The sequence below is a fragment of the Tatumella sp. JGM91 genome, assembly GCF_018257575.1.
In the GTDB taxonomy this organism is placed as follows: Bacteria; Pseudomonadota; Gammaproteobacteria; order Enterobacterales; family Enterobacteriaceae; genus Tatumella; species Tatumella punctata.
Genome location: NZ_JAERJP010000022.1, coordinates 1 through 52,776 on the forward strand (window position 1 = coordinate 1; position 52,776 = coordinate 52,776).

The 52,776-nt window shown below is 48.6% G+C and carries 46 protein-coding genes, 3 pseudogenes and 1 other annotated feature; of the genes and pseudogenes, 30 read left to right on the forward strand and 19 right to left on the reverse strand.

The window, feature by feature from the left end; all coding sequences use genetic code 11:
- Positions 1-49: 49 nt before the first annotated feature.
- The 3 genes from JK198_RS13840 (at position 50) to JK198_RS13850 (ending at position 1,312) form a co-directional block, all read left to right on the forward strand.
- Positions 50-517 (forward strand): single-stranded DNA-binding protein, encoded by a 468-nt coding sequence (locus JK198_RS13840; RefSeq protein ID WP_212709932.1) that lies wholly within the window; start codon positions 50-52, stop codon positions 515-517.
- A gap of 312 nt (positions 518-829) precedes the next feature.
- Positions 830-1,036: a hypothetical protein gene (locus JK198_RS13845; protein WP_212709933.1), complete on the forward strand. Its 207-nt coding sequence runs from the start codon at positions 830-832 to the stop codon at positions 1,034-1,036.
- Between the two features lie 81 nt (positions 1,037-1,117).
- Positions 1,118-1,312: an AlpA family transcriptional regulator gene (locus tag JK198_RS13850; RefSeq protein ID WP_212709934.1), complete on the forward strand. Its 195-nt coding sequence runs from the start codon at positions 1,118-1,120 to the stop codon at positions 1,310-1,312.
- Here JK198_RS13850 and JK198_RS13855 read toward each other — a convergent pair.
- On the reverse strand, positions 1,290-2,471 hold the full coding sequence (locus JK198_RS13855) for a site-specific integrase (RefSeq protein WP_212709935.1): 1,182 nt from the start codon (positions 2,469-2,471) through the stop codon (positions 1,290-1,292). The genes JK198_RS13850 and JK198_RS13855 overlap by 23 nt on opposite strands.
- 176 nt (positions 2,472-2,647) lie before the next feature.
- On the opposite strand from JK198_RS13855, the gene sbcB reads away from it, so the two are divergent.
- Positions 2,648-4,078, forward strand: a complete 1,431-nt coding sequence (sbcB, locus tag JK198_RS13860; protein WP_212709936.1) for an exodeoxyribonuclease I — start codon at positions 2,648-2,650, stop codon at positions 4,076-4,078.
- A 65-nt stretch (positions 4,079-4,143) separates the two neighbouring features.
- Here the strand turns inward: sbcB and JK198_RS13865 are convergent, their stop codons facing one another.
- Positions 4,144-5,505, reverse strand: a complete 1,362-nt coding sequence (locus JK198_RS13865) for an APC family permease (protein WP_212708984.1) — start codon at positions 5,503-5,505, stop codon at positions 4,144-4,146.
- 384 nt (positions 5,506-5,889) lie between these two features.
- Positions 5,890-6,717 (reverse strand): SDR family oxidoreductase, encoded by an 828-nt coding sequence (locus tag JK198_RS13870; RefSeq protein ID WP_212708985.1) that lies wholly within the window; start codon positions 6,715-6,717, stop codon positions 5,890-5,892.
- A gap of 182 nt (positions 6,718-6,899) precedes the next feature.
- Here JK198_RS13870 and hisL point away from each other — a divergent pair, with 182 nt between their 5' ends.
- The 14 genes from hisL (at position 6,900) to JK198_RS13940 (ending at position 20,203) form a co-directional block, all read left to right on the forward strand.
- The gene (gene hisL, locus JK198_RS13875; RefSeq protein WP_002231208.1) at positions 6,900-6,947 is read left to right on the forward strand and encodes a his operon leader peptide; all 48 of its coding nucleotides are present in this window, start codon (positions 6,900-6,902) and stop codon (positions 6,945-6,947) included.
- Positions 6,923-7,043, forward strand: a sequence feature (His leader region). (Overlaps the previous gene by 25 nt.)
- A 58-nt stretch (positions 7,044-7,101) precedes the next feature.
- Positions 7,102-8,001 carry an ATP phosphoribosyltransferase gene (gene hisG / locus JK198_RS13880; RefSeq protein ID WP_212708986.1) on the forward strand — a complete coding sequence of 300 codons (900 nt, stop codon included), beginning with the start codon at positions 7,102-7,104 and terminating at the stop codon, positions 7,999-8,001.
- A gap of 3 nt (positions 8,002-8,004) precedes the next feature.
- Positions 8,005-9,312, forward strand: a complete 1,308-nt coding sequence (hisD, locus tag JK198_RS13885) for a histidinol dehydrogenase (protein WP_212708987.1) — start codon at positions 8,005-8,007, stop codon at positions 9,310-9,312.
- Positions 9,309-10,388: a histidinol-phosphate transaminase gene (hisC, locus tag JK198_RS13890; RefSeq protein WP_212709937.1), complete on the forward strand. Its 1,080-nt coding sequence runs from the start codon at positions 9,309-9,311 to the stop codon at positions 10,386-10,388. The genes hisD and hisC overlap by 4 nt, the downstream gene beginning before the upstream one ends.
- Positions 10,385-11,452, forward strand: coding sequence for a bifunctional histidinol-phosphatase/imidazoleglycerol-phosphate dehydratase HisB (hisB, locus tag JK198_RS13895; protein WP_212708989.1), 1,068 nt, complete (start codon positions 10,385-10,387; stop codon positions 11,450-11,452). The genes hisC and hisB overlap by 4 nt, the downstream gene beginning before the upstream one ends.
- Positions 11,452-12,042, forward strand: coding sequence for an imidazole glycerol phosphate synthase subunit HisH (gene hisH / locus JK198_RS13900; RefSeq protein ID WP_212708990.1), 591 nt, complete (start codon positions 11,452-11,454; stop codon positions 12,040-12,042). Before hisB ends, hisH begins: the two co-directional genes overlap by 1 nt.
- Positions 12,042-12,779, forward strand: a complete 738-nt coding sequence (gene hisA, locus JK198_RS13905) for a 1-(5-phosphoribosyl)-5-[(5-phosphoribosylamino)methylideneamino]imidazole-4-carboxamide isomerase (protein ID WP_212709938.1) — start codon at positions 12,042-12,044, stop codon at positions 12,777-12,779. The genes hisH and hisA overlap by 1 nt, the downstream gene beginning before the upstream one ends.
- Entirely contained in the window at positions 12,761-13,537 is a 777-nt protein-coding gene (hisF, locus tag JK198_RS13910) for an imidazole glycerol phosphate synthase subunit HisF (protein WP_212708992.1), read from the forward strand. Before hisA ends, hisF begins: the two co-directional genes overlap by 19 nt.
- A complete protein-coding gene (gene hisIE, locus JK198_RS13915; RefSeq protein ID WP_212708993.1) occupies positions 13,531-14,151 on the forward strand; it encodes a bifunctional phosphoribosyl-AMP cyclohydrolase/phosphoribosyl-ATP diphosphatase HisIE in 621 nt (206 codons plus the stop codon). Before hisF ends, hisIE begins: the two co-directional genes overlap by 7 nt.
- A gap of 177 nt (positions 14,152-14,328) precedes the next feature.
- Positions 14,329-15,096 carry a hypothetical protein gene (locus tag JK198_RS13920; protein ID WP_212709939.1) on the forward strand — a complete coding sequence of 256 codons (768 nt, stop codon included), beginning with the start codon at positions 14,329-14,331 and terminating at the stop codon, positions 15,094-15,096.
- A 113-nt stretch (positions 15,097-15,209) separates the two neighbouring features.
- Positions 15,210-16,583 (forward strand): PTS transporter subunit EIIC, encoded by a 1,374-nt coding sequence (locus JK198_RS13925; RefSeq protein WP_212709940.1) that lies wholly within the window; start codon positions 15,210-15,212, stop codon positions 16,581-16,583.
- Complete coding sequence (locus JK198_RS13930) at positions 16,558-18,015, forward strand: glycoside hydrolase family 1 protein (RefSeq protein ID WP_249213340.1); 1,458 nt, start codon at positions 16,558-16,560, stop codon at positions 18,013-18,015. The genes JK198_RS13925 and JK198_RS13930 overlap by 26 nt, the downstream gene beginning before the upstream one ends.
- Before the next feature lie 177 nt (positions 18,016-18,192).
- Positions 18,193-18,981: an ABC transporter substrate-binding protein gene (locus JK198_RS13935; RefSeq protein ID WP_349290181.1), complete on the forward strand. Its 789-nt coding sequence runs from the start codon at positions 18,193-18,195 to the stop codon at positions 18,979-18,981.
- Positions 18,982-19,084: 103 nt separating this feature from the next.
- Positions 19,085-20,203: a succinylglutamate desuccinylase/aspartoacylase family protein gene (locus JK198_RS13940; RefSeq protein WP_212709942.1), complete on the forward strand. Its 1,119-nt coding sequence runs from the start codon at positions 19,085-19,087 to the stop codon at positions 20,201-20,203.
- 315 nt (positions 20,204-20,518) lie between these two features.
- Here JK198_RS13940 and JK198_RS13945 read toward each other — a convergent pair whose 3' ends face one another.
- The 15 genes and pseudogenes from JK198_RS13945 to udk form a co-directional block, all read right to left on the reverse strand.
- On the reverse strand, positions 20,519-21,835 hold the full coding sequence (locus tag JK198_RS13945; protein WP_212708998.1) for a glycosyltransferase family 2 protein: 1,317 nt from the start codon (positions 21,833-21,835) through the stop codon (positions 20,519-20,521).
- Between the two features lie 248 nt (positions 21,836-22,083).
- Positions 22,084-22,281 (reverse strand): annotated as a pseudogene (locus JK198_RS13950) (transposase); the annotation flags it as partial.
- Positions 22,229-22,615, reverse strand: a pseudogene (locus JK198_RS13955) (transposase); the annotation flags it as partial. The pseudogenes JK198_RS13950 and JK198_RS13955, both read right to left, overlap by 53 nt.
- 216 nt (positions 22,616-22,831) lie before the next feature.
- Positions 22,832-24,238, reverse strand: a complete 1,407-nt coding sequence (gene gndA, locus JK198_RS13960) for an NADP-dependent phosphogluconate dehydrogenase (RefSeq protein ID WP_212708999.1) — start codon at positions 24,236-24,238, stop codon at positions 22,832-22,834.
- A gap of 211 nt (positions 24,239-24,449) precedes the next feature.
- Complete coding sequence (locus tag JK198_RS13965) at positions 24,450-25,580, reverse strand: glycosyltransferase family 4 protein (RefSeq protein ID WP_212709943.1); 1,131 nt, start codon at positions 25,578-25,580, stop codon at positions 24,450-24,452.
- A gap of 24 nt (positions 25,581-25,604) precedes the next feature.
- The gene (locus JK198_RS13970; protein WP_212709944.1) at positions 25,605-26,495 is read right to left on the reverse strand and encodes a glycosyltransferase; all 891 of its coding nucleotides are present in this window, start codon (positions 26,493-26,495) and stop codon (positions 25,605-25,607) included.
- Complete coding sequence (gene glf / locus JK198_RS13975; protein WP_212709002.1) at positions 26,492-27,649, reverse strand: UDP-galactopyranose mutase; 1,158 nt, start codon at positions 27,647-27,649, stop codon at positions 26,492-26,494. Before glf ends, JK198_RS13970 begins: the two co-directional genes overlap by 4 nt.
- A 3-nt stretch (positions 27,650-27,652) precedes the next feature.
- A complete protein-coding gene (locus tag JK198_RS13980; RefSeq protein WP_212709945.1) occupies positions 27,653-29,542 on the reverse strand; it encodes a DUF4422 domain-containing protein in 1,890 nt (629 codons plus the stop codon).
- A 1-nt stretch (position 29,543) separates the two neighbouring features.
- The gene (locus JK198_RS13985; protein WP_212709741.1) at positions 29,544-30,284 is read right to left on the reverse strand and encodes an ABC transporter ATP-binding protein; all 741 of its coding nucleotides are present in this window, start codon (positions 30,282-30,284) and stop codon (positions 29,544-29,546) included.
- A complete protein-coding gene (locus JK198_RS13990; RefSeq protein WP_212709946.1) occupies positions 30,284-31,051 on the reverse strand; it encodes an ABC transporter permease in 768 nt (255 codons plus the stop codon). The genes JK198_RS13985 and JK198_RS13990 overlap by 1 nt, the downstream gene beginning before the upstream one ends.
- 164 nt (positions 31,052-31,215) lie before the next feature.
- The gene (galE, locus tag JK198_RS13995) at positions 31,216-32,229 is read right to left on the reverse strand and encodes a UDP-glucose 4-epimerase GalE (protein WP_212707139.1); all 1,014 of its coding nucleotides are present in this window, start codon (positions 32,227-32,229) and stop codon (positions 31,216-31,218) included.
- A 43-nt stretch (positions 32,230-32,272) separates the two neighbouring features.
- Complete coding sequence (galF, locus tag JK198_RS14000; protein ID WP_212709947.1) at positions 32,273-33,169, reverse strand: UTP--glucose-1-phosphate uridylyltransferase GalF; 897 nt, start codon at positions 33,167-33,169, stop codon at positions 32,273-32,275.
- A gap of 362 nt (positions 33,170-33,531) precedes the next feature.
- Positions 33,532-35,331 (reverse strand): outer membrane assembly protein AsmA, encoded by a 1,800-nt coding sequence (gene asmA, locus JK198_RS14005; RefSeq protein WP_212707141.1) that lies wholly within the window; start codon positions 35,329-35,331, stop codon positions 33,532-33,534.
- A 20-nt stretch (positions 35,332-35,351) separates the two neighbouring features.
- Entirely contained in the window at positions 35,352-35,933 is a 582-nt protein-coding gene (gene dcd / locus JK198_RS14010; protein WP_212707142.1) for a dCTP deaminase, read from the reverse strand.
- Positions 35,934-35,996: 63 nt separating this feature from the next.
- Positions 35,997-36,638, reverse strand: coding sequence for a uridine kinase (gene udk / locus JK198_RS14015; RefSeq protein WP_212707143.1), 642 nt, complete (start codon positions 36,636-36,638; stop codon positions 35,997-35,999).
- 255 nt (positions 36,639-36,893) lie between these two features.
- Between udk and JK198_RS14020 the strand changes: the two genes are divergently transcribed.
- From JK198_RS14020 to JK198_RS14070, 12 genes are all read left to right on the forward strand, one after another.
- Positions 36,894-37,520, forward strand: a complete 627-nt coding sequence (locus JK198_RS14020; protein ID WP_212707144.1) for a phosphatase PAP2 family protein — start codon at positions 36,894-36,896, stop codon at positions 37,518-37,520.
- Positions 37,521-37,595: 75 nt separating this feature from the next.
- The gene (yegD, locus tag JK198_RS14025) at positions 37,596-38,948 is read left to right on the forward strand and encodes a molecular chaperone (protein WP_212707145.1); all 1,353 of its coding nucleotides are present in this window, start codon (positions 37,596-37,598) and stop codon (positions 38,946-38,948) included.
- Positions 38,949-39,145: 197 nt separating this feature from the next.
- Positions 39,146-40,336, forward strand: a complete 1,191-nt coding sequence (locus JK198_RS14030) for an MdtA/MuxA family multidrug efflux RND transporter periplasmic adaptor subunit (protein ID WP_212709948.1) — start codon at positions 39,146-39,148, stop codon at positions 40,334-40,336.
- The gene (locus JK198_RS14035; protein ID WP_212709949.1) at positions 40,333-43,458 is read left to right on the forward strand and encodes an MdtB/MuxB family multidrug efflux RND transporter permease subunit; all 3,126 of its coding nucleotides are present in this window, start codon (positions 40,333-40,335) and stop codon (positions 43,456-43,458) included. Before JK198_RS14030 ends, JK198_RS14035 begins: the two co-directional genes overlap by 4 nt.
- Positions 43,455-46,523 carry a multidrug efflux RND transporter permease subunit MdtC gene (gene mdtC / locus JK198_RS14040; RefSeq protein ID WP_212707148.1) on the forward strand — a complete coding sequence of 1,023 codons (3,069 nt, stop codon included), beginning with the start codon at positions 43,455-43,457 and terminating at the stop codon, positions 46,521-46,523. The genes JK198_RS14035 and mdtC overlap by 4 nt, the downstream gene beginning before the upstream one ends.
- Positions 46,520-46,648 carry a hypothetical protein gene (locus JK198_RS16955; RefSeq protein ID WP_283092696.1) on the forward strand — a complete coding sequence of 43 codons (129 nt, stop codon included), beginning with the start codon at positions 46,520-46,522 and terminating at the stop codon, positions 46,646-46,648. The genes mdtC and JK198_RS16955 overlap by 4 nt, the downstream gene beginning before the upstream one ends.
- A gap of 290 nt (positions 46,649-46,938) precedes the next feature.
- Entirely contained in the window at positions 46,939-47,997 is a 1,059-nt protein-coding gene (locus JK198_RS14045; RefSeq protein ID WP_212709950.1) for an alkene reductase, read from the forward strand.
- Between the two features lie 14 nt (positions 47,998-48,011).
- Positions 48,012-48,740, forward strand: a complete 729-nt coding sequence (locus JK198_RS14050) for a pirin family protein (RefSeq protein WP_212709951.1) — start codon at positions 48,012-48,014, stop codon at positions 48,738-48,740.
- 16 nt (positions 48,741-48,756) lie between these two features.
- Positions 48,757-49,347 carry an isochorismatase family protein gene (locus tag JK198_RS14055; RefSeq protein WP_249213166.1) on the forward strand — a complete coding sequence of 197 codons (591 nt, stop codon included), beginning with the start codon at positions 48,757-48,759 and terminating at the stop codon, positions 49,345-49,347.
- Positions 49,348-49,409: 62 nt separating this feature from the next.
- A complete protein-coding gene (locus JK198_RS14060) occupies positions 49,410-49,964 on the forward strand; it encodes a DUF924 family protein (protein ID WP_212707150.1) in 555 nt (184 codons plus the stop codon).
- A gap of 92 nt (positions 49,965-50,056) precedes the next feature.
- Entirely contained in the window at positions 50,057-50,920 is an 864-nt protein-coding gene (locus tag JK198_RS14065; protein WP_212707151.1) for an NmrA family NAD(P)-binding protein, read from the forward strand.
- A 633-nt stretch (positions 50,921-51,553) separates the two neighbouring features.
- Positions 51,554-52,453, forward strand: coding sequence for a LysR family transcriptional regulator (locus JK198_RS14070; protein ID WP_249213165.1), 900 nt, complete (start codon positions 51,554-51,556; stop codon positions 52,451-52,453).
- 247 nt (positions 52,454-52,700) lie between these two features.
- On the opposite strand, the pseudogene JK198_RS16860 reads toward JK198_RS14070, so the two are convergent.
- A pseudogene (locus JK198_RS16860) lies at positions 52,701-52,776 on the reverse strand (hypothetical protein); the annotation flags it as partial.

Here is a 52,776-nt window from a genome sequence, read left to right on the forward strand (position 1 = left end):
CTGCGTACCGATGAACTCAGCCAGAACGCGGCATAACAGGGAGAGTTAAATGGCAAGCAAAGGCGTAAACCGAGTGACACTCGTCGGGAACTTGGGGCAGGACCCTGAAGTGCGGTACTTGCCCAATGGAGGGGCGGTAACCAACATCACGCTGGCAACATCGGAGAGCTGGCGGGATAAGCAGACAGGCGAGAGCAAGGAAGTTACGGAATGGCACCGTGTGGTGCTGTTCGGAAAATTGGCAGAGGTCGCCGGGGAGTATCTGCGTAAGGGATCGCAAGTTTATATCGAAGGACAACTCAAAACCCGCAAATGGCAGGACCAGGGTGGACAGGACCGGTACACAACGGAAGTGATCGTGAATGTCGGCGGCACAATGCAGATGCTTGGTGGCCGACAAGGTGGATCGGGAGGGAATCAGGGTAGCCAGAACAGCGGCCAGCAGTCCGGTATCCCTCAGCAAGGATGGGGCCAGCCACAATCAGGCCACCAAAGGGACGATGAGCCACCATTCTGAATAAAATCATCCTCCCTATCCGGAGGGCTACTTAGGAGGGGAAAGTGACTCGAATTACATCCCGCATACTGGCAGGTAAATATCCTGCTTTCATTAAACGAATAGCGTTCCGCATTGCTCTGTGGGATGCGTACAGGAGGAAGTGATGATACTCGCCGGATACGTCATCCTCATTATCTCCGGTAACCAGGCAACTCCCCTCACTGAACATATCTCCCCCACCGAAACACAATGCCAAGCCATCATCAACCGACTGCATGAGCGGCGGCCGGCGGCTGAGTTATTGTGTGGTGAAGTAGAAAGGAATAAATCATGAATTACGCAGACCCACTCGACCAGGCATCAGAACTGGAACATCAGCAGTTACAGGTAGCAATGGCTAACCGCCCACGACCGAAGCCATTCACCGGAAAGTGCTATAACTGTGGCGACATGATCGACAAAGGCCACTATTGCGATGCCGACTGCCGCGAAGATGCCGAGAAGCAAGAACGCGCCGAGATGTTTAAGCGCCACTAATTCCACCCACTAGACCACCCTATCCCCGTACCGGTCACCGGCGGCATCGTCGTGCCTGCGGGTTGGGTAAAGGAGAATGCTATGTTAATTGAACAACTCGTTACCGAAAAAGAAGTGATGGCCTGCCTGAACATCCGCTCGCCAAACACGATGTGGCGCTACAGAAAGGAATGCTGCTTCCCGGAACCGGTACGATCACATCCGAATCAATACCGGCCGTCCGAGGTGCAAAACTGGATTAATAATGGCGGTTCTAAGCAGAAGATAGCTTCTTAACGTGCCAGAAGATTTTATCCGCGTGAAGCTCATAGCCCTGCTTCTGGTCTTCAATCCAGTCATGCTTGTTATACACTGCCATAATCCCACCCAAATCATGCCCCAGCATCTTCTCGGTGACATGGGGCGCTATTCCCTGCTCAGACAATCGGGTAACCAGCGTCCGGCGAAAATCGTGCGCTCTCCAGTACCCGATATCCATGCCGTCACGAACCCTGCCTATATACCTGTTGGCTGCTGATATGGTTATCGGCTTGTCCAGCGCGTCTCCCGGAAACAAAACATCTTTATATGTTGTTAGTGCCTTTTCAAGAAGCGGCTCAATTGCCGGGAAGATAGGCCGGCGAATGATATTGCCCATTTTGCTTAACTCTGCGGGCGTAGTCCAGATCATGCTATCCAGATCAAAGTGCTGTGTGGTGGCTTGCCTCAACTCTGAGTTTCTGGCGCCCCATAGCATCAGCATCTGGTGAAGGAGCTTATTAGCTGTGGATGCCCGTGTACGGTCTATCTTCAGCCATATCTGTGCCAGTTCCTGATAAGTCAGTACTCTGTCCCCTACCTGCGACGATGTACCAAAGTCACGGGGTAGAATGTTCATCAGGGATGAAGACTCAATATACTGCCGACGGATACACCAGTGTGCCGCGGTTCTGAGCTGACTGAGAACCTGACGGGCCCGGCGCGGATTCTCTCGTTCCTGCACAGTAAAGAAATCAACCCACTGCTTAGCGGTGATGTCCTCAATGGGTACATACCGAAATGCACCCTCCATAACCTTCATTACCGTCGAGCTATAGAGGTCCCGGGTCTTGGGTCTGAGTTGCGTAATTACATAGTTTTGGTACCAGTAGTCCAGGCAGTCGGCCAAGGTAGCTTTTGAGCTCTGGCCTCTATCGAACTTAGAGCGTGGATCAGCGCCGGATGCAACCAGCAGCCTGAGCTCATCGGTAATATTTCTGGCATCCTTCAATGACACTGACGGATGCCGGCCAATACTCATGCGCTGAAATTTTCCCTGCCATTTAAAGCGGAACTGGAAGTTGATAACGCCTTTAGGTGATATCCTTGCGCTCAGGCCGTTAGAGTCTGTAACCTCCGAGGGTCCAGTATAGGCTTTGCCTGAAATTGTTCTTAGCTTCGTGTCTGAAAGGGCCATTCTAAATTTGGTACACCAGAGAAATTGAGGTTGGTACAAGAATGGTACAAAATGTCGCGTGGAGTAAAGAGGATAATAAAGGAAAACTCAGGATAGAAAAGGTCGATAATTGAGCGATATAACCGGTAATATTTTGATTTTTAATAAATTAACAGGAAAGAAAAGGAAGGTATTGGATGAAAAATAATGAATCAGTAACACCTACCTTCCTCTTTCATGATTATGAGACTTTCGGCAAGCACCCTGCACTGGATCGTCCGGCACAGTTTGCCGGCATCCGTACCGATGCGCAGTTCAATATCATCGGTGAACCAGAGGTTTTTTATTGCCAGCCCGCCGATGATTATCTCCCGCAGCCGGAAGCGGTGATGATCACCGGGATTACCCCGCAACATGCTCTGGCACAGGGGGTCAATGAGGCGGAGTTTGCCAGGCGTATCCACACTCTGTTTTCTGAACCGGCAACCTGTGTGGTGGGCTACAATAATGTCCGTTTTGATGATGAGGTTACCCGCAATATTTTTTACCGGAACTTCTATGAACCTTATGGCTGGAGCTGGCAGGCAGGAAATTCACGCTGGGATCTGCTGGATGTGATGCGTGCCTGTTATGCTCTCCGTCCTGAAGGTATTCACTGGCCGGAAAACGAAGACGGATTGCCCTCTTTCCGGCTGGAACATCTGACGGCAGCCAACAATATCAGCCACGAACAGGCTCATGATGCTATGTCGGATGTTTATGCCACTATCGCCATGGCCAGACTGGTCAGAGAAAAACAGCCGAAATTATTCGATTTTCTGTTCCGCCATCGTAATAAAAATAAACTGCAGACCCTGATTGATATTCCGCAGATGAAACCACTGGTACATGTCTCGGGTATGTTCGGTGCGGCGCGGGGAAATACCAGCTGGATAGTGCCGCTGGCCTGGCATCCGGAGAATAAAAATGCCCTGATCACCCTCGACCTGGCCGGTGACCTCGAACCGTTGTTACAGGAAAATGCTCAGACTCTGCGTGAACGTCTGTACAGTACCCGTGAACAGCGCGGTAATCTGCCGGCAGTGCCGCTGAAACTGGTGCATATTAATAAATGTCCGGTACTGGCCCCGGCCAGTACATTGCGGCCGGAAGATGCCGCGCGACTGGCGATAGATCGCGCCCGTTGTCTGGAAAATCTGGCCCTGTTACGTCAGCACAGTGAAATTCGTGAGAAAGTTGTCGAAATTTATGCGACCAGCCGTGAATTTCCGGCGACAGAGGATGTGGATGCACGGCTGTATGACGGCTTTTTCAGTGAGGCGGATAAGCATGCGATAAATATTATCCGTTCAACGGATCCCCGCCATTTACCGGCGCTGGATATTCGCTGGCAGGATCCGCGCATCGATGCACTGCTGTTTCGCTACCGCGCCCGTAATTTCCCGGGAACGCTGGATGACAGTGAGCAGCAACGCTGGCTGGAACACCGCAGAGAAAGTCTGTCAGCCACCCGGGCAGAAAAGTACCTTGCTGAGCTGCAGCAACTTTCTGCGCTCTATCCGGACGACGCACATAAGCAGTCACTGCTGAAAGCATTATACCGGTACGCTGAAAGCTTACTGAACTGATTCGCAGATATAAAAAAACCCTGCCGTCATTGCCGGCAGGGTTAATCAGTGTTCAGACCGACAGATTATAATCCGTCTTCACTGTATTGTGGTACCGGTAATCTGAAGATACGGGTTACCACGGCCAGGTAGATAATGCCGATAGCCGCCCAGATCAGCCCCAGAATCATAGAACTTTCTTCCAGGTTAACCCATAAAGCACCCACCGTCATCGCTCCCAGCAGTGGCAGGATCAGATAACTGATATGATCCTTCAGGGTCTTGTTACGTTTCTCACGGATCCAGAACTGTGAAATAACCGACAGGTTAACGAAGGTAAATGCCACCAGCGCACCGAAGTTAATCAGGGCAGTCGCCGTCACCAGGTCAAAGTTAATCGCCAGCAACGCAATGGCACCTACCAGCAACACATTCAGGGTCGGCGTAGACCACTTCGGTGAAATATAACCAAAGAAACGTTGCGGGAATACACCGTCACGTCCCATCACGTACATCAGACGGGAAACACCGGCATGTGCAGCCATTCCGGATGCCAGCACGGTTACACAGGAGAAAATCAGGATACCGAACTGGAACGTTTTACCCGCTACGTACAGCATGATTTCCGGCTGTGAAGAGTCCGGATCTTTGAAGCGCGAGATATCCGGGAAATACAGTTGCAGGAAGTATGACACTGCAATAAACAGTAATCCGCCGATCAGGGCTGTCAGGAAAATAGCTTTCGGAATAGTGCGCTCTGCATCTTTGGTTTCTTCTGACAGTGAACTGATACCGTCAAAGCCAAGGAAGGAGAAGCACAATATTGTGGCCCCGGTGATCATAGGAACAACCTGCGCATCAGAAGACCAGAACGGTTTACTGCTTACCAGGGTACCGGCACCGACACCATGGCTGACGCCATAGATAACCAGACCAACAATAAACACCATTACCGCAATCTGCAGGACCACGATAACACTGTTAAAGTTAGCGACTGTCTTAATCCCTTTAAGGTTAGTGACAGTCATAAACACCACCAGTAATACAACGAAAATCCATGACGGGACCCCCGGTACCAGTGATTCAAAATAGCTTTTTGCCAGCAGAATATTAATCATGGGCATAAACAGATAGTCCAGCAATGAGGACCAGCCGACCATAAATCCGACATGAGGACTGATGGATTTTTGCGCATAGGTATAGGCCGAACCAGCTGACGGGAAGCGGCGTACCAGCTTGCCATAGCTCAGTGCGGTAAACAGAATAGCGATTAAGGCGAAAGCATAAGCGGTGGCAACATGGCCACTGGTCAGCCCGGAAACAATCCCAAAGGTATCAAACAGGGTCATTGGCTGCATATAAGCCAGACCAATCATCACCACAGGCAGCAGTGTCAGTGTTTTTTTCAGATTGGCACGCTGTGGTGCAGGAGAAGTATTATTTTGCATGAGTCTGGCTCCCTACAGTAACAATCGGTGCGGATTGCTCCACAGGGAATTTCCGCGCGCGGCGAAACGTGAAGTGTAAAACAGATGTGCCATTGAATGTCGCGCCGTAGTCGTCGCGAAAGCGGCTACCAGATGCTGCTGGTAAAGTGGTGAACAACCCCATCAATATTTCCTCAGACTCACTTCGGTGAGTGTTTTTTGTGTATATCTCTCCGGAAAAGTTCCGGCCCCGTCAGGATGAGTAATCAAACATTTACGCAAAAAAAATAACCGACGCCAGGAAAGGCATCGGTTATTTCAAATTTTGCAGACGCGCATTTTGCATAAAACGCCCCCCCAATTCAAGCAAATATCGTGTTGTTTACCACATTTGCCAGAAATTGCTTATTGCATTGGCATATCAAACGGATCCGGCCACTGATATTCAAAACCCATTTGCTGACAAATACGTTGCGCTGCCACAATTTTTCCGTCCTGAGTGCCCTGTTGCGGGATAAATTCAGGAGCCACCCAGCCTGCCTGTCGTGCCAGTCGTGGATAATACTGTTCTCTGGCCGGATGTTGCGGTGCACACAGGTTATACACTCGCCCGCTGGCCGGGTTTTCCAGTAACACTATGATCGCAGTAATAACATCATCAAGGTGAACAAGATTCACCCCTTGCTGACCACGGCTTAATCCGGTCTTACCTGCCAGAAAACGTCCCGGATGACGCCCCGGCCCCACCAGCCCTGCCAGCCGCAGAATATCAACACTGGTACCGGGCAAATCGTGCAACCATTGTTCAAGTTGTACCAGTGACCGGCCGGCAGGCGTCACAGGATGCAACGGACTTTGTTCATCCACTTCACCTTCAGCATCACCATATACCGAAGTCGAGCTGGTAAAGATAATATGTTTTACCTTGCGCGCCAGTGCGCTGTCGACGATATTCTGAACTGCATAAACATACTGCTGGCTGTTTTCTGCGGTACGGCTGGCTGGCAGTGTGACGACCAGCGCATCCACTGCCAGTAAATCTGCCAGATCATCCTTATCACAATGCGGTTCCGGGTCCAGCGTCAGTTTACAGGCATTAATACCACTGGCCCTGGCAGCACGTACACCGTCTTCGGTCGTTTTACTGCCGGATACCTGCCAGCCGCGCCCTGCCAATGCACGGGCCAATGGCATCCCCAACCAGCCCAGACCCACAATTGCTACTTTTTTCATTATAAAACCGCCTTTTTCAGCTGTTCAACGCAGTCACTGATGTTATTCCTCTGACCGGTTTCAGGCCAGTATAAATTTTTATTGTGCTTTTATTATGACCCGGTAAAAAAGTGTTGCCAGCCACTGAGATTTTGGTTAGGTTAAATGCCAGACAAACGACTCACTAACCGTCGGAAAAATTTATGAATCGCGTTCAGTTTAACCACCATCATCACCATCACCCTGACTAGTCTTTCAGGCGATGTGTGCCGGGAGACGAAAAGATCTCCCGGTGGTTTGAGCGCTATTTTAAACCCCCGGAAGAAATCTTCCGGGGGTTTTTTTATGGACAAAAATTTAACAATAAAAATTCCGGACAGGAACAACAGACAGAGGACAGGACAGATGTTAGATAGCAAACGTATTCGCATTGCCATGCAGAAATCAGGTCGCCTGAGTGATGACTCACGTGAACTGCTGACACGCTGTGGTATAAAAATTAATCTTCAGCAACAAAGACTTATTGCATTCGCAGAAAATATGCCAATCGATATCCTGCGGGTGCGCGATGATGATATTCCGGGCCTGGTCATGGACGGTGTCGTTGACCTGGGGATCATTGGTGAAAATGTGCTGGAAGAAGAGTTGTTGTCACGCCGGGCACAGGGCGAAGATCCCCGCTATACCACCCTGCGTCGCCTGGATTTCGGTGGATGCCGGTTGTCACTGGCTATGCCGGCAGATGCTGAATACACAGGCCCGGAGTGCCTGAATAATAAACGTGTTGCGACCTCTTATCCGCATCTTCTGAAACGCTACTTCGACAGCAAGGAGATTAATTTCAAGTCCTGTCTGCTGAACGGTTCTGTCGAAGTCGCGCCACGCGCCGGTCTTGCTGATGCAATCTGCGATCTGGTTTCCACCGGAGCCACTCTGGAAGCGAACGGCTTACGCGAAGTCGATGTGATTTACCGCTCCAAAGCAGTACTGATCCAGCGCAACGGCGATATGCCTGAAGAAAAACAATATCTGATCGATAAGCTGCTGACCCGTATCCAGGGGGTTATCCAGGCCCGCGAATCAAAATACATTATGCTGCACGCACCTTCAGACCGGCTGGAAGAAGTCATCAGTCTGTTACCGGGGGCTGAGCGCCCGACCCTGCTGCCACTGGCGGGCGACAAAGCAAGGGTCGCCATGCATATGGTCAGCAGCGAAACACTGTTCTGGGAAACCATGGAAAAACTGAAAGCCCTGGGCGCCAGCTCAATCCTTGTTCTGCCGATTGAGAAAATGATGGAGTAAGTGATGAGCAACTTTGACACTCTTATACACTGGCAACAATGCTCTGCTGAACAGCAACAGGCATTACTGAAACGCCCTGCGCTGGCCGCGTCCGCGACCATCAGTCAGACAGTGCAGGATGTGCTGGATCAGGTGAAGCAACAGGGCGATACCGCACTGCGCAATTTCAGTGCGAAGTTTGACAAGATCAGTCCGCAGGTTTTTGCTGTCAGTGAACAGGAGATCAGCGCAGCGGCGGAGCGTGTCAGTGATGAACTGAAATCTGCCATGCGGACTGCTGTCGGTAATATTAATGCCTTTCATCAGGCCCAGATTTTCCCCGGTGTCGATATTGAAACTCTGCCTGGTGTGCGCTGCCAGCAAGTGACCCGCCCGGTGCAGTCCGTCGGTCTGTATATTCCCGGCGGTTCTGCCCCGTTATTTTCCACAGTGCTTATGCTGGCTACCCCGGCAAAGATTGCCGGGTGCCGTCAGGTGGTACTTTGTTCCCCTCCGCCGATTGCCGATGAAATACTGTTTGCCGCACAACTCTGTGGTATTACAGACGTGTTTCAGGTCGGCGGAGCCCAGGCTATCGCCGCCATGGCCTTCGGTACTGACTCTGTCCCTAAAGTTGATAAAATCTTCGGCCCGGGGAATGCCTGGGTGACGGAAGCGAAACGCCAGGTCAGTCAGCGTCTGGACGGCGCGGCTATTGATATGCCTGCCGGGCCGTCAGAAGTTCTGGTGATTGCCGACGAAGGGGCAACACCGGCATTTGTGGCTTCCGACCTGCTGTCACAGGCAGAGCACGGGCCGGACTCCCAGGTGGTGCTATTGACACCGTCGGCTTCGCTGGCCGAAAAAGTTGCTGAAGAAATCCGCCACCAGCTGGCCGCACTGCCCCGTGCCGACACTGCCCGCCAGGCCCTGGCAGGCAGCAGGCTGATTGTCACCCGTGACCTTGACGAATGTATTGCTATCTCAAACCGCTACGGGCCAGAGCACCTGATTATTCAAACCCGGCAACCCCGTGAGTGTGTTGAACGTATTACCAGCGCAGGATCTGTTTTCCTGGGTGACTGGTCACCGGAATCAGCGGGTGATTATGCCTCCGGGACGAACCACGTGTTACCGACCTATGGCTACACGTCAACCTATTCGAGCCTCGGACTGGCTGATTTCCAGAAACGAATGACCATCCAGGAGTTATCACCCGCCGGTTTTTCGGCGCTGGCACCGTCGATCGAAATTCTGGCGGCCGCAGAACGGCTTGATGCCCATAAAAATGCGGTGACATTGAGAGTGAAAGCTCTGGAGGATAATCTATGACAAAGTCTGTTGAACAGCTGGCACGTGATAATGTCCGGGCACTGACCCCTTATCAGTCAGCCAGACGATTGGGTGGAAACGGAGATGTGTGGCTGAATGCTAATGAGTATCCGCTCCCTATCCCTTTCGAGCTCACTCAGCAAACATTAAACCGTTATCCTGAATGTCAGCCAGCGCAGGTTATCGAGCGCTATGCAGCATACAGCGGACTGAATAAGGATCAGGTACTGGTCAGCCGCGGCGCTGATGAGAGCATTGAATTACTGATCCGTACGTTTTGCGAACCCGGTAAAGATAAGATTTTATTCTGTCCGCCAACTTACGGTATGTATAGCGTCAGCGCAGAAACTATCGGTGTGGAATATGTCACCGTCCCGGCACTGGATAACTGGCAGCCGGACATTCCGGCTATCGCCAGCCAGCTTGACGGGGTGAAACTGGTGTACCTGTGCAGCCCGAATAACCCGACAGGTAATATTATCGACCCAGACGCTGTTCGTCAGTTACTGGCACTGACAGCCGGAAAAGCGTTGCTGGTCGCCGATGAAGCCTATATCGACTTTTGTCCGGAAGCCTCCCTGAGCGGCTGGCTGCGCGACTACCCGCACCTGGTTATCTTACGCACCTTATCCAAAGCATTTGCGCTGGCCGGTTTACGCTGTGGCTTTACTCTGGCAAATCCACAGGTTATCACTCTGTTACTTAAAGTGATCGCCCCGTACCCGCTCTCTACTCCGGTCGCGGATATCGCCGCCCAGGCATTGAGTGAACAAGGCCTGGCGGTTATGCGCCAACAGGTGGCGACCCTGAACAGTACCCGTCAGTGGTTACAGCAACAGCTGGAGCAATGCCCGCTGGCGGAACAGGTTTATCCCGGCTCAGCTAACTATCTGCTGGTCCGTTTCAGTGATCCACAGGTCTTCAGTACCCTGTGGGATCAGGGCATTATTTTACGGGACCAGCGTAAAAACCCCGGCCTTGAAGGGTGTTTACGTATTTCTATCGGCACCCGCCATGAATGTGAAGTTCTGGTGAATGCCCTGAACACATTAAGTCACTCGGCGGAGCAAGCATGAGCCAGAAAATTCTTTTTATTGACCGTGACGGCACACTGATTTCTGAACCCCCGGTTGACTTTCAGGTCGACCGGATGGAAAAACTGGCCTTTGAACCTGGCGTGATCCCGGCCCTGCTTCGCCTGCAGGATGCCGGTTATCAGTTGGTGATGATCACCAACCAGGATGGCCTGGGGACCGACAGTTTCCCGCAGGCTGACTTTGATGGCCCGCATAACCTGATGATGCAGGTTTTCAGTTCTCAGGGTATCAGCTTTGCGGCGGTACTGATCTGCCCGCATACACCGGAAGATAACTGTGACTGCCGTAAACCCCATACCCGACTGGTTCAGCCATGGCTGGAAGACGCGGTATTAGATAAGCAAAACTGTTATGTAATTGGTGACCGCCAGACGGATATGACTCTCGCGGAGAACATGGGGATCAACGGAATTCTTTATGGCGAAGGTGATAATGTGTGGCCATCGATCGCTGATCGCCTGACCCGCCGTGATCGTCACGCACTGGTGCAGCGTAATACTAAAGAAACACAGATCACCGCCGAAGTATGGCTGGACCGCGAAGGCGGTAGCAGGATCAGTACCGGGGTAGGTTTTTTTGACCATATGCTGGACCAGATTGCCACCCACGGTGGTTTCAGAATGAATATTGATGTCAAAGGTGATCTGTATATCGATGACCATCATACGGTAGAAGATACAGGCCTGGCCCTGGGTGAGGCGCTGTTAAAAGCTCTGGGAGATAAGCGGGGGATTGGCCGTTTTGGGTTTGTGCTACCGATGGACGAATGCCAGGCCCGTTGTGCACTGGATATCTCCGGCCGGCCGTATCTGGTCTATAAAGCAGCCTTTAGTTTTCAGCGGGTAGGCGACCTGAGTACCGAAATGATTGAACATTTTTTCCGTTCACTCTCTTACAGTATGGCCTGTACCCTGCACCTGAAAACCAAAGGGCACAATGATCACCACCGGGCCGAAAGTCTGTTTAAAGCGTTTGGTCGTACCCTGCGCCAGGCTATTCAGGTCAACGGTAATACACTGCCGAGTTCAAAAGGGGTGCTGTAATGGACGTGGTCATTTTAGATACCGGATGTGCCAATCTTTCCTCCGTCAAATGGGCGATTGAACGGCTGGGATACCAGCCGGTCGTCAGTCGCGACAAAGGCGTGGTGCTGAATGCCGATAAACTGTTTTTACCGGGCGTCGGTACCGCCAGGGCGGCCATGAGTCAGTTACAGGAACGTGAACTGACAGAACTGATCAGGCACTGTACCCAGCCGGTGCTGGGCATTTGTCTGGGGATGCAGCTGCTGGGGCGTCGCAGTCAGGAGAGTAACGGCATTGATACCCTCGGCCTGATTGATGAACAGGTCAGCCTGATGGAAACCGGCGAATTGCCGTTACCTCATATGGGCTGGAACCAGGTCACCCCGCAGGCCGGGCACCCGTTATTCCGTAATATTGCTGCCGACAGTTATTTTTATTTTGTCCACAGCTACGCCATGCCTGTATTCAGCGGCACCATTGCACAATGTGATTATGGAAAGCCGTTTTCTGCTGCCGTACAGCAGGACAACTTTTATGGTGTCCAGTTTCACCCCGAACGCTCCGGTAAAGCCGGCGCTCAGCTGATCAAAAACTTCCTGGAGATGTAATGATTATCCCCGCTCTCGATTTAATTGAAGGTAAGGTTGTCCGTCTTCACCAGGGAGATTATGCGCAACAACGCGATTACGGTAATGACCCCCTGCCACGCCTGCAGGCTTATCAGCAGGAAGGGGCTGAAGTATTGCATCTGGTCGATCTCACCGGGGCAAAAGACCCGCAGGCTCGCCAGATCCCCTTACTGAAAAAACTGCTCGCCGGTGTCACTGTCCCGGTTCAGGTCGGTGGCGGCATCCGCAGCCGTGATGATGTCGCAGCCCTGCTTGAAGCCGGAGCTTCGCGGGTGGTGGTCGGTTCAACCGCGGTCACACAGCCCGAAGAGGTCAGACAATGGTTCCGCGAGTTTGGTGCAGGGGCAATTGTCCTGGCTCTGGATATCCGGATTGACGAAAACCAGCGTAAAGAAGTGGCCATCAGCGGCTGGCAGCAAGCTGCCGGGGTTACCCTCGAGCAGGTTATCGAAAACTATCAGTCTGTCGGACTGAAACATGTTCTTTGTACAGATATTTCCCGTGACGGCACCCTGGCTGGCTCTAATGTCGCCCTTTACCAGCACGTGACAGCACGTTATCCGCAGATTGCATTTCAGTCTTCCGGAGGCATTGGTTCACTGGCAGATATCGCGGCATTACGCGGCAGTGGCGTAAAAGGCGTGATTGTCGGACGCGCTTTACTGGAAGGAAAATTTACAGTGACGGAGGCTATTTCATGCTGGCAAAACGGATAATTCCCTGTCTGGATGTACGTGACGGTCAGGTAGTCAAAGGTGTGCAGTTCCGTAACCACGAGGTGATCGGTGATATTGTTCCGCTGGCGAAGCGTTACGCTGAGGAAGGTGCCGATGAACTGGTCTTTTATGATATTACGGCCTCTTCTGATGATCGGGTAGTGGATAAGAGCTGGGTGTCACGGGTGGCAGAAGTAATAGATATTCCCTTCTGTGTGGCCGGAGGCATAAAATCAACAGAAGATGCTGCACGTATCCTCACTTTTGGTGCCGACAAAATTTCGGTGAACTCCCCTGCACTGGCGGATCCTGATCTTATCAGCCGGCTGGCTGACCGCTTCGGGGTGCAGTGCATCGTGGCAGGTATCGATACCTGGTACGACGAGCAAAACGGCATTTATCAGGTGAATCAGTATACGGGAGATGAATCCCGAACCCGTGTCACCCAGTGGCAGACCGCGGACTGGGTGACGGAAGTCCAGAAACGGGGTGCCGGTGAAATAGTGCTGAATATGATGAATCAGGACGGTGTCCGTAACGGTTATGACCTGCAACAGCTGAAACTTATCCGCGATATCTGTCATGTTCCTTTAATTGCCTCAGGCGGCGCAGGTACTATGCAGCATTTCCTTGATGCTTTTCGTGATACCAATATCGATGGCGCACTTGCCGCTTCTGTATTCCATAAGCAACTGATTAATATTGCAGAACTGAAAGAGTTTCTGCGTACCAATAATGTGGAGGTCCGTACGTGTTAACTCCTGAGCAACTTGCCCGGCTGGACTGGGAAAAAACCGGCGGGATGATCCCTGCGATTATCCAGCATAACGTTTCCGGTGAAGTACTGATGCTGGGCTATATGAATCAACAGGCACTGGAGGTTACGCAGCAAACCGGGCATGTCACTTTCTGGTCACGCACAAAAAACCGCCTGTGGACCAAAGGTGAAACCTCCGGCCACGTTTTGCAGGTTGTCAGTATCACTGCCGACTGCGATAACGACAGTCTGCTGATCCTTGCCACGCCGGCCGGGCCGACCTGTCATCAGGGGACTTCCAGCTGTTTCTCCCCCGCCGCCAGTGACTGGGGCTTTCTCTATCAACTGGAACAGTTGCTGGCTTCGCGTAAATCGGCAGATCCCGACAGTTCTTATACTGCCAGTCTGTATGCCCGTGGCACCAAGCGTATTGCACAAAAAGTCGGTGAGGAAGGTGTTGAAACGGCACTGGCGGCAACCGTCAATGACCGTTTTGAACTGACCAATGAAGCTTCCGATCTGATTTACCACCTGCTGGTACTGTTACAGGATCAGGATCTCGACTTCAGTACTGTGATCAATAATCTGCGCGAACGTCATCAGAAAAAAGACTGACCCGCAGCGATACGGCAACGCCGCCTGTCAGACAGGTGCCGTTGCCTGTTTCCCCTGTTGCCCCCGCCCGGTTTGCCGGCTGTTCTCTGCGGCTATTTTTGCATTTTCCGCCATAGATCGCCGATTAATCCCCTGAACAGGCATAGTGTGGGTAAATCAGCAGGGTCAGGGGGAACTATGAATTATTATCACAGTCCGGTGTACATTAAATTATCTGAATATCTGTTCTGTTGCCGGAAATCATCCGTATACGTCAATATTGCACTGGTGATGCTGCAAAAAATTACTGAGTTTCCGGCAGTTTATATTGAAGAAATCGCCCTGCTGGCGAATACCACCCCGGCCAGTGTGACTCGGTTCTGTAAAGTCCTCGGGTATCCGCGTTTTCAGATGCTGAAAGAAGATTTACAGCCTTTTTTTATCCCGCCATCTGTATCCTCAGACGGAGACCCACAACAGCTGGAAGCTCGTATGCTGCAGAAAATCCACCGGCATATTCCGCAGCAGCGCTGCAGACAGGTTGCAGACTTATTGAATAATAGCCGCCATCTGTTGATTTTATCGACTGATTACAGTTTTATGCCCTCTAACCTGCTGCGGGAAGCTCTGGCAGACGAAAACCGTCTGGTTTATCAGTTGCACCGCCAGAGTAATGATCATCTGCTGAGTAAATTTCTCGCTGTATGCGATACGGTGATGCTGATCGACTTGACCGGGGAATGGCTGCGAGTCCATCCGCAACTGTTTCCTCGCCTGGCCGCAAAAAATGCAGTTTGTTTTACTGCCCGCGGCCGGTTACCGGTTCCGGAAACCCTGTTTAAGGTAACACTCGATTTATCAGCAATCCCTGACTTTTTCAGCTCTAACTATTTTTCCTGCCTGGCGATCACCAGTACGGTGTTCCATATCATTCGCTATACCAGCCATACACTGCACTGTCATTAGTCTTTATGGTTTACCGGGGCTGTTTTCCAAAAAATGAAAATGAATCTCTTTGTCTGTTAACCCCTGATGTTTTAGCGTGGAACCACCCGTTATGCTGACAAAAGGAATGTCAGATGTCTGTGAATTTACTGGCTGAGAACATACTTACCGGACTGGGCGGTGCCGGTAATATTCTTAATCTTACCCACTGTGCCACACGCTTAAGGATCCGTCTGGCCGATACCACAAAATGTAATGATGCGGCGATAAAGCAGATTAATGGCGTATTAGGTACTGTGACTGTCAGCGGACAATACCAGCTGATTATCGGACATCAGGTCGCAACGGTGTATCAGGCATTACAACAACGGTGTCAGTCAGCGTCGCCGGGGCAACAGGCCACTGGCGGTTCCGGGCCTGCCAGATTGCCGGTATTCGACATTATTTCCGGTAGTTTCCTGCCGCTTCTGGGCCTGATGGCCGCCGGTGGTCTGCTGAAAGTGATTCTGACGGTGATCGGATACCTTAGCCCGGCAACTGCCGCTGGCAATACCTGTCAGATACTTGCCGCCATCGCTAACTGTCCGTTCTATTTTTTACCGGTATTGCTGGGGTGCTCGCTGGCCCGCAGGCTGGGGGCCAACCCGTTCAGCGGACTGATTATCGGGGCGGCCTTACTGGACCCGGTAATCAGCGGTATTATTACACAGCCCGGCAGTTCATTTGCCAGCCTGCCATTAGTGCCGGTCAGTTATGCAGGCAGCGTCTTCCCGGTCTTTATTGCGGTAACGGCCTGCTACTGGCTGGAGAAGCTACTGTTGCGCATTATTCCGCTGTTTCTGCAATTAGCCCTGGTTCCCATGCTGTCACTGATCATTATTATCCCCGCGACTTTGCTGATTTTCGGGCCATTCGGTATCGCGCTGGGAGAACAACTGGCACTGCTGATTGGCATGTTACAGAACAGCAGTGGTCTGCTGTGCGGACTGATACTGGGTGCCGGCTACACTTTTATTGTTCTGTTCGGGCTGCACTGGGGGCTGGTACCGGTCATTCTGGCTAACCTGGCCAGCGGGGGAGATCCTTTATACGCCATCGGCGGCATGGCCGCGTTCGCCCAAATCGGCGTGGCTGCCGGAGTATTAGTTTCCCGGCCGCCAAAAGAATTACGGGTACTGCTCAGCAGCGCACTACTGCCAGCCATGATCAGCGGCGTTACCGAGCCGATTATTTATGGCCTGATGCTGCCTTTCCGCCGGCTGTTTTTATACACCGCCATCGCCAGTGCGATTGGCGGTGCCATTAATGGCTATTTCGGGGTGCAGATGGTGGCTTATGCTTTTGCCAGCCTGCCGGCAATCCCCGCCTTCACACCTGTTGGTATTTATCTGGTCTCGGTACTGGTGACTGTGACCAGTGCTGCCATCATGGTGCTGATTTTTGGTTACCGTCAACCCGCTCATGTTCAGGGAGAACACCATCATGAACGAAAAACTACTGTTTCCTGAGGATTTTTTATGGGGAGGCGCCATCGCTGCTAATCAGGCAGAAGGGGCATGGCTGGAAGGCGGAAAAGGCTGGAGTGTGGCGGACATTAACCGCTTTATTCCGGAAGAAGAGATCCGTCGCCTGTCAAATAAGGAAATGGATACTGCCACAATATGCCGTCTGATGGCTGATCAGCACAGCATTTTTCCCAAAAGAAATGCCATCGGTTTTTATCATAACTACCAGCAAGATCTGCAGCTGATGGCGGGTCTGGGGATGAAAACATTCAGAACTTCCATCAGCTGGGCCCGGGTATTTCCGCGGGGCGATGAACAACAACCGAATGCGGAGGCACTGGCATGGTATGACCGGCTAATCAGCACTATCTGTGACTATGGTATGCAACCAATGATCACCCTCTCCCATTATGAGATGCCCCTGACACTGGCCCTCGAATACAATGGCTGGTCAGACCGGCGGGTGATTGATATGTTTGTGCGTTTTGCCCGTGTCTGCCTGCAACGCTACCGGCACCAGGTGCGCTACTGGATCCCCGTCAACCAGATCAATCTGATCCGTTATGAGTCTTTTAATCATTTAGGGATCCCTGCCGACCGCGTCAGTGATCTGCGACAGGCGAAATACCAGGCTGTGCATCATGAAATGGTGGCATCGGCTAAAATTAAACAGTTCGCCCGTCAGCTGGATCCCGGTTTACAGATCGGCATGATGCTGTACTGTGATTATGCTTATCCCGCCACCACCGATCCCCGGGATGTGCTGGCCGCTCAGCAACGTAATCAGATGGAATATTACTTTGCCGATATATTACTGCGGGGAAGTTATCCGGGCTATGCGCTGCGTTTCTTTGATGACCACCATATCAGCCTGAGAGTGACCCCGCAGGACCGCGAGGACCTGCAACATACCGCCGATTTTATGTCGTTTTCCTATTACTACACCAGCGTGACCGATCGGGAAATTGTTGTTTCAGACAGTCACAACAGCCGCCCTAACCCGTTGCTTAAAGAAAGTCCCTGGGGCTGGGCCATTGATCCTGTCGGGCTGCGGACCGTGTTAAATGAATACTGGGGACGCTGGCAAAAACCGATAATGATTACCGAGAACGGTATTGGCTGCTTTGACCGGCTGGCGGAAGGCCGGATTAATGATGATTACCGGATCGACTATATCAGGGCTCATCTGCAACAGTTACAACAGGCGATGGCCGATGGTGTACCGGTACTGGGTTATTATCTGTGGTCACCGATTGATATCGTCAGTTGTTCTTCCTCACAAATGGAAAAACGCTACGGGCTGATTTATGTTGATCGGGATGACTACGGAGAAGGCAGCGGACAACGTATATGTAAGCAAAGCTACTACTGGTACCAGCAAGTGATTGCCAGCCGGGGCGCAATACTGTCATGTCATGCCGATCACGCCGAATAAATTCTCCCAGCTTAAGGTTCTGATTCTGTTACTGATGAATAAATATGATAGATTAGTGAATGGTGATTTAAAAATATCATAAAAACCCCGGCGGTTTCGGGGTATACAGTGCATAACAAGCCCCCGGCACAGAGGGTGATCAGCATTTACTACATCAACACGATCAGGATGTTACAGATTATGACTTTTACCAGAAAACTTCGTCTGACTGCTTTAACGGCCCTGCTGGCAGGAGCACCTCTGCTGGGCCATGCTGCCCTGTCGCAGGTTCGTTTCGCTGTCGACCCTACATATCCGCCTTTCGAGTCTAAAACTGACGACGGGAAACTGGTGGGTTTTGATATTGATTTAGGCAATGCCCTGTGCCAGCAGATGAACGTCAAATGTGTCTGGGTAACCAATGAGTTTGACGGAATGATCCCGGCACTGAAAGCCCGGAAATTCGATGCCATCCTTTCAGATATGGGCGTTACCGAAGAACGCCTGAAACAGATCGACTTTACCGTACCGGTTTACAATACTCCGGTGATGCTGGTGGCACGTAAAGGTTCCGGCCTGCTGCCGACCGCAGAATCACTGAAAGGTAAAAGTGTCGGTGTGGAACAGGGAACCGTTCAGGAACGTTATGCCCGTGCTAAATGGCAGCCTTATGGCGTAAACGTGGTTGCCTACGGGGATCAGTCTCAGGTCGAAAACGACCTGGTCGCCGGCCGTCTTGATGCAGAATTCACCGACGGGGCTCAGGCCGGTATCGGTTTTCTTAAACAAGCTGCCGGTAAAGATTTTGCACTGACCGGCCCGGCGGTCGAAGACCCGATTATCGGTCCCGGCACCGCCATCGGCCTGCGTAAAGGGGATACTGAATTACGGACAGCGCTGAATGAGGCTTACGCAAAAATAAAAGCTGACGGCACCTTTGATAAAATCCAGAAAAAATATTTCACTACCGATATTTCGGTGAAATAACCCGCCACAGTACCGGAACAGCTCTGCCGTTCCGGTATTCTGTTTTTCCCTATTCTCCGCTGTATACCCTTGCACGGGCTACGCTGAGCCAGGACTGTTACCCATGAAACATCACAGCTATCCGATACATTCTTCCCCTTTCGGTACCCGGCGGTACATTGACAGTTATGAATTCGGTGATAATGACCAGCAGCAAATTTATATTCAGGCCGCACTGCACAGTGACGAACTGCCGGGCGTCGCCGTCGCCTGGTATCTGAAACATGCCCTGAGCAGCCTCGAGAGTCTCGGCAGGCTGCGGGCTAAAATCACCCTGGTGCCTGTGGCTAATCCGATCGGTTTTTCTCAGCAACTGCAAGGGCAGCCACTGGGCCGGTTTGAAAGTAACAGCGGGCAGGATTTTAACCGTCAGTTTCCGGCTATCGGGGAACAACTGGCAGTGCTGGCAGAGCCCTGTTTAGGTCAGGATGCTACGGAAAATAAACAGGTTATCCGTCAGGCTATTGACCGTTATTTTGACAGTTATACTCCCGGGAATGAGCTGCAGTCACAGCGTGCCATTCTGATGCGTATGGCCTGTAAAGCTGACCTAATGATTGATATGCATTGTGACTGGGAAGCTGTTTCCCATTTATATACCACCCCGCAGGCCTGGCCGGAAATTGAAGTACTGGGGCACTATCTGGGCTGCCGGACCGCACTGATTGCCGGTATATCCGGCGGAGAACCCTTTGACGAAGCCTGTGCAGAACCCTGGTATTTGCTGCAACAACGTTTCGCTGACCACTATCCGTTACCGGAACCATTAAAACCGGTGACCCTCGAACTGCGCGGTGCGCGGGATGTCAGCCATCAGCAGGCTGAAACAGATGCACAGGCAATAATTAACGGGCTGATTGCCCTGGGATATATTGAGGGTGCAAGACCGCCACTCCCGTCCGGGCCCGCTCCGCTGGCTGCACCGCTGGCGGGTTGTGAGTATCTGACCGCCCCTCATGCCGGGGTTATTCTTTACACCCGGCAGCCCGGCGAATGGATCCGCGCCGGTGAAGTGGTCGCCGAAATCCTCGACCCCATCAGTGACCAGCTGACGCCGCTGGTCTGTCAGCAGGACGGATTACTTTACGCCCGCCACTGGGTCAGATTTGCCACCGCAGGCCTGCTGGTCGTCAGACTGGCAGGGGGGACTGCACGCAGGGAAGGACCGTTACTGGTGCCGTAAAACACTCAACGCTATCAGTTATTACTACAGTAACCTCCGGCATCACCGGAGGTTTCAGCCAGTCTTTCAGTCCAACATCCGAGATAATCGCCGGTAATCTACCGATTAGAAATGAAGAGATTACTCTGCTTCGGGCAACAACCACCATGCTTATGATGGATAATTGCATCGGCTAATGAAAAATCTCCCGTGTCCGCATTTCTCCTCCGGGGACAAAAGGTTTTAAACGGCCGGTAACCGTCTGACAACTTTTGTCCTGAGATCAGAGAACAGCACTGCAATTTCATGACTGATTACCTGAGAATGGCTATACGATTAACTCTTACTCTCTCCGGATAACAATAAAATTAGTTTCCCGCAAAAACTATTTTGTAAACGTCCCAGCTCTTCCTGATACTGTTTTGTTTGTGTCTCAAACCGTTGTTTTTGATCCTCAGTATGCTGTAATTCCTGTTCAAGCTGAGATTTCTGTTCTATATGCTGTCCCAGGGCCTGAACCATCTCATTTTTTTGCCCTTCAAGTAGTTGCAGCTGATATTTATACTCTTCAGTCACTGTAATCATCTTATCGAGATTTTTCTGATTCTTGTTCAGCTGATTCTGGTTATGGGTATTAAGTTGATGGGTATGCCTGACATCCTGCTCCAGCCGGCATTTCAGGGCCATTAGCATATGCTCAGGAGTACCGGATATAAAATGCTGGTATTGTTCTGCCAGATAATCAGATTCAAAATCACTTGCTGACAGCAACGGAGACTGTTGGTAGAAAGACCGGATTAACATATAAAATTTTTCATATGCTTCCCAGCTTTTTAATGTTGATAAACTCCAGCTTAAAAATTCAACACTGTAGTTATTATAATTCTTCCGCAATGGATATAACTCAGGGTGCCGGGTCAGAAAATCATCTAATTTTTTTATCGCTTCCAGTGAACAATAGTAAGAAATTTCCCGAGTATTGGATAATGACCCAGCTCTGTTATCTCGGTGAGTAATTAATATATCATCACATACAGTAATTTCTTCAGCTTGTAACATTATTGCACAAACAAAATAGAGGTCATTAGTTGTCCGAATTTCCTGAAATTTTAACCCGCTGCGAATGATGAGTTCATGGCTAATTAGCTTATCCCATGCCCACCAGATAAAATTACGGAAAAAATTATTTTTCATCTGTAATGCATTAAATTTTTTTTCCTCCGGTAGTGAATCACTGGCAATCGTCCATGCTGTTTCAGTAACAATACCACTATCATCATCAAGATTATTGCTACGGAAAACTAAGATATCTGCATTGTTATCACTTGCCTGTTTATACGCAGTTTCAAGCATATCAAGACTATAAATATCATCATCATCCAGAAAAATAATATATTCACCGTGTGCATATTGAAGCCCTCGGTTTCTGGAATAACCTGCCCCCCGATTATCTTCATTGACCAGTACTAAAAATCGGGGATCATTTCGGCATATTTCATTAATAATCTGAATTGTAGAGTCAGTCGAATAATCATCAACAATGATCACCTGAATATCAGAAAGCGTTTGCTTCGAGATATTATTAATTGTTTCCGCTATATAACCTTCAGTATTATATGTGGTAATAATTGCTGTAACTTTCGTTAAATACATAGTATATACCCCTGAAATTTTACCATGTCATATCTGACCAGCAAGGTTTATATTCTATTAAAATCATATGCTATAATAATTAAAATATCACTGAGAATCATCCCACAAACACGTAATTAATTTAACTTCAGCGGCTTTGTTCAATAAATCGAACTTTTTCTGAATTGAGAGGTCAGATCACGTATTCTCTGACAACGCAGGAGTCCCGTGGCAAAGCAGAAGTTCAGAATAACCCACTGACACTGAAGCACCTCAGGAAACATATGGATGTGATCTGCACAGCATTCCGCTTCAAGGATATATACATTTTACCATTCGCATAACTTTCTCAAAATTCTACCCATGCCTCTGCACTTCTCTTCATAGAATACCTGCCGTCGGTATGTCGGCGCAAAAACGATAACAACATTCACTGACAGCAAAGATCCGGCAGACCTGACGAACACTGGCTTCCTGAATGATTTCAGACTTCAGCCGCTTTTCGGCATACATACTTTTGAGACGACGGTTTTCTTCTTTCAGGTCTTTCAGGTCTTTCAGGTCTTTCAGGTCTTTCAGGTCTTTCAGGTCTTTCAGGTCTTTCAGGTCTTTCAGGCGAGACATTAGGGCAGCATCCATCCCGCCAAACTTTGAACGCCATTTATAAAAACTGGCACTGCTAATGCCATGTTCCCGACGCAGTTCCGGAACCGAAGTACCCGCTTTCGCCTGCTTAAGAATGGCGATGATCTGGCTGTCAGTAAAACGTGACCGGTGAGCTTCGCTGCCCTTTCGGTCCATAGAAATCCTCCCTGAATTCAGGTTAGTAGAAAATTCTACTTATGAACACACCGATTTTTCGGGGGGATTACCCCAACAGCCCAGCTTAGCTGGGGTTTTTTGGTACAAAAAAAACCGGTCCGGTAAAATACCGGACCGGTTTCTGAAAGCCGTTTAATATAATATGAATGGTGCAGCTTTATAAGATTATTTCATATCAGGGCGTTCTAAGGATGATTAATCTAACCATTCGGTGTGGAATACACCTTCTTTATCGGTACGCTTATAAGTATGAGCACCGAAGTAGTCGCGCTGTGCCTGAATCAGGTTAGCCGGCAGCACTTCTGAACGATAGCTGTCATAGTAAGCAATCGCCGCAGAGAACGTCGGCGCAGGAATACCATTCTGGACCGCATAAGCCACAACGTCACGCAGCGCCTGCTGGTATTCGTCGGCAATATTCTTAAAGTACGGTGCCAGCAGCAGGTTAGCGATCTCTGCATTTTCAGCATACGCATCGGTAATCTTCTGCAGGAACTGAGCCCGGATAATACAACCGGCACGGAAGATTTTAGCAATCTCACCGTAGTTAAGATCCCACTGATACTGCTCTGAAGCAGCACGCAGCTGTGAGAAGCCCTGAGCATAAGAAACGATTTTGCCCAGGTACAGTGCACGGCGTACTTTTTCAACAAACTCAGCTTTATCGCCGGAAACTGTTTTAGCAACCGGGCCGGTCAGTACTTTAGAAGCGGCTACACGCTGAGTTTTCAGGGAAGACAGGTAACGGGCAAAAACAGATTCAGTGATCAGTGACAGTGGTTCGCCTAAGTCCAGAGAGCTCTGGCTGGTCCATTTACCGGTTCCTTTGTTAGCGGCCTCGTCGAGGATCACATCAACCAGGTAGTTACCTTCTTCATCTTTTTTAGTGAAGATATCTTTAGTAATATCGATCAGGTAGCTGTTCAGTTCACCGGTGTTCCATTCACTGAAAGTTTCAGCCAGCTGTTCGTTGCTCAGGCCCAAAGCCCCTTTCAGCAGGGAATAGGCTTCAGCAATTAGCTGCATATCACCGTATTCGATACCGTTGTGCACCATTTTCACATAGTGACCGGCACCGTTAGGACCGATATAGGCAACACAGGCTTCGCCTTCTGCACGGGCCGCAATTTTGTCAAAGATAGGAGCAACCAGCTCATAAGCTTCTTTCTGACCACCAGGCATAATTGAAGGGCCTTTCAGAGCACCTTCTTCACCGCCGGAAACGCCGGTACCGATAAAGTTAAAGCCCTGGTCAGACAGTTCTTTATTACGGCGGATAGTGTCTTTATAGAAAGTGTTACCGCCATCGATAAGAATATCGCCTTTATCCAGATGCGGAGTCAGAGATGCGATGGTCTTGTCGGTCGCTTCACCCGCCTGCACCATTAACAGGATACGGCGTGGTTTTTCCAGGGATTCAACAAACTCTTCGACACTGTAGTAAGGTGCCAGTTTTTTGCCCGGATTTTCAGCAATCACTTCATCTGTTTTTTCACGTGAACGGTTAAATACAGAAACGGTATAACCGCGGCTTTCAATATTCAGAGCCAGGTTACGGCCCATCACTGCCATACCTACTACACCGATTTGTTGCTTGGACATTATCTACTCCTGTCAGATCAACTCAGGTAACATTCATTGAGACTATAATGTAATGATGAATGAGAAAATTTAAATTAAAACTACCAGCATCCTGTACAATTAACCAGTAATTCCGCACAATTCGAACAATCAGCGTCCGTATCAATACTCACAAACAATTTCAATGGACAGTTTTAAGTCAAAAATGCTTACTGTGAATAAAATTCGACCATTACTTTCTGAAGGTCTTATAAATGTTTATCGTTTTTGCGATAACATCATCGGATGAAAATTTTTCGATGACAAGTTCGCGACCCTTTTCCCCCATCGACTGTCTGAGAGACTTATGTTGTAATAATTTTTTTAATTTTGAACAAAAAATCGCTTCATCACCTTTCGGGATAAGATAACCGGTAACATTGTCAATAACGATGCTTTTACAACCACCACTATCATAAGCAATGCATGCTCTCCCCTTCGCAGCACCTTCAATCAATATGCGTGGTACGCCTTCCGGATAAAGTGTGGGTAACGCAACGATGTTAGACTGCGCAATGAGGGTATCAATATCATTACGTGTGCCAAGCCATTCAATATCTCCGCTATTCACCCATTGTTGAATTTCAGCAGATTTAATTGCATCAGGATCGTCATCAACTAAAATACCTGCGACTAATAACCTGAAATTGATATTTTCTATGGATAACTTGTTTTTTATATTTATCAGCGTAGACAGACCTTTATTATGCAGCATTCTGCTGGCAAAGAAAACAATCGGGATATCATTTTCATTTTCATATGAGAAACTATACATCTTTATGTCAACACCACAGCCATCAATAATAACTGCATTTTCCTCCGGAAACTTTACACATTCCCTAAAGGTTTGGAAATCAGCATCATGTTCAAATACAATACGACTTTTATTGTTTGAAAAAATATAAGAATATACCGAGCAAACAATTTTTTTAAGCCACTTTCGACAGAAACCAGCCGCATTGAACACCCTGCCCAGGCCAACTAAATTTGCTACCATAGGCTTTGATTTTATTTTTGAATACAACCCGCCAATAATAATTGGTTTTATTGTGATGCAATGTAAGACTGAAGGCCCTATTTGCCTTAGGAAATAAAATGCTCTGATAGCACTATAAAAAAAACCAAAAAAATTATAAGAACGCTCTTTAAGCGGCAATCTGTAACAGCGAAAACCTAACTCTGAAAACTTATAAAAATATTCATCACCATGAAATCTGGTAATAATAAAAACCTCAAAACCATTCTCTTTTGCTGACAGAGCTCGATCTAACCAATGAAGATTAAAATACCAGTCCGAGTTTATAAAGTAACAAATTTTATTCATAGAATAATTTCTCTGTCATATAGTTCAGATTATTACCCTTCGATTTAACACTCCGTCACGTACGGCTTTAAATATGTAGCAGAGACTTCTCTTTCTTTCATTCTCTTTCAAAGATAAAATAAAGTACTTAAAAACACGAAGGCTGATGGCAGTGCGACTGAAAATGACATTATCCTTCAATATATATCTTGAAAGTATCATATTTCTTATCAGGTAATATATTTTCCAGGGGGGTATTTTACGCCCTGAGGAAGTATCTATATCATGGTAAACCAATAGCCCTGGGTGGTAAAGTATCTTATATCCCTGGCTATGAAGTTTGAATGAATAGAAGACGTCATCGAAATATATAAATATATCTTTATCAATTAACTGGTATGTTTCTTTTAACAACCGGAAACTAACAACGCAACCAACGAAAGAAAAAGTAGAGACCTCCGAAGACTGATTTTCATCCGGTAAAAAAAACTGCGGATTAAACAGATATCTGAGGGTATGAGTGATTGTTGCCTGATGCGTTCTCCAGGGAATGTTCATCTTACATATCTGATTCTGCCGGTTGACAACTTTAGCGCAATAAACAGAGTATTCCGGACAACAGATTTCGGAGAAGCGGTCAATAAAATCATTGTCCGGAAATGCATCATCATCATAAAAAACGACCCAGTCTGTTTGCAAATTTTGCGCAATAAATTCTGCGCCCAGTGCAAAACCCGCAGCTCCCCCCTGGTTAGAGTCAGCGTTTATAATATACAACCTTGGATCATGTTGTGCATTGAGGAACTCCGCAGTCCCGTCATCAGAATGGTTATTAACCACCACAACAGCATCGAAGGCCAGAGCGAGTGTGGCTTCCAGGGTAGTCTGCAGTTTTTTACACCGGTTATAGGTTACAATCAGACTGACCATCTTCATCTGACTTTTACCGTAAATGCAGGCATAACCGTATCTGCTGCGATGGAAGACAGATACGTTTCTGCCACATTAAGTGCTTCAGCAATTGTAACATCCATATCAAGATAACGATACGTCGCCAGTCTGCCGGTAAAAGTCACTTTTTTTTCATTTTCTGCCAATACCAGATAGCGCTCCAGCATTTCCATTTCACCGACCTGACGAATCGGATAGTATGGCGTATCATCGGCCTCACATTTCCTGCTGTATTCTTTGTAACATACAGAACCGCTATGTTTTTCCCAGGGAGAAAAATATTTATGTTCTGTAATACGAGTATAGGGTACATTTTCCGAGCAATAATTCATTACCGCTGTTCCCTGATAGTCACCGTCACACCTGACCGTTTCGAAATCAAGAGTCCTGTATCCCAGGCGGCCATATACAAAATTATAATAAGCATCCAGAGGCCCGGTAAAGAAAAGGTGATCAATGTTTTCGGCATCAGAAGGCTGATAATGATGATTAAGTTCAAGCTCAATACCAGGATGATTTAATATATTATCGATCAGAACAGTATAGCCTTCTTTTGGCATGCCCTGATATTTATGATTAAAGTAATTATCATCATAATTAAATCTTACCGGAAGACGCTTAAGAATGGATGCAGGTAACTCATCCGGAGACATCCCCCACTGTTTGATGGTATATCCTTTAAAAAAAGCTTCATAAAGTTCTTTACCGATAAATTTTAACGCTTGTTGCTCAAAAGTGCGAGGGTCTTTAATTGACTGATCACTCTTGCTTTCAATTAATTTACGGGCTTGATCCGGAGAGCAGGTTGTTTTAAAAAATTGATTGATAGTATGTAAATTAATCGGTAATGAAAAAACCTGATCTAAAACTGTTGCCTTGACCCTGTTTGTATAAGGCATCATTTCACAGTAACGATTGACATAATCCCATACGGTCTGGTTATCCGTATGAAAAATATGTGGGCCATAAGTATGGACCATAATATCTGTTTCAGGATCCCGTTCACTATAACAATTTCCGGCACTGTGTGGCCGGCTGTCAATAACTTTAACCTTGTGCCCCTGTTCAGCTAACTGACGAGCAATAACCGCGCCTGAAAGGCCTGCTCCAACGATAAGGATATTTTTACGGTTTTTCATTGTTCACCCAATAATTTTTCTACGGAATTTATAATAGTATTTAATTAAAAAGTTACGCTGTGCGCTTCCTGTAGGAGCATAGCGATCAACTAGCGGCATTATTTTTCTTTTTATTTTTGTCTGAAATAATATTTTTTCCTGAGCATTGTAAACATTATTGATAACCCTGGGATATAGTCTCTGAGTCAATTCACTGCTCCAGGGTGTTGAATTAAGATAGCTTTCAAAATTATCAAAATAATCAACATCTTTAGTATTCCATGGTTTATTTTCCCCGGCAAAATGAATCATTTTGGGGTTCATCCTGGCTTTCAGAAAATCCAGATAGGTAGATAACCGGAGATTAGGATAGAAATCATCTGTATTGCCATTTCCATGATAAACATTCCATTCCAGAGGCAGGTAATGGACACGATCATAAAAAACTTTGTTCATAATATCCTGGTCAAGGAACCAGTAATACTTGTCTTTTATTTCATCAATCAAACGCTGGTAGGTATTCTCTGCTGACATCTGGACAATATTAAAAAGAATAATTCCTGCCTGAAAATACTGCTCAGGATGGGTCATACCTAATACAGAGATAAGATATTTTCTCGCTGGCATAGTTCCGCAAGAAGAATCTGCTATCGCACCAAATTTTAAAAATCCTTCCATGACTATATCACGTACGGCAGCAACAAGATTATTGCCAAGATCTATATCGATTAGTTCAGAAACATCACTTTCAACAATAGTATCTGCATCAATAAATAATACTTTATTGTATAACTCAAACAGCGCTGGTATAAATAACCGTGCATAGGTTGCTGCCGTAAAGTGACCTCGGGTATGGACGGTACTTAACTCAGTAAATGCATTTATATCAAAGAACCTCAGACTGATATTTAACGCATTTTTTGTCAGTTCATATATCCTTCGCTTGTTAGCAACAGAAATAGAGTTTTCTAAAATAATAATGTCATAGTTTTTATCTGAACGTGAGTTCTTCAAAATAGAATTGATTAAAGCGGCCCCTGAGATGGAATATTTATCATCAAAACAGATAACTATCGGCACAGAGTGATTATCAAAAACTGGCTTTATTTTTCCATTGAAAGTTTCCTTTGAAACAAAAGTTCTCTGAACTTCTTTTGTTTTTATCTCAGGATTTTCATTGATTTTATGGATGATGAATATATTAAACAACCTTTCGGAAATATGACCAATAACTCTTTTTTCCTGAGCATTGTAATTCCTGAAGGCTATTCTTTTCTCAAGTTCATCAGTTATAGAGAAAAGCCACTCAGAATACTCATCAAAAATATGTTTTTTCATTACAAACATATTTGTATAATAACCTTCATGATCGTCATTAAACTTCCTGATACTTGATTCGAATTCAGGATAAAGCTCTTTAACAATAGCTAATGCAAGATCATAATCTCCGATATGCAAATACTCACCTTTTGCATAATGGATATAATTATTTTTGCTCCCTGCATTTAATACTGACCATTTTCTAGGGAGTAATATATCCACCCCTTCAAGTGATTCAGCGATACCTTCATCTGTTAACTGAAATTTTTCCTGATAGTCTCTGTCAATCTCTGGATAAACTACAACCCCCCAGTTATCTTCGGGAAAATTCTGTATTTTGGAAAAATTCAGGTGTCTGCGATAATGCATAAAACCGATATAATCAGAGTCACCACTATTCTTCCATGCCCAGTATTGTGCTGTCAGTTCACAATAGAAAGGATTTTTGAATGATATATTATCATCGCGGTCATCACCTTCACAACCAATGGTATTTAACGTATTAGCTTTTCCTACATGCAGAGGTGTAATGCAGGAGGCATCAAGAAAAGCACTTGGCTTATGATGACTGGTATATATTTTTATTTTATTCATTTTAAGACATCATTTCCAGATATTGTGGGATAATCTGCCCGGCCTTACCGGCAGCTTTTAAGTTATGGTTTTCTATCCAGATAACCTGATCGCATATTTTCTCAACATCTTCCATACTATGGCTGACAAACAGAATAGTGATCCCGCGTTTCTTAAACTCATTGATGGTGGCGATACATTTTTTCTGGAATGCCACATCTCCGACAGCTAATACTTCATCAATTATCAGTATATCCGGTTCAACCTGGCTGATAACAGAAAACCCGAGTTTTGCCAGCATACCACTGGAATACACACGGATGGGCTCATCAATAAAACTTCCCAGCTCAGAAAAAGCAATAATCTCTTCCAGTTTTTCCAGAACCTGTTTTTTCCTGAGTCCAAGCAAGGTGGCATTCAGAATAATATTTTCACGTCCCGTTAACTCCGGATGAAATCCTCCACCCAGCTCAAGCATTGATGCAATTCTTCCATGGGTGATAACACTGCCTGAAGTCGGCTTTATCACACCGGCAACCAATCCGAGCGAAGTACTCTTTCCTGCACCATTACGACCGATAAGGGCGACAGCTTGCCCTTTTTCTACTTTAAAACTGATATTTTCTATAGCCTTATACTGTCGTCCTTTCAGCAGTGAAAGGGCCCTGCGAGGATGAAATATCAAATCTTTCACACCACTGCCTATATGGTGATATAACGGATATGATTTTGATACATTTTTAAATTCAATAGCAGTTTTCATTACAATATCTCAGCAAAACGGAATTTCAGTTTATTGAATATGAAACTACCGACCACTAAAAATAACCCAGAATATAAATACATTTGTGCAATAGAGTTATAATCAATAGTACCTTTCATAAAGAGATCACGCCAGGCCAGCATCATTTCTGATACAGGGTTAACTTTAAGCATCCACTGATATTCTTTAGGAATAAGATCTGCTGAGTAAAGAATTGGCGTACAATAAAACATCAGCATGATAACCAGCGGAATAAAACGCTCAAGGTCTCTGAAAAACAGATTTAATGAACTTATCGCTAAAGACAGCCCAAGAGTTAATATCATTTGCGCCATTCCGATTAACGGAACACCCCATAACCATGACCATGAGGGGGTCATATTATATATCAATAGGAAAATAATAATTACTGGTATGGTACAAATAAAATGCAAAAACTCCATGAAAACATTACAAAATGGAATGATTGACCTGGGGAATACGGTTTTTTTGATGATCTGTGCATTAGAAATAAATGAGAATAACGAATTACTGACTGAACTGGCGAACCATTGCCAGGGGAATAATCCGGTAATCAGAAAAACTGTATAGTCCGGTATCTGAACCCTCATTACCAATTTAAAAATAAAGTAATAAATCAGCGCAAATAATAAAGGATTTGCAATAGACCATAAATAGCCAAGAAAACTGCTTTTATACCTGACCTTCAGTTCTTTCTCCGTAAGCACAGAGATAAGATCGATTAAATAACCAGCACTAAACTTCATTTTCTCTATCCGATTTTAAGTCTGAGAAGGTAACTGACTGTATTTTTCCACGCTACCGCCCCGGGCTTTTCAGCTACCCGTACACTATATAACTGTTAAAAATTCAAGCTGAACTTATGTGCTAATATGCCGGCAACTCTGTCACCGGCATCCCAGATTCCTTATCAGCGATACCCGTTGGGATTTTTACTCTGCCACAACCAGGTATCACGCATCATTTCATCAAGGCCGCGGCTGACTGTCCAGCCCAGTTCACGTTCTGCCAGCGAAGGATCCGCCCAGAAAGCCGCCAGATCACCACTGCGACGTGGTTTGATAGTATAAGGCACCGGTTTTCCGCAGGCTTTTTCAAAGGCTTTGATCATTTCCAGCACCGAATAACCTTTGCCGGCACCCAGATTATAAGCACGGTAACCAGTACTCTGTTTCAGGTGATCCAGGGCTTTAAGGTGCCCTTCCGCCAGGTCAACTACGTGGATATAATCCCGCTGGCAGGTACCGTCCGGAGTGTGGTAGTCGTCACCGAAGACACCTAACTGCGCCAGCTTACCGATAGCTACCTGGGCTATATAAGGTAGCAGATTATTCGGGATACCGGCCGGGTCTTCACCGATTTCACCTGACGGGTGCGCCCCTACCGGGTTGAAATAACGTAACGCGATAGTATTAAACGCCGGCTCTGCACGGGAAAAATCCTGCAACACCTGTTCGATCATCACTTTAGATGTCCCGTAGGGGCTGGTCGTCCCGCCGATCGGGGTGGTTTCAACATAAGGAACCGGGGCATGCTCACCGTATACCGTCGCTGAAGAACTGAAAATAAAATTCATGATCCCGGCGTTGCGCATCTCTTCCAGTAATATCACTGTGCCTGAGACATTATTGTCATAATATTCAAGGGGCATACGGGTGGATTCACCCACCGCTTTCAGTGCCGCGAAATGAATGACTTCCGTCACAGGATAGTCAGCAAACAGTTTTTGCAGGCACTGACGATCGCGGACATCACCTTCAACAAAAGTCGCAGCTTTACCGGCCAGTTTTTCCACACGGCGCAGAGATTCCTGTGACGCATTACAAAGATTATCCAGTACCACAACGTCATCACCACGTTCCAGCAGTGCCAGTACCGTATGAGACCCGATATAACCTGCACCACCCGTGACTAAAACTGACATATCTGACTCCATGTTGTTAATGTTATAAAGAGATAACAATCAATTATTTTGCGATAATACGGCGTATGCTCTCACGGAATTCCTGCCCCTGTGAAGGGTTATGCAGCCCGTAACTGACAAAAGCCTGCATATAACCAAGTTTGCGCCCACAGTTATAATCCGTACCACTCAGTAACGAAGCTTCTACCGGTTGTTTTTTGCTCAGACTGGCGATGGCATCTGTCAGCTGGATACGCCCCCAGGCACCGGCTTCCGTCTGCTCCAGCTCTTTCCAGATCGCCGCCGACAGTACATAACGCCCTGCCGCTGCCAGGTCTGATACTGTCTCAGCAGCCTGTGGCGGTTTTTCGATAAATTCTTCTATCTCGCTCACATCTCCGGGGTTATCAAGCACTGTGCGGGTAGTGATGACGGAGTATTCAGACAGGTCTTCGCCCGGCATATGCTTGCTCAGTACCTGGCTGCGGCCTGTTTCTTCGAAGCGCTCTATCATTGCCGCCAGGTTATAACGCAGGTGATCGGCAGTAAAACCATCCAGCACAATATCAGGCAATACCACGATAAAAGGATTATCGCCGATCATCGGTTTAGCACATAAAATAGCATCCCCCAGCCCCAGAGGTTGTGGCTGACGGACATTCATGATCGTCACACCCGGCGGACAAATGGACTGCACCTCTTTCAGTAACTGACGCTTAACCCGCTGTTCCAGCAGGGCTTCAAGTTCATAAGTCGTATCAAAATGGTTTTCGACCGCGTTTTTAGACGCATGGGTCACCAGGATAATTTCTTTAATCCCTGCGGTTGCACATTCATCAACGATATACTGAATCATTGGCTTATCAACTATTGGCAACATTTCTTTGGGAATAGCTTTTGTGGCCGGTAATAAATGCATACCTAATCCGGCAACCGGAATCACAGCTTTTAATTTGGTCATAAATAATCCATTCCTTAATCAAAATTAATGCCTGATTATGTGCGACAACGCAGCTTAATCTGCATCAGTATCTTCTGAAATCATCTCAGCGACCAGCCATTCCGTCGTCATTGTCTGCCGGTTCGCACTGCCGGTAACCCGGATGCCGTTTTCACCGGATAATGGTAGCCAGTACAGCGATACCGTTCAGGTACCGGTGACACAGCGTACCTTCTGAGTCACTGACTGCGTCTTATGCTGCTGGCTGTACAGTTATTCTCAGCAAAAACGAATGTTATTCACGTTCTGAAAAACCAGCCCCGTTCAGGTTTACCCTTTCCCCGCCATAATCAGCCCCCCGGGGGAAGGCTTATCCGGACAGACTATTTTTGAGGTGCAGTGCGATCCGTATGGTCTGTCCAGCGATTCAGGCGATTTCTCAGCTCATTGCGCATATCACCATTCAGCAGCTGGCCGATGGGTAATGCATAGCGCAGTTTATCCCATGGCCCGTAGAAACGCAGGGGTATTGGTTGGTCAGCCAGTAACTGTACCAGCCTGCTATCCCCTTGCCAGTTTTTCATTAGCAATGCAAAAGTGATATCCATAGAACGGGCCGAAAAACTGATATTCCCCTGACCGTTAAGTTGCATATCATGACTTTCTCCCCGCAGCTGAGTGATTTTCAGTACTCCCGGGGTCAGGCTGATGCGGCCATTAAGTTCCGGCACCGGTGAATGGGCCAGTGACCCCGCCTGTACCCTGTCACTGGATCTGGTAACCGCGTCACTGACCATCTGCGGCAGGTTGAAAGGTGCCGTATCCAGCTGATCGATTCCCAGGCTGGCTTCGCCCTGCCATTGATTAAGAATATCATTATTACTCAGGCCATTACCTCTGAACTGTCCGTTCAGTGTTAAGGTGCCTTTCACTGCCTGCGGTAACTGCAAAAAGGCCAGTACCGGTTGTAACTCAATATTACGTAATACGGGGCTGAAGCTGACCTGCATTTCGGCTGGCCGTAAGTCAATCTGTCCCGGCAGCGAGAAGTTCCCCGCCCCTGACTGCCCGGTCAGAGTATTAATATTGATTAATCCCTGATTCGCGGTGGTATCTAACTGTAAATGTGCTAATGGCAGCCCTCGCCATATGGCGTTACTGGCACGGATGCTGATATCCATATTCGCAGTACGTAGCCAGGTTTGCTGCAACGGCTGGCTGGCAGTATCGGCAATCACCGGTGCCCTGACGACATGGGGTGATGACTGACTGACTGAGCTGCCGGCAGATGCCAGCAACTGGTCAAAGTCCGCAGTGTCGGATACCAGTCGCGCCCGCAGTCGCGGAACAGGTTGTAACTGGCCGTCAATATTCCCCGAAAAATCACTGTTGTTCGCCTGCAGCGAAAGGCCGGAAACGGCAAACTGCTGACCTGACGGACGCCAGATGGCATTAAATACGGCATGGCCATTGATACCGTTTGCCGGTAAGTCGACCCCGGAAATCTGATAGCCGGACGCTGTTACCTGCAACCCCAGTTGTTGCGGATACTGGCTGGCATCCAGGTTACCGCTCACTGTCAGTTGCAGATTCTGCTGATTACGCGAGACCCTGCTACTGAAGTCAAACTGGCCTTGTTTATTTTTTTGCTGGCGGACAGACAAATTAAGATCACGAAAATTCATCTGGTTGCCGCTGGCGTCCTGCCAGACAAACAGGCTGTCGACAATATCCAGTCGGGCAATATCGAAACTCCATCCGCGTCCCACTGCCGGTTCTCCGGTGGGGCCTTCTGCCGGCCCCACCGGAGAACCGGGCTGGCGTTCACCTGCAGTCGACGGCAGGTCACGGATCACCGCATTTTTCAGCAACACCTGGCTGACTTTAAGCTGATGGGATAACAGTGGTAATAACTCAACATCCAGCCGCATATTTTCTGCTGTCACCGCCGGCTGGCTGGCACCCGGGGCGGTTAACGATAACTGGTCACTGAGGATGCTGAGCTTTGGCCATACATGCCAGCGTAATTCACCGGAGAGTTTTAACTGATAACCACTGCGTTTAGCGACCTGTTGCGCCATATACCCGCGAAAATCATTCGGATTTACCAGCAGTACCAGCGCTGTCATTCCTGCGACAATGACCACCAGTAATATTGCCAATGTGGTTATCAATCTTTTCATACCATCCCCGGTGTGAATAGTTAGTCTTTATCTATCCTGCTGGCAACTGCGCCTTGCTGATCGCGATATTTTGCGTCTTCTCTGCGATTATACGGGCGCTGGGCAGGGCCTGACAGTGGTTCGAAACTTAATGCCCCTATCAACATACCCGGTCGTAAAGCCAATGGCAATTTACCTGAATTATAGAACTCCAGCACAATCCGGCCTTTCCAGCCCGGGTCAATACGGTGCGCCGTCACATGAACCATCAGGCCCAGCCGTGCCAGAGAAGAACGTCCGTCCAGCCAGCCTACCAGGTCATCCGGCAGGGTCACCGATTCCAGGGTAACAGCCAGAGCCAGCTCACCCGGATGCAGGAAAAATGCATCCCCCTCCGGCAGGTTAATCTCATCACTCATCACCCGATCCAGTGCCGCGCTGACTTCAGCTTTCGGACCACTTAAATCGATATATGCCGCCGTGTGCCCGCGGAATGTCCGGAACTGGTTACCCAGCCGGACATCTACGGTCGCACCGTTGATACGCTCCACCGGCGGACGCGGTGAAATATCAAGTCTGCCATCGTCGAGCCAGTTTTCTATATCCCGGTCACACAATCTCATGCAGATGTCTCCTTTAATCCCTGCTGCTGACAAAAAAGGAGGGAAATCCCCTCCCTGTCGTCGTTATTCAAAAAACTGATTAATTTTCGCTTTCAGAATATCAATAGCAATGCGGTTTTTACCCCCGCGCGGCACAATGATATCGGCATACTGTTTGGAGGGTTCAATAAACTGCAAAAACATCGGACGAACCGTTTTCTGATACTGAGTCATCACGGAGTCCATTGATCGGCCACGTTCATTGACATCGCGTTTCATTCTGCGCATCAGACAAATATCTAACGGTGTATCGACAAAGATTGAGAAATTCAACTCATTGCGTAACCGCGGGTCGGTCAGTAACAGGATCCCTTCAAGGATAATAACCTTTTTAGGCTCCAGATTAATCGTTTCCTTCATCCGCGTGTGTTCAGAATAGCTATACACCGGAAGTTCGATCGCACTACCTGCTTTCATTGCCTGTAAATGCGCCAGTAATAAATCATGATCCATCGCATTCGGATGGTCATAATTAGTTTTAATCCTCTCTTCCATAGTGAGGTGGCTTTGGTCCCGGTAATAACAATCTTCCGGGATCACACCGATATGTTCGTCACCTACCTGGTCACGAATTTCACGATAGAGCGTGCTGGCAATCAAACTCTTACCTGAGGCTGAAGCTCCGGCAATACCGACGATTACGCACTGATGGGACGTGTCAGTCATACTTTTTTGAGACCTGAAACTGAAGCCGGTATTTTCTGATAATCTACAGATCATACAGGCAAATTGAGAGGGTATACGCCGGCGATTATAGGGATTTCACCGCACTGATGCCAGAAAAAAGCATCAGTAATCTTCAGACTACGCCCATAGGCTGCCCCGGTAATATTCTATATACTCCCCTGCCACACCGGATACTGATTAATTATTGCCCGCAGCTACGGCTATCACCTGAATACTATGTTCACCAGGGAAAATATGTACTGGAAAAATTTAACTTATTTTGGCGACAGTATGTTGCTGCTACCCACTGCCGTATTAATAGCTATATTTCTGCTCTGGAAAAGCGGTCGCTGGCAAACCGCCTTCGGCTGGCTGGTCACTTTTGGCAGTGCCGGTATGATTGTCAGTATCTCTAAGGTAATGTTTATGGGCTTTTTTCTCGGCAGTAAAACCTATAATTTTACCGGTTTCAGTGGCCATACCACTATGTCCTCCACCTTCTGGCCGGTCTTTATGTGGCTGATATCGGCCCAATGGCCGTTAGTGCGCCGCCGCTGCTTAATTATTGCAGGGTACCTGCTGCCGCTGGCTATTGGCTTTTCCCGGCTGCAATTACATGCCCATTCTCCCAGCGAAGTCATTACCGGCGCCATACTTGGCCTGAGTCTGAGTTCGCTGTTTTTGTTTGTTCAGCGACATACGGCGCTGAAAGCTATTCCGCTAACCCAGCTGGCACTTTTTGCCTGCCTGCCGGCGGTTATTTTATTGCAGGGACAACCCGCAACTACTCAGCAATTCCTGGCAAAGCTATCAGCACGGCTGGCAGGTATCGAAAAACCCTTCACCCGGGCTGAGCTGCTGCACTCAGGCACAACAAATTAATTTCAGCCATTTACGCACGGCCGTTAACAGGGTAAAGTCGCCCCCTTTTTTTTTATTGATCAGGGGGCGAAAGCCATGTTTATTGGTTTTGATTACGGTACGGCGAACTGTTCTGTCGCAACTGAACAGGCGGGGATATTCCGGCAATTACTGCTGGAGAATACGTCACCGCTGCTGCCGTCAATGATATCTGCGCCGCTGCGCACCGTCCCCAGTGAGTGGCTGTATCGCTGCCACAATATCGACTTTCCTGCTGCAGAGAATAAAGCACTGCTGCAATATGCGTTGCGTCTCAACCGTGAAGAAGATATCCGTGTCACACCGCAGAATGTCAGTTTCGGCCTGCAGGCGCTGGAAAACTATATTGCTGACCCTGAAGATACCTGGTTCGTAAAATCACCAAAGTCCTTCCTCGGGGCTTCCGGTCTGAAGCCACAACAGATCGCTTTTTTCGAAGATCTGGTCTGTGCCATGATGCTGCATATTCGCCAGCAGGCAGAATTACAGACCGAAACGCCCGTCACCCATACAGTGATAGGCCGGCCGGTCAATTTCCAGGGGATCGGCGGCGAAGACGCTAACCGTCAGGCGCAGAATATCCTGTTACGGGCGGCACAACGTGCCGGATTCCGTGAAGTAGAATTTCAGTATGAACCTGTGGCTGCAGGGCTGGAGTTTGAAGCCACCCTGAGTCGTGAAACCCGGGTGCTGGTTGTCGATATTGGCGGCGGTACCACCGACTGTTCATTGCTGCTGATGGGCCCGGAATGGCGGAATAAAGCTGACCGTACCGCCAGCCTGCTCGGCCACAGTGGCTGCCGTGTCGGCGGAAATGACCTGGATATAATGCTGGCTTTTAAAACCCTGATGCCGTTACTTGGTCAGGGCGGTAACAGCCGTACAGGTACCGGCTTACCGACACTGCCATGGTGGAATGCTGTCGCCATTAATGATGTGAATGCTCAGAGTCAGTTTTATTCCACTGAATGCGGAGCACAACTCCGGCAGATGGTTAAAGACGCACAGCACAGCGAACTGGTACAGCGCTTATTCACGGTATGGAAACAGAAACAGAGTTACCAGCTGGTACGCAGTGCCGAAGAAAGTAAAATCCGCTTATCAGAAAGCAGTCACACTGCTGTTCCCCTCAGTTATATCGATGCCGGTCTCGAAACATCCCTGGATACCCGGCAGCTCAATGAAGCAATACGCCAGCCGCTGGACAAAATGATCCAGCAAATTACCGGCGTTATGGCCGGGTCAGATACGCTGCCGGATGTGGTCTATCTGACCGGCGGCAGTGCCCGCTCTCCTCTGTTGCGCGAGGCTATCGCCCGGGTTCTGCCTGAAACCCCGGTCACCAGTGGTGATGATTTCGGCTCCGTCACCCTTGGTCTGGCTCGCTGGGCCAGTACGCTGTTTGGTTAACTCTGCATTGAGTTACCGGCGCCCCGTTACGGGGCGTTTTTTTGCTTTCAGTTCCCCTTCTCCCGTCATCATTCCCTGTATTCCGCTGCCAGATATCCTTATTTCCTCCAACTTTCTGCCGAAATTTACGGTTATACTGAGCCAGTCTTAGAGCAGATTTACGCCGGAATTGATTATGCAGGAGAGCATAAAACAGTATGAGAGCAAAATATCGGATGACTACCGTCGTTCTTTTTTTACTGATTATCATAGCGTTAATTTTAGCCGGCATTCATTCCTGGCATGGGAAAAGCGTCTACAGCACTCAGCAGGCCCGTGACCGGCAGTCATCCGCCATTCCTGTTCAGGTCGCGGTAGCACGCAGGGAGACTGTTCCCCTGTTTATCTCTGCCCTCGGCACCGTCAATGCATCCTCCACCGTGACTGTACGCAGCCGTGTTGACGGGCAACTGATGTCTCTGCATTTTAAGGAAGGAGATACTGTTACCGCCGGTCAGTTACTGGCCGACATTGATCCCCGGCCTTTCCGGGTCGCACTGTTACAGGCTCAGGGACAACTGGCAAAAGATCAGGCTACGTTAAGTAATGCCCGTAATGATCTGCGCCGCTACCAGAAACTGGCAGCCACCCGGCTGGTTTCACAGCAGGATCTTGATAACCAGCAGGCAGTAGTCCGCGAAAGCGAAGGCAGCGTAAAAAGCGACCAGGCGGCGGTGGATAATGCGCAACTGAATCTGACCTATAGCCAGGTGACTGCCCCGATCAGCGGCACCGTGGGTCTGAAACAGGTTGATGCGGGTAACTATATTACTGCCAGCGACACCGGCGGTATTGTAGTGATCACCCAAACACAACCTGCGGATGTCATCTTTACGGTACCGGAAGGTATGATTGACCAGATAGTCAGCGCCCGCAGTGAGGGGACACCTTTACGGGTCGAAGCCCGCGATCGTACCGACAGCCGGCAACTGTCAGAAGGGCAATTACTTAGCCTGGATAACCAGATTGACAGCACAACCGGTACCCTGAAAATCAAAGCACGCTTCGCAAACCAGGATAACCGCTTGTTCCCGAACCAGTTTGTGAATATCCGTCTGCAGGTCAATACCCTGAAAGATGCACTGGTGATCCCGGTCGCGGCATTACAGATGAACACCGACGGTCCTTTTGTCTGGGTTGTCAGTCCGCAAAATACGGTCAGCAGGAAAGAGGTCACCACCGGACCACAGCAGGATATGCAGGCGGTCATTACCGCCGGACTGAGTGCCGGAGACAAAGTCGTCACTGATGGTATTGATCGCCTGAATGAAGGCTCAGTGGTGGATATTGTTCAGGGAGTACAGCAACTGCCCGCATCTGACAACACCACACAGGTCACGGCCCCATGAACCAGCCAGCAGAAACCCCGGCAGGAGGACCGTCTCGCCAGTTTATCCTGCGCCCGGTTGCCACCACCTTACTGATGGTCGCCATTGTACTGGCCGGTATACTGGGTTACCGGTTTTTGCCGGTATCGGCACTGCCGGAAGTCGACTACCCGACCATCCAGGTAGTAACCCTTTACCCGGGTGCCAGCCCGGAAGTCATGACGTCGGCAGTAACGGCCCCCCTTGAGCGCCAGTTTGGCCAGATGTCCGGTCTGAAACAGATGACCTCCGGCAGTTCAGGCGGTGCCTCGGTAATCACCCTGCAGTTTCAGCTCTCCTTGCCGCTGGATATTGCGGAACAGGAAGTGCAGGCAGCCATTAATTCAGCGATGAGTTATCTGCCGGCAGATCTGCCCAACCCCCCCGTCTACAACAAGGTAAATCCGGCTGACCCGCCGATAATGACCCTGGCAGTCACGACGTCCAGCCTGCCCCTGACCCGTGTACAGGACCTGGTGGAAACACGGATTGCCCAGAAGATTTCCCAGGTCGGCGGTGTCGGACTGGTCACCCTGGCTGGCGGACAGCGCCCGTCGGTACGGGTCGCCCTGAATTCTCCTGCGCTGGCAGCTCTCGGGTTAACCAGCGAAAATGTGCGCAGTGCTATCAGTGAAAGCAATGTGAATACCCCTAAAGGCAGCCTTGATGGTCCGGAACGGGCCATTACCCTGTCGGCTAATGACCAGCTACAGTCAGCCGAAGACTACCGTCGCCTGATTATCAGTTACCGGAATAATGCCCCTGTCAGACTCGGCGATGTGGCTTCGGTTACTGAAGGTGCTGAAAACCAGTGGCTGGGCGCATGGAGTAATGGCCAGGGAGCGATTATTCTGAATGTACTGCGTCAGCCCGGAGCCAATATTATCGAAACGGCGGATAATATCCGGTCCCTGTTACCGTCATTGAAGAGTACCCTGCCGGCATCCGTGGATTTGCAGCTTGTCAGTGATCGTACCCGGAATATCCGTGCATCTGTCAGTGACACGCAGTTTGAATTACTGCTGGCCATCGCTTTAGTGGTCATGATTATTTATCTGTTTTTACGCAATATACCGGCCACCATCATCCCTGCGGTAGCAGTGCCTATTTCCCTGATTGGTACTTTTGCTGCCATGTACCTGCTGGGATTTTCTGTCAATAATCTCACCCTGATGGCACTGACTATAGCCACCGGATTTGTGGTCGATGATGCTATTGTAGTGATCGAAAATATTTCACGTTATATCGAAAAAGGGGTTCCGCCGTTGCAGGCGGCATTGCGCGGGGCAGGGGAAATCGGCTTTACCATTATTTCACTGACCATATCCCTGATTGCCGTTCTGATCCCACTGCTGTTTATGGGGGATGTCGTCGGCCGGTTATTCCGTGAATTTGCCGTCACCCTTGCCGTCTCTATACTGATCTCCGGACTGGTTTCACTGACCCTCACTCCGATGATGTGTGCAAGGATGCTGAAAAACGGTACGCTTCACCAGCAAAACCGCTTTTCACTGGCCTGTGAAACACTGTTTGTGCGGGTGATTTCCGGCTATGGCCGGTTGTTAACCCGGGTTCTGCAACACCAGTGGCTGACCCTGAGTGTCGCGATCAGCACACTCTTATTCACGGTACTGTTGTGGATCCTGATCCCTAAAGGCTTTTTCCCGCAGCAAGATAACGGATTGATACAGGCCAGCCTGCAGGGGCCGCAGAATGTCTCATGGACCAGCATGGCACAACGTACCCGTGAGGTTGCCGGTATTATCCGGCAGGATCCTGACGTCGAAAATGTCAGTGCTTTTGTCGGTGTTGACGGCAATAACCCCTCACTTAACAATGCACGGTTGCAGATTACACTGAAACCACTTTCTGAACGCCAGCAACGTATCCCGGCCATTGAGCAACGGTTACAGCGTGAGGTCAGCCGGGTCCCGGGGATCAGCCTGTGGATGCAGGCAGTCCAGGATCTGACTATCGACACAGAGGCCAGCCGCACACCTTATCAGTTCACTCTGCAATCCCCTTCTCAGAATGATCTTTCCGTCTGGATACCCCGTCTGCTGGCGGAATTACAAAATGCCCCGCAGCTGCGCGATGTCAGCAGCAACTGGCAGGACCAGGGGAATCAGGCCTTTATCCGTGTCGACCGTGACAATGCCAGCCGACTGGGGATTACCATGGCCGATATTGATAACGCACTCTATGATGCTTTTGGTCAGCGGCTGGTTTCGACGATCTATACCCAGTCAAACCAGTACCGGGTAGTACTGTCCCAACAGACCGACACCACACCGGGCTTACAGGCACTACAAAATATCCGGCTGACCAATGCTGACGGCGGGACTATCCCCCTGACGTCCATAGCAAACATCGAACAGCGCCACAGCTTACTGGCAATAAACCATCTTGATCAGTTCCCGGCCGCAACGTTTTCTTTTGATGTTGCCGATGGTTATTCGCTGGGTGAAGCCGTGGATACCGTCACCCGTATCGAAAGTCAGTTAAACCTGCCTTCTGATATGCTGACACATTTCCAGGGCAGTACCCTTGCCTTCCGTGCCGCACTGTCAGGCACAGTCTGGCTGGTGATTGCCGCTATCGTTGCTATGTATATTGTGCTGGGGATCCTTTACGAAAGCTTTATTCACCCGATCACTATTTTATCGACACTGCCTACCGCCGGGGTCGGAGCACTGTTAGCGCTGCTGATATCAGGGCATGAACTGGATATTATTGCCATTATCGGCATTATTCTGCTGATCGGAATTGTGAAAAAAAACGCCATCATGATGATCGATTTCGCGCTGTCTGCCGAGCGCAATCAGGGGTTAACGGCACATGACGCCATTTACCAGGCCTGCCTGCTGCGCTTCCGGCCAATACTGATGACCACAATGGCGGCACTGCTCGGTGCCCTGCCCCTGATGCTCAGTGTCGGTGTCGGTGCCGAATTACGCCGGCCGCTGGGGATAACCATGGTCGGCGGATTAATCCTCAGCCAGATCCTGACCCTGTTTACCACGCCGGTTATCTATCTGATGTTCGACCGCCTTAGCCATAAACTGAAGCGTCATCGCCGGGCAGCTCCGGAGTCAATATCGTGAAGTTTCTGGCGTTGTTTATCTGTCGGCCGGTAGCCACCCTGTTACTCTCGGTGGCTATTCTGCTGGCCGGATTGCTGGGGTTTCGTTTACTGCCGGTTGCAGCCTTGCCGCAGGTAGATTTCCCGGCGGTAGTGGTCGCCGCCAGTATGCCGGGGGCTTCTGCAGAAACCATGGCTGCCTCGGTCGCCACACCGCTGGAACGTTCTCTGGGCCGGATTTCCGGGGTCAGTGAAATGACCTCTTATAGCTCTCTGGGTAATACCCGTATCATTATGGTGTTTGATCTGGACCGGGATATCAACGGTGCAGCCCGTGATGTTCAGGCGGCACTGAATGCTGCCCAGAGTCTGCTCCCCAGCGGTATGCCATCGCGTCCGACCTACCACAAGGTTAACCCCTCCGATGCCCCGGTAATGATCCTGACACTGACCTCCGGGAGTTACTCTCCGGGCCAGTTGTATGATTTTGCCACCACCCGCCTGTCACAGTCTGTATCGCAGATAGAAGGCGTCGGAGATGTCACTATCGGGGGTGCTTCACTGCCTGCGGTAAGGGTTGATGTTGACCCGCAGCAATTATTTAACCTCGGGATTTCCCTCGACCAGTTACGAACCACCATCAGCAACGCTAACCAGTTACGGCCGCAGGGGGCAATTGATGACACTCAGCAACGCTGGCAACTGGCGACTAACGATATGCTGGATAATGCAGCACAATACCGCCCGCTGATTATCCATTATAAAAATGGCGGCGTTGTACGCCTCGGTGATATCGCAACAGTGACCGATGGGGTGGAAGATAGCCGTAATATGGGAATGAGTGACGGTAAACCGGCAATACTGATGATGGTCAGAAAAACGGCCGACGCTAACGTAATATCCACCGTCGATCGGATCCGTGAGCAATTGCCGCGCCTGAGTCAGGAAATTCCGGCGGGGATCCAGCTCAGTGTGGCACAGGACCGTTCTCCCACCATCAGAGCGTCTCTGAACGAAGTCGAATTTTCACTGACAGTCGCAGTAGCACTGGTCATTATGGTGGTATTTCTGTTCCTCGGTTCGGCCAAAGCCACCCTGATCCCTGCCGTTGTGGTACCTGTATCGCTGATCGGCAGTTTTTCCGCCATGTATCTGTTTGGTTTCAGCCTGAATAACCTGTCCCTGATGGCCCTGACCATTGCTACCGGATTTGTGGTCGATGACGCGATTGTGGTACTGGAAAATATTGCACGGCATGTAGAATCCGGCATGAAACCCTTTAAAGCCGCGCTGCTTGGTCTGCAGGAGGTCGGATTCACGGTGGTCGCCATGAGTCTGTCACTGGTGGCAGTTTTTCTGCCCCTGATGCTGCTGGGCGGGCTGGTAGGTCGTTTTTTCTCAGAGTTTGCGATTACCCTGTCCGTCGCTATTCTGATTTCGTTATTTATATCTCTGACTCTGACGCCGATGATGTGTGCCCGTCTGTTAAGCAACAGCGGACCGCAGCAGCAACGCATCAGTCTGTTCCGGCGCATTATTGACCGGTTACAGGCCGGATATGGCCGTTCTCTGGTTTGGGTATTACAGCATCAGAAGCTGACTCTGGGGCTGTTACTGGCCACCTTCGGCCTGAATATTGTGCTGTTTATCAGTATCCCGAAAACATTTTTACCGGAACAGGATACGGGACGAATTTCCGGCAGTATTGTGGCTGACCAGAGTATTTCGTTCCAGGCCATGAGCGGTAAACTTGCTGATTTTATGCGGATTGTCCGTGCTGATCCGGCAGTAGATAACGTAACCGGTTTCACCGGGGGGATGCGTACCAATAGCGGTTCCATGTATATCGCCCTGAAACCACTGTCTGAACGTAATGTCAGTGCACGCCAGGTAATTGACCGGTTACGTAAAGTACTGGCAAACGAGCCGGGAGCCAGACTTTACCTGACTCCGGTTCAGGATATTCGCACCGGTGGCCGGGCCTCGAATGCCACCTATCAATACAGTCTGTTATCTGATGATTTGTCGGCATTAAGACAGTGGGAACCGGTGATCCTGAAGGCCTTCCGTCAGTTACCACAGCTGACGGATGTCAGCTCCGACCAGGAAGATAATGGCGGCGAGCTACGGCTGGTCTACGATCGGTCCGCGATGGCTGCATCAGGCATCAGCGTCGCCAGTGCCAATGCATTACTTAATAACGCATTCGGCCAGCGTCAGGTATCAACAATCTACCGGCCGCTGAATCAATATAAAGTGGTGCTGGAAGCTGACCCGCGCTATACCCGGGATGCATCGGCTTTATCACAAATGTACCTGATCAACAGTGACGGAAAACCTGTGCCCCTGTCGCGGATTGCCCGCTGGGAACCCGCCAACACGCCTGTAACGGTAAATCATCAGGGATTATCCGCCGCTTCAACCCTGTCGTTTAATCTCGCCGATGGCGTCGCCTTATCACAGGCTTCAGACGCTATCGAAGCGACAATGGTCAGGCTGGGGGTGCCCCCTGCCCTGCGCGGTGAGTTTGCCGGTAATGCAAAACTGTTCCGTGACTCCCAGTCCAGCCAGATCTGGTTAATTGTCGGCGCTATTGCCGCCGTCTATATTGTACTGGGCATGCTCTACGAGAGTTATATCCATCCGATAACCATCCTCTCGACTCTGCCCCCTGCCGGGGTCGGGGCATTAATCGCATTGCGGCTGTTTGATACGCCTTTCAGCCTGATAGCCATGCTCGGCATTTTACTGCTGATTGGGATTGTTAAAAAGAATGCCATTATGCTGGTTGACTTCGCCCTGGTGGCCGAGCGTGAGGGAAAATTATCACCGCGTGAAGCCATTTCTCAGGCCTGCCTGCTCAGGTTCCGGCCAATACTGATGACCACCCTGGCGGCACTGTTTGGTGCATTGCCTCTGGCACTCAGTTACGGAGATGGGGCAGAATTACGGCAACCGCTGGGGATTGCTATCGCCGGGGGGCTGATTATCAGTCAGTTACTCACCCTCTATACCACCCCGGTGGTGTTCCTGATGATGGATAAACTCAGAAAACGCCAGGCGCTGTCACAGGAAACAGGCGAATGAATAAAACAGCCCACGCCGATACCCCGCCACACCCTGTATCGGTACGCTGGCAGTTATGGAGTGTCGCTGTCGGTTTTTTTATGCAGTCACCGGAGACCACCAATATCATCTATTCACTAACCTGAGAAAATAGAAAAATAATAAAAATCAACAGAGTATCAGGTGATACTGTTTTTCAACACCCCCGCAGTGTCAGCAGAGTGATGTAAGTTTTCCGGCAATAAAAAACTGTACCGGAACTCCCGCTGCTGGCAGGCGTGGTTAATTTCCGGCCATCTTTCTGCTGTTTACCCGTCACTGATTGATCCAAAAATGGAACAATCTAATCCAAAACACCCTCTTTATCCCCTGACAAGATCAGAGCATGATTACTCCATAATTTTGGAACAATCATTTTAGTACTGAGGTGATCCTTATGAGCAAACTGTTTACTCCGGTTAATTTGGGCCGTTACACACTCAAAAATCGCCTGGTTATGGCACCGATGACCCGTTCACGGGCTAATGCTGACGGAACTCCTGGCGAGCTTGCCGCATTATATTATGCACAGCGTGCGAGCATTGGCCTGATTATCGCCGAAGGCACTCAGCCGTCCGAAGACGGACAGGGATACCTGATGACTCCGGGAATTTATACTGATGCACATGTTGCTGGCTGGAAAAAAATTGCTGACGCTGTGCATCAAAAAGGCAGCAAATTATTCATTCAGCTTATGCATGCAGGCAGAATGTCCCACCCAGACAACACCCCCCATCACCGGCGGGGAGTCGGACCGTCTGCAATTGCACCTGGTTCTCAGATGTTTACTGCAACAGGTATGCAGGATATTCCCGTACCACGTGCGCTCAGTACTGATGAAGTGCATCAGACGATACAGGATTTCCGCTTTGCGGCACGTCGTGCTGTAGAAGCGGGAGCCGATGGCGTTGAAATTCATGGTGCAAATGCTTACCTCATTCATCAGTTTCTTGCACCGAGTGCGAATGTCCGTACTGATGAATATGGCGGTTCTGTTGAAAACCGGGCGCGTTTCGCAATTGAAGTCGCTAAAGCAGTCGCCGAAGAAATTGGTGCAGACCGGACTGGTATTCGTTTATCCCCGGGAATGAATATGTGGGGTATTGATGAAGGAACACAAAGCGAGGAGTTGTATCGTTATCTGAGTACCGAACTGAACAAACTAAAGCTCGCATATTTGCATATTATGCATATGAGTAATGAAAACTTATTGAAAGATATGCGGACCATTTGGAAAAGTGACCTGATTCTTAACCGTCCGGGGCGGCCACGTGAACAGGCTGGCCAGGATGTTGAGTCGGGACTGGCTGATCTGGAGTCTTACGGCACAATGGTACTGGCTAACCCTGACTTTGTTGAGAGACTGCAAACGGGTGCCCGCATGAACGAAGCTTATCGGGAAGGTTTTTTCGGGGGTACGGATAAATTCTATACCGATTACCCGGTAATAGGCTGATCGGAGGAAGGGTTATGACACCGGATATTGTCTCTCTTCGGAGAATGCGACATGGGGATAATTTTCGCGCAACTTCTTTACGTATGCCGGAAAATATTCAGGGCCCTGTGATCGGAGTTGATCATGCATGGATGAGCGGGCCTGTATTCCCGCCTCATCACCATGCGGGCCTGTCTGCAGTATCTTATGTATTTCTGGATTCGGAAACGGGTATAAATAACCGGGATAATATCGGTACCAGTAATTTTATCGCGCCGGGAGGAATGCACTGGACCACCGCTGGCCGGGGAATTATCCATGAGGAAGTTCCTGCTGAAAGTAACAAAACGGTACATTCTTTACAGATTTTTGTCGGGCTTTCGACCGGCAAGCAGAGTATGCCACCAGAGGCTCTGCCCCTGGAAGCTTCTGAGATCCCGGTGGTGCGCACAGATAAATACAGTGTACGTATTCCGGCAGGTGATTTTCAGGGGATCAAATCCCCGCTGTTACCTCCTGAAGAGATCACGATACTGGATATCTCACTGGAGAAGAATGCGGTTATTGAGCTTCCCCTATCCGCTGACCACTGTGCTTTCATTCTCCCTGTCTACGGAGAAGTAAATATTGACGGGTTAAAATTTAACCACAATGATTTAAGGGTGCCGGTTTATTCATCACAGGATAAACCAGCAACTCTCTTTGCTGAGGCAACTGAAGAAAAAACAAAATTTATGTTTTTCTCTGGTCCTCCGCTTTCATAGAACTCAAGAGGAGTCGATGATGTCCTGGAACCGTTTTACTGCAGAAGACTGTGCTCTTTTACTTATCGATCATCAGGTCGGTACTATGGGATGGGCGAAATCTTTGCCTTTTGAGGAGCTGAAACGTAATGCATTAATGCTTGCTAAAACAGCCAAAATTCTGAATATCCCTGTTGTTCTGACCTCCAGCATGGAGGAATATGATCAGGGGCCATTATTCAGTGAGCTGGCCTCTGTTCTGCCTGACGAATTCGCGGCACGCATTAAGCGTGCCGGCATCGTCAACGCGATGGATGATGAAAATTTCTCACAGGCAGTGAAATCACTGGGCCGTAAAAAATTAATCCTCGCTGGTGTTACTAATGATGTATGCACCGTTTATCCGGCACTGAGTCTGGCCGGTGATGGCTACGAGGTTCAGGTTGTAGCCGATGCCGGAGCTTCGCCGACAAAATTCGCTGATGATATTGCTCTGCGCCGGATGGAAAAAAATGGAGTAACGCTAACCAGCACCAATCAGGTTATCGCTGAACTTGTTGGTACCTGGGCATCACCTGAAGGTATGAAAATTGTTCAGGAAGTTGTAATGCCTGCATTGCAGGGATAATACATATCCCCTTCTGCTGCCAGTAGTCGGGGATAATTCATCATCCTATAGAGGCATTTCTGATGGCTACAAATAGATTGCCTGAATATCGGGACATCCTGGACTTCTGGTTTTTTTCCGAAAATAAACACCTCTGGTTCAAAAAAAATGATTATTTTGATCTGCTAATAAGAAAGCGGTTTTATCCTATCTGGATATCTGCCTGTCATGGAGAGTTATTTTCATGGCGGAGAAATGCCGGAGGCAGGCTGGCAGAAATAATTATACTGGATCAGTTTTCTCGAAATCTGAATCGGGGTTCAGGCAAAGCATACAGTCAGGATGGAATGGCGCTGATTCTTTCTCAGGAACTTGTTTCATCAAACATATGGGATGATCTGAACAGTGAGGAAAAAGCTATATCGTTGTTGCCATGGATGCATTCGGAATCACTGGTTATTCATGAAAAAGCTAAAGAATTATATAAGAGGATCCCTTTAGCAGGCTTCTATGAATATGAACTGAAACACAGTGAAATAATTGAAACTTTCGGAAGGTACCCGCACAGGAACGCGATCCTCAATCGTGACTCAACCCAGGGTGAATTAACATGGATGAAAAACAACCTTGGATTCTGATGGTTTCTATATAGCCACCATCACTTTTAATGAATACTAATCTGGCCTGTTAATTTATTTTCAGGCGTATATATAAAATCAAAGAGGCTAATATGACTGTTTTAGTTACAGGAAGCACCGGAACAATTGGTAAAGTTATTGTAAATAAACTGGCTGAGCAGGGTATTAATGTTCGGGCATTGATGAGAACTAAAAAAGAAGGCCTTTTCCCGGAAACGGTGACAACCGTCACCGGCGATATGACTTCAGTGTCTGATATGAAAAAAGCACTACAGGGAGTTGATACCTTATTCCTGTTAAATGCAGTTGTTCCGGATGAACTGACTCAGGCACTTATCACACTCGATCTTGCGGTTGAGGCCGGTGTTAAAAATATTGTCTATTTCTCAGTGTTTAACCGCGAACATTTTATTAATGTCCCGCATTTTACCTCTAAATACACTGTAGAAAAGGCCATTAAAGAAAGTGGTCTTCATGCGACAATCCTTCAGCCAGCCTATTTTTATCAGAATGACTCAATGCTGCAGGAGGCAATTAAACACTATAATGCTTATCCAATGCCTGTAGGCAACCAGGGAGTCGCGATGGTTGATGCAAGAGATATTGCAGAAGTTGCTGCATTGGAAATCATACAGCGTGAGCATTCTGAGCAGCCATTGCCTTTAAAAACTATCGAAATCACCGGCCCTGACCTGATTACAGGTGAAAAAGCTGCCGCAGTCTGGAGCTCTGTTTTAGGAACATCTGTCAGCTATGCGGGAGATGATTTAGATGCTCTGGAAAATATGATGTTGCAGTTTGCTAATGAGACCCTGGCGAGAGATATGAAAATTATGTTCCGCAGTTTCCAGACAGGGGGTATGAAACCTGCCGCTGATACTGTAAGTAATGTTGAAAGCATTCTGAACAGAAAACTTAAAACCTATCAGGAGTTTATTGCTGAGTCAGTGAGATAAAACATCTGGCGATATGCAAACAGAGAAGAAAGCACGGTTACCCTGGCCCGATGGGTAATCGTGTCCCGGCCCTGTGATTATATATTACTCCCTGAGAACTGGTTAAACGTAAGTGGCAGGTATCTTTCCGGCAATATCTGCTTTATCTCACTTTCAACCTACGGATAACAGGGGTTCCGATTAACGCCATTAACAAACATTGCCAGCCACATTCTCCCGGCCTCGCTGTAGCATGGTGTCTTCATTATACTGGTTATGGTAACGACGGCTCTGCGTACACTCCCTGAAGTTCAGTATGATGAAACTGTATGTTCCTATGCTCAGCACGTCTGAAAACGCGTCCGTACCGTTGATGAGAAACATTCACCGACTGGTCAGGCACATAGTCTGGTCTTTTTATAGATATCTGCAGCGATAAAACAGCAGGCAACGATTTTTTCCTGTACAGATTTTTATCTGGCTGTGACTGTGGCAGGTATAGTATGTGTTTTTATCATGGTATTACAGTAATTGATAAAATAGAATCCCGTAATCAGCAAAGCGTAACTGATTAGCTGATTATAGGTTACTGTTCAACTACTCTTTTTAAAAGAGCGGACACCCTGATAAGAATGTTTATTCAGTATTGGTTTAATGACTATGAAAAATTACCTAAGTGATATGGCGCTTTTTGTCGAAGTGGTGAAAGCAAAAGGGTTCAGGAAAGCTGCAGAAATTACAGGTGTTCCAGGCTCAACGCTATCCCGCCGCATAAGTGTACTCGAAAAATCGACAGGGTTAAGATTGCTTAACAGAACTACGCGGAAGATCGAATTAACAGAGGCAGGACAAGTTTATTTTGACCGGTGTAAACGGATTGTGAATGAGGCACAGCTTGCCCATGAACAATTAGGCAGCATTTTAGCAAAACCCAGCGGTATCCTGAGAGTTTCCTTACCTGTTGACTTCGCTATTATTTATCTCGCGCCACTGGTTACTGAGTTTGCTGAACTGTATCCGGGTATAACATTTGACTTTGATCTGACCCCGCGAAAAGCTGATCTTATCAGTGACCCCTCAGATATTGCGATACGTATGGGAGAACCTGAAAATTCGTTACTTATTGCAAGACGTATCGCCACACTGACAGCAAAATTATATACATCTCCTGAATATATTCAGCGTTCAGGTATGCCCGAATCCCCCGCGGATCTTCAGCATCATGAGTGTCTCGGAATGCTGAAAACCCGTACCTGGACTCTTTGTTCACCGACAAAAAAAGAAACAGTCCCTGTCAGCGGTCGATTTTCTTTGAATAATGTGGGGATGATTAAGCGTCTTGTCGTTCTGGGACAGGGGATCATGCTGGTCCCCGAAGAAGTCGTGTCTGACGAGCTGACTTCCGGGAAAATCATACCTATACTGCCTGAGTGGCACAGCATACCACAGCCCGTATACGCACTTACCGAAACACGCCTGATTCCGGCGAAGACACAGAAATTTATAGATTTTATCAAGCTACGGCTTTCACAGAAAACACATCCCGACCGGTAATCTGCGGATGATTGTTCTTACCCGGCAATAACGGAATGCGACTGACTAAGTAAACGCTTAATTCAGAGGTTACTCACATTAAAATCCCTGTCAGCCTCTATAAATTAATCAGTGATGATAACTGCTTTAACACTTACCCCCTGCCATCACTGTTTAGTACATTACTTCTGGCGCTCAGTGACGGAAATAGGGCAGAATGACGGCAACCGCCGGGGGGCTGATTATCAGTCAGTTACTCACCCTCTGTCCCCCCCAGCGTCGGGCCAGCCAGCGGCCCCAACTGGCCGGGTAAGGTGACAAATGTCATTGCCGCCATATATTGG

Bases quoted from the DNA above. Each gene is read 5' to 3' on its own strand.
- JK198_RS13840 (WP_212709932.1), top strand. From the start codon at position 50: ATGGCAAGCAAAGGCGTAAACCGAGTGACACTCGTCGGGAACTTGGGG.
- JK198_RS13845 (WP_212709933.1), top strand. From the start codon at position 830: ATGAATTACGCAGACCCACTCGACCAGGCATCAGAACTGGAACATCAG.
- JK198_RS13850 (WP_212709934.1), top strand. From the start codon at position 1,118: ATGTTAATTGAACAACTCGTTACCGAAAAAGAAGTGATGGCCTGCCTG.
- JK198_RS13855 (WP_212709935.1), bottom strand. From the start codon at position 2,471: ATGGCCCTTTCAGACACGAAGCTAAGAACAATTTCAGGCAAAGCCTAT.
- sbcB (WP_212709936.1), top strand. From the start codon at position 2,648: ATGAAAAATAATGAATCAGTAACACCTACCTTCCTCTTTCATGATTAT.
- JK198_RS13865 (WP_212708984.1), bottom strand. From the start codon at position 5,505: ATGCAAAATAATACTTCTCCTGCACCACAGCGTGCCAATCTGAAAAAA.
- JK198_RS13870 (WP_212708985.1), bottom strand. From the start codon at position 6,717: ATGAAAAAAGTAGCAATTGTGGGTCTGGGCTGGTTGGGGATGCCATTG.
- hisG (WP_212708986.1), top strand. From the start codon at position 7,102: ATGTTAGATAGCAAACGTATTCGCATTGCCATGCAGAAATCAGGTCGC.
- hisD (WP_212708987.1), top strand. From the start codon at position 8,005: ATGAGCAACTTTGACACTCTTATACACTGGCAACAATGCTCTGCTGAA.
- hisC (WP_212709937.1), top strand. From the start codon at position 9,309: ATGACAAAGTCTGTTGAACAGCTGGCACGTGATAATGTCCGGGCACTG.
- hisB (WP_212708989.1), top strand. From the start codon at position 10,385: ATGAGCCAGAAAATTCTTTTTATTGACCGTGACGGCACACTGATTTCT.
- hisH (WP_212708990.1), top strand. From the start codon at position 11,452: ATGGACGTGGTCATTTTAGATACCGGATGTGCCAATCTTTCCTCCGTC.
- hisA (WP_212709938.1), top strand. From the start codon at position 12,042: ATGATTATCCCCGCTCTCGATTTAATTGAAGGTAAGGTTGTCCGTCTT.
- hisF (WP_212708992.1), top strand. From the start codon at position 12,761: ATGCTGGCAAAACGGATAATTCCCTGTCTGGATGTACGTGACGGTCAG.
- JK198_RS13920 (WP_212709939.1), top strand. From the start codon at position 14,329: ATGAATTATTATCACAGTCCGGTGTACATTAAATTATCTGAATATCTG.
- JK198_RS13925 (WP_212709940.1), top strand. From the start codon at position 15,210: ATGTCTGTGAATTTACTGGCTGAGAACATACTTACCGGACTGGGCGGT.
- JK198_RS13930 (WP_249213340.1), top strand. From the start codon at position 16,558: ATGAACGAAAAACTACTGTTTCCTGAGGATTTTTTATGGGGAGGCGCC.
- JK198_RS13940 (WP_212709942.1), top strand. From the start codon at position 19,085: ATGAAACATCACAGCTATCCGATACATTCTTCCCCTTTCGGTACCCGG.
- JK198_RS13945 (WP_212708998.1), bottom strand. From the start codon at position 21,835: ATGTATTTAACGAAAGTTACAGCAATTATTACCACATATAATACTGAA.
- gndA (WP_212708999.1), bottom strand. From the start codon at position 24,238: ATGTCCAAGCAACAAATCGGTGTAGTAGGTATGGCAGTGATGGGCCGT.
- JK198_RS13965 (WP_212709943.1), bottom strand. From the start codon at position 25,580: ATGAATAAAATTTGTTACTTTATAAACTCGGACTGGTATTTTAATCTT.
- JK198_RS13970 (WP_212709944.1), bottom strand. From the start codon at position 26,495: ATGAAGATGGTCAGTCTGATTGTAACCTATAACCGGTGTAAAAAACTG.
- glf (WP_212709002.1), bottom strand. From the start codon at position 27,649: ATGAAAAACCGTAAAAATATCCTTATCGTTGGAGCAGGCCTTTCAGGC.
- JK198_RS13980 (WP_212709945.1), bottom strand. From the start codon at position 29,542: ATGAATAAAATAAAAATATATACCAGTCATCATAAGCCAAGTGCTTTT.
- JK198_RS13985 (WP_212709741.1), bottom strand. From the start codon at position 30,284: ATGAAAACTGCTATTGAATTTAAAAATGTATCAAAATCATATCCGTTA.
- JK198_RS13990 (WP_212709946.1), bottom strand. From the start codon at position 31,051: ATGAAGTTTAGTGCTGGTTATTTAATCGATCTTATCTCTGTGCTTACG.
- galE (WP_212707139.1), bottom strand. From the start codon at position 32,229: ATGTCAGTTTTAGTCACGGGTGGTGCAGGTTATATCGGGTCTCATACG.
- galF (WP_212709947.1), bottom strand. From the start codon at position 33,169: ATGACCAAATTAAAAGCTGTGATTCCGGTTGCCGGATTAGGTATGCAT.
- asmA (WP_212707141.1), bottom strand. From the start codon at position 35,331: ATGAAAAGATTGATAACCACATTGGCAATATTACTGGTGGTCATTGTC.
- dcd (WP_212707142.1), bottom strand. From the start codon at position 35,933: ATGAGATTGTGTGACCGGGATATAGAAAACTGGCTCGACGATGGCAGA.
- udk (WP_212707143.1), bottom strand. From the start codon at position 36,638: ATGACTGACACGTCCCATCAGTGCGTAATCGTCGGTATTGCCGGAGCT.
- JK198_RS14020 (WP_212707144.1), top strand. From the start codon at position 36,894: ATGTACTGGAAAAATTTAACTTATTTTGGCGACAGTATGTTGCTGCTA.
- yegD (WP_212707145.1), top strand. From the start codon at position 37,596: ATGTTTATTGGTTTTGATTACGGTACGGCGAACTGTTCTGTCGCAACT.
- JK198_RS14030 (WP_212709948.1), top strand. From the start codon at position 39,146: ATGAGAGCAAAATATCGGATGACTACCGTCGTTCTTTTTTTACTGATT.
- JK198_RS14035 (WP_212709949.1), top strand. From the start codon at position 40,333: ATGAACCAGCCAGCAGAAACCCCGGCAGGAGGACCGTCTCGCCAGTTT.
- JK198_RS16955 (WP_283092696.1), top strand. From the start codon at position 46,520: ATGAATAAAACAGCCCACGCCGATACCCCGCCACACCCTGTATCGGTA.
- JK198_RS14045 (WP_212709950.1), top strand. From the start codon at position 46,939: ATGAGCAAACTGTTTACTCCGGTTAATTTGGGCCGTTACACACTCAAA.
- JK198_RS14050 (WP_212709951.1), top strand. From the start codon at position 48,012: ATGACACCGGATATTGTCTCTCTTCGGAGAATGCGACATGGGGATAAT.
- JK198_RS14055 (WP_249213166.1), top strand. From the start codon at position 48,757: ATGATGTCCTGGAACCGTTTTACTGCAGAAGACTGTGCTCTTTTACTT.
- JK198_RS14060 (WP_212707150.1), top strand. From the start codon at position 49,410: ATGGCTACAAATAGATTGCCTGAATATCGGGACATCCTGGACTTCTGG.
- JK198_RS14065 (WP_212707151.1), top strand. From the start codon at position 50,057: ATGACTGTTTTAGTTACAGGAAGCACCGGAACAATTGGTAAAGTTATT.
- JK198_RS14070 (WP_249213165.1), top strand. From the start codon at position 51,554: ATGACTATGAAAAATTACCTAAGTGATATGGCGCTTTTTGTCGAAGTG.